At 39.0% G+C, this 57,671-nt stretch carries 54 protein-coding genes, 1 pseudogene and 1 riboswitch (2 of these 56 running past the window's edge); of the genes and pseudogenes, 40 read left to right on the forward strand and 15 right to left on the reverse strand.

All coding sequences use genetic code 11. From position 1 onward, the window contains the following. The 4 genes and pseudogenes from metH to JXQ92_RS06240 all read right to left on the reverse strand — a co-directional run. A pseudogene (gene metH / locus JXQ92_RS06225) lies at nt 1–2,969 on the reverse strand (methionine synthase); it reaches 711 nt to the left of the window's first position. Between the two features lie 44 nt (nt 2,970–3,013). After that, nucleotides 3,014–3,118, reverse strand: a riboswitch (SAM riboswitch). A 46-nt stretch (nt 3,119–3,164) separates the two neighbouring features. Then, a complete protein-coding gene (locus JXQ92_RS06230; RefSeq protein ID WP_421985733.1) occupies nt 3,165–3,890 on the reverse strand; it encodes a hypothetical protein in 726 nt (241 codons plus the stop codon). Then, nucleotides 3,891–4,637 carry a hypothetical protein gene (locus tag JXQ92_RS06235; protein ID WP_421985734.1) on the reverse strand — a complete coding sequence of 249 codons (747 nt, stop codon included), beginning with the start codon at nt 4,635–4,637 and terminating at the stop codon, nt 3,891–3,893. It lies immediately after the preceding gene. Beyond that, nucleotides 4,634–5,176, reverse strand: a complete 543-nt coding sequence (locus tag JXQ92_RS06240) for a hypothetical protein (RefSeq protein WP_421985735.1) — start codon at nt 5,174–5,176, stop codon at nt 4,634–4,636. Before JXQ92_RS06240 ends, JXQ92_RS06235 begins: the two co-directional genes overlap by 4 nt. Nucleotides 5,177–5,299: 123 nt before the next feature. Between JXQ92_RS06240 and JXQ92_RS06245 the strand changes: the two genes are divergently transcribed. Continuing rightward, nucleotides 5,300–6,199, forward strand: a complete 900-nt coding sequence (locus tag JXQ92_RS06245) for a Ppx/GppA phosphatase family protein (protein ID WP_421985736.1) — start codon at nt 5,300–5,302, stop codon at nt 6,197–6,199. A gap of 57 nt (nt 6,200–6,256) precedes the next feature. On the opposite strand, the gene gyrB is transcribed toward JXQ92_RS06245, so the two are convergent. Beyond that, nucleotides 6,257–8,215 (reverse strand): DNA topoisomerase (ATP-hydrolyzing) subunit B, encoded by a 1,959-nt coding sequence (gene gyrB, locus JXQ92_RS06250; protein ID WP_421985737.1) that lies wholly within the window; start codon nt 8,213–8,215, stop codon nt 6,257–6,259. Nucleotides 8,216–8,325: 110 nt separating this feature from the next. Continuing rightward, a complete protein-coding gene (locus JXQ92_RS06255) occupies nt 8,326–8,691 on the reverse strand; it encodes a CoA-binding protein (RefSeq protein ID WP_421985738.1) in 366 nt (121 codons plus the stop codon). Between the two features lie 102 nt (nt 8,692–8,793). On the opposite strand from JXQ92_RS06255, the gene JXQ92_RS06260 reads away from it, so the two are divergent. After that, nucleotides 8,794–10,014: a DUF255 domain-containing protein gene (locus tag JXQ92_RS06260; protein WP_421985739.1), complete on the forward strand. Its 1,221-nt coding sequence runs from the start codon at nt 8,794–8,796 to the stop codon at nt 10,012–10,014. Here the strand turns inward: JXQ92_RS06260 and JXQ92_RS06265 are convergent. Further along, nucleotides 10,011–11,591 (reverse strand): NAD(P)/FAD-dependent oxidoreductase, encoded by a 1,581-nt coding sequence (locus JXQ92_RS06265; RefSeq protein WP_421985740.1) that lies wholly within the window; start codon nt 11,589–11,591, stop codon nt 10,011–10,013. The two genes, JXQ92_RS06260 and JXQ92_RS06265, sit on opposite strands and share 4 nt — an antisense overlap. A 47-nt stretch (nt 11,592–11,638) precedes the next feature. Further along, nucleotides 11,639–12,607, reverse strand: a complete 969-nt coding sequence (locus JXQ92_RS06270) for a tryptophan 2,3-dioxygenase family protein (protein WP_421985741.1) — start codon at nt 12,605–12,607, stop codon at nt 11,639–11,641. A 63-nt stretch (nt 12,608–12,670) separates the two neighbouring features. On the opposite strand from JXQ92_RS06270, the gene JXQ92_RS06275 reads away from it, so the two are divergent. From JXQ92_RS06275 to JXQ92_RS06320, 10 genes are all read left to right on the forward strand, one after another. Further along, on the forward strand, nt 12,671–13,885 hold the full coding sequence (locus JXQ92_RS06275) for an acyl-CoA dehydrogenase family protein (RefSeq protein WP_421985742.1): 1,215 nt from the start codon (nt 12,671–12,673) through the stop codon (nt 13,883–13,885). 10 nt (nt 13,886–13,895) lie between these two features. Next, nucleotides 13,896–14,786 carry an alpha/beta hydrolase fold domain-containing protein gene (locus JXQ92_RS06280; protein ID WP_421985743.1) on the forward strand — a complete coding sequence of 297 codons (891 nt, stop codon included), beginning with the start codon at nt 13,896–13,898 and terminating at the stop codon, nt 14,784–14,786. A gap of 144 nt (nt 14,787–14,930) precedes the next feature. Next, entirely contained in the window at nt 14,931–15,764 is an 834-nt protein-coding gene (gene surE / locus JXQ92_RS06285) for a 5'/3'-nucleotidase SurE (RefSeq protein WP_421985744.1), read from the forward strand. A 139-nt stretch (nt 15,765–15,903) separates the two neighbouring features. Beyond that, complete coding sequence (locus JXQ92_RS06290) at nt 15,904–16,773, forward strand: LamG-like jellyroll fold domain-containing protein (protein WP_421985745.1); 870 nt, start codon at nt 15,904–15,906, stop codon at nt 16,771–16,773. A gap of 69 nt (nt 16,774–16,842) precedes the next feature. Beyond that, entirely contained in the window at nt 16,843–17,667 is an 825-nt protein-coding gene (locus JXQ92_RS06295; RefSeq protein WP_421985746.1) for a peptidylprolyl isomerase, read from the forward strand. A 61-nt stretch (nt 17,668–17,728) separates the two neighbouring features. Continuing rightward, nucleotides 17,729–18,100 (forward strand): DUF2200 domain-containing protein, encoded by a 372-nt coding sequence (locus JXQ92_RS06300; protein WP_421985747.1) that lies wholly within the window; start codon nt 17,729–17,731, stop codon nt 18,098–18,100. Between the two features lie 50 nt (nt 18,101–18,150). Further along, nucleotides 18,151–19,002, forward strand: coding sequence for a helix-turn-helix transcriptional regulator (locus tag JXQ92_RS06305; protein ID WP_421985748.1), 852 nt, complete (start codon nt 18,151–18,153; stop codon nt 19,000–19,002). Between the two features lie 68 nt (nt 19,003–19,070). After that, complete coding sequence (locus JXQ92_RS06310) at nt 19,071–19,793, forward strand: metallophosphoesterase family protein (RefSeq protein WP_421985749.1); 723 nt, start codon at nt 19,071–19,073, stop codon at nt 19,791–19,793. Beyond that, a complete protein-coding gene (locus tag JXQ92_RS06315; protein WP_421985750.1) occupies nt 19,783–20,022 on the forward strand; it encodes a DUF7220 family protein in 240 nt (79 codons plus the stop codon). The genes JXQ92_RS06310 and JXQ92_RS06315 overlap by 11 nt, the downstream gene beginning before the upstream one ends. Before the next feature lie 182 nt (nt 20,023–20,204). Further along, nucleotides 20,205–21,437, forward strand: a complete 1,233-nt coding sequence (locus tag JXQ92_RS06320) for a S41 family peptidase (protein WP_421985751.1) — start codon at nt 20,205–20,207, stop codon at nt 21,435–21,437. 59 nt (nt 21,438–21,496) lie between these two features. Here JXQ92_RS06320 and JXQ92_RS06325 read toward each other — a convergent pair whose 3' ends face one another. Beyond that, the gene (locus tag JXQ92_RS06325) at nt 21,497–22,147 is read right to left on the reverse strand and encodes a hypothetical protein (RefSeq protein WP_421985752.1); all 651 of its coding nucleotides are present in this window, start codon (nt 22,145–22,147) and stop codon (nt 21,497–21,499) included. A gap of 192 nt (nt 22,148–22,339) precedes the next feature. On the opposite strand from JXQ92_RS06325, the gene JXQ92_RS06330 reads away from it, so the two are divergent. The 15 genes from JXQ92_RS06330 to JXQ92_RS06400 all read left to right on the forward strand — a co-directional run bounded on the left by JXQ92_RS06330 (nt 22,340) and on the right by JXQ92_RS06400 (nt 35,234). Continuing rightward, nucleotides 22,340–23,758: an MATE family efflux transporter gene (locus tag JXQ92_RS06330; RefSeq protein WP_421985753.1), complete on the forward strand. Its 1,419-nt coding sequence runs from the start codon at nt 22,340–22,342 to the stop codon at nt 23,756–23,758. 120 nt (nt 23,759–23,878) lie between these two features. Beyond that, nucleotides 23,879–25,567 carry a formate--tetrahydrofolate ligase gene (locus tag JXQ92_RS06335; protein WP_421985754.1) on the forward strand — a complete coding sequence of 563 codons (1,689 nt, stop codon included), beginning with the start codon at nt 23,879–23,881 and terminating at the stop codon, nt 25,565–25,567. A 47-nt stretch (nt 25,568–25,614) separates the two neighbouring features. Beyond that, on the forward strand, nt 25,615–25,971 hold the full coding sequence (locus tag JXQ92_RS06340) for a DUF7009 family protein (RefSeq protein ID WP_421985755.1): 357 nt from the start codon (nt 25,615–25,617) through the stop codon (nt 25,969–25,971). Further along, nucleotides 25,968–26,792 carry a formate dehydrogenase accessory sulfurtransferase FdhD gene (fdhD, locus tag JXQ92_RS06345; protein ID WP_421985756.1) on the forward strand — a complete coding sequence of 275 codons (825 nt, stop codon included), beginning with the start codon at nt 25,968–25,970 and terminating at the stop codon, nt 26,790–26,792. Before JXQ92_RS06340 ends, fdhD begins: the two co-directional genes overlap by 4 nt. Continuing rightward, entirely contained in the window at nt 26,776–29,082 is a 2,307-nt protein-coding gene (locus JXQ92_RS06350) for an FdhF/YdeP family oxidoreductase (protein WP_421985757.1), read from the forward strand. Before fdhD ends, JXQ92_RS06350 begins: the two co-directional genes overlap by 17 nt. Further along, nucleotides 29,075–29,632, forward strand: coding sequence for a molybdenum cofactor guanylyltransferase (gene mobA / locus JXQ92_RS06355; protein ID WP_421985758.1), 558 nt, complete (start codon nt 29,075–29,077; stop codon nt 29,630–29,632). Before JXQ92_RS06350 ends, mobA begins: the two co-directional genes overlap by 8 nt. 46 nt (nt 29,633–29,678) lie before the next feature. Next, nucleotides 29,679–30,017 (forward strand): DUF6970 domain-containing protein, encoded by a 339-nt coding sequence (locus JXQ92_RS06360; RefSeq protein ID WP_421985759.1) that lies wholly within the window; start codon nt 29,679–29,681, stop codon nt 30,015–30,017. 75 nt (nt 30,018–30,092) lie between these two features. Then, entirely contained in the window at nt 30,093–30,827 is a 735-nt protein-coding gene (locus JXQ92_RS06365; RefSeq protein ID WP_421985760.1) for a 3-keto-disaccharide hydrolase, read from the forward strand. A gap of 49 nt (nt 30,828–30,876) precedes the next feature. Further along, entirely contained in the window at nt 30,877–31,656 is a 780-nt protein-coding gene (locus JXQ92_RS06370) for a tRNA pseudouridine synthase A (protein WP_421985761.1), read from the forward strand. Nucleotides 31,657–31,789: 133 nt separating this feature from the next. Further along, a complete protein-coding gene (locus JXQ92_RS06375) occupies nt 31,790–31,927 on the forward strand; it encodes a hypothetical protein (RefSeq protein ID WP_421985762.1) in 138 nt (45 codons plus the stop codon). A 90-nt stretch (nt 31,928–32,017) separates the two neighbouring features. After that, nucleotides 32,018–32,218 (forward strand): hypothetical protein, encoded by a 201-nt coding sequence (locus tag JXQ92_RS06380; protein WP_421985763.1) that lies wholly within the window; start codon nt 32,018–32,020, stop codon nt 32,216–32,218. A 100-nt stretch (nt 32,219–32,318) separates the two neighbouring features. Beyond that, nucleotides 32,319–32,858: a dihydrofolate reductase family protein gene (locus JXQ92_RS06385; RefSeq protein ID WP_421985764.1), complete on the forward strand. Its 540-nt coding sequence runs from the start codon at nt 32,319–32,321 to the stop codon at nt 32,856–32,858. A 76-nt stretch (nt 32,859–32,934) separates the two neighbouring features. Continuing rightward, nucleotides 32,935–33,387 (forward strand): GNAT family N-acetyltransferase, encoded by a 453-nt coding sequence (locus JXQ92_RS06390; RefSeq protein ID WP_421985765.1) that lies wholly within the window; start codon nt 32,935–32,937, stop codon nt 33,385–33,387. A gap of 8 nt (nt 33,388–33,395) precedes the next feature. Then, a complete protein-coding gene (locus JXQ92_RS06395) occupies nt 33,396–34,286 on the forward strand; it encodes an AraC family transcriptional regulator (protein WP_421985766.1) in 891 nt (296 codons plus the stop codon). A 165-nt stretch (nt 34,287–34,451) separates the two neighbouring features. Next, nucleotides 34,452–35,234: a nuclear transport factor 2 family protein gene (locus tag JXQ92_RS06400; protein ID WP_421985767.1), complete on the forward strand. Its 783-nt coding sequence runs from the start codon at nt 34,452–34,454 to the stop codon at nt 35,232–35,234. Between the two features lie 83 nt (nt 35,235–35,317). On the opposite strand, the gene JXQ92_RS06405 is transcribed toward JXQ92_RS06400, so the two are convergent. Further along, complete coding sequence (locus JXQ92_RS06405; RefSeq protein ID WP_421985768.1) at nt 35,318–36,808, reverse strand: YfcC family protein; 1,491 nt, start codon at nt 36,806–36,808, stop codon at nt 35,318–35,320. Between the two features lie 253 nt (nt 36,809–37,061). Here JXQ92_RS06405 and JXQ92_RS06410 point away from each other — a divergent pair, with 253 nt between their 5' ends. The 3 genes from JXQ92_RS06410 to JXQ92_RS06420 all read left to right on the forward strand — a co-directional run bounded on the left by JXQ92_RS06410 (nt 37,062) and on the right by JXQ92_RS06420 (nt 38,294). Further along, nucleotides 37,062–37,253, forward strand: a complete 192-nt coding sequence (locus JXQ92_RS06410) for a cold-shock protein (protein WP_421985769.1) — start codon at nt 37,062–37,064, stop codon at nt 37,251–37,253. A 121-nt stretch (nt 37,254–37,374) separates the two neighbouring features. Continuing rightward, a complete protein-coding gene (locus JXQ92_RS06415) occupies nt 37,375–37,566 on the forward strand; it encodes a YwbE family protein (RefSeq protein WP_421985770.1) in 192 nt (63 codons plus the stop codon). Nucleotides 37,567–37,568: 2 nt separating this feature from the next. Then, nucleotides 37,569–38,294, forward strand: coding sequence for a pseudouridine synthase (locus tag JXQ92_RS06420; protein WP_421985771.1), 726 nt, complete (start codon nt 37,569–37,571; stop codon nt 38,292–38,294). Here JXQ92_RS06420 and ppk2 (JXQ92_RS06425) read toward each other — a convergent pair. Together ppk2 (JXQ92_RS06425) and ppk2 (JXQ92_RS06430) are read right to left on the reverse strand one after the other, a co-directional pair. Beyond that, on the reverse strand, nt 38,197–39,051 hold the full coding sequence (gene ppk2 / locus JXQ92_RS06425; protein WP_421985772.1) for a polyphosphate kinase 2: 855 nt from the start codon (nt 39,049–39,051) through the stop codon (nt 38,197–38,199). The genes JXQ92_RS06420 and ppk2 (JXQ92_RS06425) overlap by 98 nt on opposite strands. Continuing rightward, complete coding sequence (gene ppk2 / locus JXQ92_RS06430; RefSeq protein ID WP_421985773.1) at nt 39,051–39,950, reverse strand: polyphosphate kinase 2; 900 nt, start codon at nt 39,948–39,950, stop codon at nt 39,051–39,053. The genes ppk2 (JXQ92_RS06425) and ppk2 (JXQ92_RS06430) overlap by 1 nt, the downstream gene beginning before the upstream one ends. A 152-nt stretch (nt 39,951–40,102) precedes the next feature. Between ppk2 (JXQ92_RS06430) and JXQ92_RS06435 the strand changes: the two genes are divergently transcribed. Next, entirely contained in the window at nt 40,103–40,885 is a 783-nt protein-coding gene (locus JXQ92_RS06435; RefSeq protein WP_421985774.1) for a hypothetical protein, read from the forward strand. Here the strand turns inward: JXQ92_RS06435 and JXQ92_RS06440 are convergent, their stop codons facing one another. Continuing rightward, nucleotides 40,886–41,932, reverse strand: a complete 1,047-nt coding sequence (locus tag JXQ92_RS06440; RefSeq protein WP_421985775.1) for a DUF1573 domain-containing protein — start codon at nt 41,930–41,932, stop codon at nt 40,886–40,888. It abuts the gene before it with no gap. Between the two features lie 93 nt (nt 41,933–42,025). Here JXQ92_RS06440 and trpS point away from each other — a divergent pair, with 93 nt between their 5' ends. From trpS to JXQ92_RS06470, 6 genes are all read left to right on the forward strand, one after another. Then, complete coding sequence (gene trpS, locus JXQ92_RS06445; protein WP_421985776.1) at nt 42,026–42,997, forward strand: tryptophan--tRNA ligase; 972 nt, start codon at nt 42,026–42,028, stop codon at nt 42,995–42,997. Between the two features lie 102 nt (nt 42,998–43,099). Beyond that, nucleotides 43,100–45,067, forward strand: coding sequence for an LruC domain-containing protein (locus tag JXQ92_RS06450; protein WP_421985777.1), 1,968 nt, complete (start codon nt 43,100–43,102; stop codon nt 45,065–45,067). Between the two features lie 87 nt (nt 45,068–45,154). Continuing rightward, on the forward strand, nt 45,155–45,694 hold the full coding sequence (locus JXQ92_RS06455; RefSeq protein ID WP_421985778.1) for a hypothetical protein: 540 nt from the start codon (nt 45,155–45,157) through the stop codon (nt 45,692–45,694). A 196-nt stretch (nt 45,695–45,890) separates the two neighbouring features. After that, nucleotides 45,891–47,924: a M3 family metallopeptidase gene (locus JXQ92_RS06460; RefSeq protein WP_421985779.1), complete on the forward strand. Its 2,034-nt coding sequence runs from the start codon at nt 45,891–45,893 to the stop codon at nt 47,922–47,924. A gap of 2 nt (nt 47,925–47,926) precedes the next feature. Further along, nucleotides 47,927–49,102: an MFS transporter gene (locus JXQ92_RS06465; protein WP_421985780.1), complete on the forward strand. Its 1,176-nt coding sequence runs from the start codon at nt 47,927–47,929 to the stop codon at nt 49,100–49,102. Between the two features lie 89 nt (nt 49,103–49,191). Next, nucleotides 49,192–49,671 carry an SRPBCC family protein gene (locus tag JXQ92_RS06470; protein WP_421985781.1) on the forward strand — a complete coding sequence of 160 codons (480 nt, stop codon included), beginning with the start codon at nt 49,192–49,194 and terminating at the stop codon, nt 49,669–49,671. A gap of 11 nt (nt 49,672–49,682) precedes the next feature. On the opposite strand, the gene JXQ92_RS06475 is transcribed toward JXQ92_RS06470, so the two are convergent. Both JXQ92_RS06475 and JXQ92_RS06480 read right to left on the reverse strand, forming a co-directional pair. Then, complete coding sequence (locus JXQ92_RS06475) at nt 49,683–50,267, reverse strand: peptidylprolyl isomerase (protein ID WP_421985782.1); 585 nt, start codon at nt 50,265–50,267, stop codon at nt 49,683–49,685. A gap of 68 nt (nt 50,268–50,335) precedes the next feature. Further along, nucleotides 50,336–51,448, reverse strand: a complete 1,113-nt coding sequence (locus JXQ92_RS06480) for a DEAD/DEAH box helicase (RefSeq protein WP_421985783.1) — start codon at nt 51,446–51,448, stop codon at nt 50,336–50,338. A 281-nt stretch (nt 51,449–51,729) separates the two neighbouring features. On the opposite strand from JXQ92_RS06480, the gene JXQ92_RS06485 reads away from it, so the two are divergent. From JXQ92_RS06485 to JXQ92_RS06495, 3 genes are all read left to right on the forward strand, one after another. Further along, on the forward strand, nt 51,730–54,600 hold the full coding sequence (locus JXQ92_RS06485; protein ID WP_421985784.1) for a TonB-dependent receptor: 2,871 nt from the start codon (nt 51,730–51,732) through the stop codon (nt 54,598–54,600). A 92-nt stretch (nt 54,601–54,692) separates the two neighbouring features. After that, on the forward strand, nt 54,693–55,220 hold the full coding sequence (gene mog, locus JXQ92_RS06490) for a molybdopterin adenylyltransferase (RefSeq protein WP_421985785.1): 528 nt from the start codon (nt 54,693–54,695) through the stop codon (nt 55,218–55,220). A gap of 97 nt (nt 55,221–55,317) precedes the next feature. Beyond that, a protein-coding gene (locus JXQ92_RS06495) for a TonB-dependent receptor (RefSeq protein WP_421985786.1) crosses the window boundary here: on the forward strand, nt 55,318–57,671 show its 5' portion. Its footprint extends 529 nt past the window's final position; only the first 2,354 of its 2,883 coding nucleotides appear in the window; its start codon is at nt 55,318–55,320; its stop codon lies beyond the right edge, outside the window.

Genomic DNA, 57,671 nt, shown 5'->3' on the forward strand with positions numbered 1-57,671 from the left:
ATCATCGTCGATTATGTCTTTTATGACGTTTTGGGCATCTTCGTATAATTTCTTCGCCTCCTCACCTATTATTTTATTTTCGAATATTTGAGGGTATTTACCTTTGAGCATCCAAGTGGAGAAAAAAGGTGTCCAATCGATGTATTTACTAATTTCTTCAATGTCAAAATCTTTAAAGACCTTATTACCAAGGAAATTTGGTTTGTGCATATTTTTCGAAGACCAATCAATCTTCACTTTATTCGATTGTGCAGCTTTAAAGCTGAGATAGTTCTTGACTTGTTTTCTATTCGCATGATCATCTCGCAACTGTGAATACTCGGATTTTACACGACTGTATATGTTGTCGTACGTCTCTTGACTGATTAACTCACCTGCTACGGGCACACTTTTCGATGCATCGAGCACATGAACTACCGATCCTGAGTAAACGGGATCTATTTTAACTGCCGTATGGATTCTTGAAGTAGTCGCCCCGCCGATCATTAATGGGATTTGCATGCCTCTGCGCTCCATTTCCTTGGCCACGTGAACCATTTCATCAAGGGAAGGTGTGATTAATCCGCTGAGGCCAATAGCATCTACGTTTTCCTCAATCGCCTTGTCCAATATCTTTTCAGCAGGCACCATAACCCCCATATCAACGATATCGAAATTGTTGCAGGCTAAAACGACTCCAACAATGTTTTTCCCGATGTCATGAACGTCTCCTTTGACTGTTGCTAGTAGTACTTTTGAAGCTGATGAGGTGTCATTATTGGCTGCTTTTTCAGCTTCCAAATAAGGTAAAAGATAAGCGACGGCCTTCTTCATCACTCTTGCGCTCTTTACTACTTGTGGTAAAAACATTTTACCACTTCCAAAAAGATCACCCACTACATTCATACCATCCATAAGTGGACCTTCAATCACATGCAGTGGCTTTTCATATTGTTGACGTGCTTCTTCCGTATCTACTTCAATAAACTCAACAACACCTTTAACTAAGGCATGTTCTAAACGCTTTTGGACTGGTCCTTTACGCCAGGCATCATCTTTTACCTGCTTTTTAGCATCACCTTTTACCGTTTCAGCAAACTCCAATAGCCTTTCTGTTGCATCATTACGTCTATTTAAGAGCACATCTTCAACACGTTCTAGTAAGTCTTGCGGAATATCGTCGTAGACTTCTAGCATGGTAGGATTGACTATTCCCATATCCATACCTTCTTTTATGGCATGATATAGAAACGCGGAATGCATGGCTTCTCTTACTTTATTATTGCCCCGAAATGAAAATGACACATTAGAGACTCCTCCACTAACATGAGCACCAGGTAGGTTTTCGCGAATCCACCGTGTTGCCCTAAAAAAGTCCGTTGCGTTATTGTTATGCTCTTCAATTCCTGTAGCGACAGGAAAGATATTAGGGTCAAAAATTATATCTGTTTTCGGAAACCCGACCTTTTCGACCATGATGTCATATGAACGCTTACATATTTCTATTCTTCGTTCATAAGAATCAGCTTGGCCTTCTTCGTCGAAAGCCATAATAATGACTGCTGCGCCATAGCGCTTTACTTTTTTGGCTTGCGCTATGAATTTTTCCTCTCCTTCTTTTAGAGATATGGAATTTACCACGCCCTTACCTTGAATACATTTTAATCCGGCTTCTATAATTTCCCATTTCGAAGAGTCGACCATGATTGGGATTCTAGAAATATCAGGTTCAGCAGCAATTAAATTCAAGAATTTGACCATTGCCTCTTTCCCATCCAGCATTCCTTCATCCATGTTGACGTCGAGAATTTGAGCTCCGCCCTCTACTTGGTTACGGGCTACTTCAAGGGCAGCTTCATAGTTCTCTTCCAGAATTAGTCTTGCAAATTTTCGTGAACCGGTCACGTTTGTTCTTTCACCAACATTGACAAAGTTGGAAACTGGTGTAACTATTAATGGTTCTAAACCAGAAAGCTGAAGTGAAACCTGTTCTTTCATGATATGCTTCTTGGTTTTGTTTGACTTGCCCTTTCAGCAATTAGTTTGATATGATCTGGGGTAGTTCCGCAGCAGCCGCCTACAATATTTAAAAAACCTTCATTCAAGAATTCACCTACTAAATCAGCCATCTGTTCGGGTGTCTGATCATATTCTCCGAACTCATTAGGTAATCCTGCATTTGGGTGAGCGCTCGTGTTGAATGGAGCCTTTTTGGATAGTATTTCTAAGTATGGCCTCAACTGTTCTGCGCCAAGTGCACAGTTTAAACCAATAGACAAAAGCGGCACATGTGAAAGGGAGATTAAAAATGCTTCAGTCGTTTGGCCAGACAAGGTTCTTCCACTTGCATCGGTAATCGTACCTGAAATCATTATCGGCCATTGCTTTCCTTTTTTATCGAAGACATTTTCTATAGCAAATAATGCTGCTTTAGCGTTCAACGTATCAAAAACAGTTTCCACTAGTAAAATATCCGCTCCACCATCAAGTAAGGCAGTTACTTGTTCTTCATATGCTTGCACCAAAATATCGAATGTCACCGCTCTAAAACCTGGGTCATTAACGTCAGGCGAAAGCGAAGCAGTTCTATTCGTGGGGCCAATTGAGCCTGCGACGAATCGAGGTTTTTCTGGTTCTTTTTCAGTTAACTCAACCGCAACTTCTTTAGCGATTTTCGCTGAATAGTAGTTTATGTCATAGACAGCATCTTCGAGGTTATAGTCGGCCTGGGCAATGGTAGTGCCACTGAATGTATTCGTTTCAACAATGTCAGCACCTGCCTCAAAATATTGTCGGTGAATATCTTTAATGATATCAGGACGGGTTAACGATAATAAGTCATTATTGCCTTTTAAAGGACTATTATGATCTTTAAATCGTTCTCCACGAAAATCATCCTCCTCTAAATCATGTCGCTGAATCATGGTACCCATTGCACCATCCAAAACCAATACACGGTCCTTAAGAATTTCTTCTATGCGCTTCGCCATTTTATTTTTTTATGGCTTACCTCAAAAGTATTAGAGTGAATTTATCGTCATCTTTTCCTCGATAGCTCGAGGCTAGGAGTTAGCACCAGATATTACTCAGGTTGCTAAGACATCATGGGGCCTAGTCCCTCCGTCTTTCTCGATAAGCATGACAAATAAAAGAATAAAATGATTCTAGAAGAACCGAAAACAAAATTATTTCAGATTAATGACCAGTTTAATATTAAGATTAGTCGAGAGAAGAATTTCATCGATGTCTTCACTATAAAACACACCGAAAGACTGTTCGTAGCCAATTGGCTTCCTATCATCAGGCCTTAAAGAACGACTCATAAACCCTATAGCCCAGTTAACTTCAAATCCAACTGGGTTTACGATGTCCACCTCAAAACCTACATTCAGTCGTGCCCCAATATCTCGCTGATTAATACCATAGGTTACCCTTTGAAAGTAATCACAATCATTACCACAATCGAATCTAAAGGTTCTTGTCCGATCGAAATTTATATTATTAAAAAACGCTTCGAAACCAACGTAGGGTCGTACACTTGAACCGGGCTGATCATCACCACTAAGGATGTTAAACAAGGAACCAAGAGCACCTGCGTTAAGTTGATAACTCTTTAGCATAACAGAACTCTTAAAGCCAGATTTATTGGCAAAATAAAGTGCATCGTCGTCAAAGGAGTTCTTGTTGGCTACAATGCCTAAAGAGTAATCGAGTGCCAAGCTTTCAGTAAGCCGGTGCTCCAAGCCTATGGCATAGGCCTGAAATCTCCAAAGTAATTGGGAGGGAATGAGTTTCAGCGCCAACGCCGGCCCCTGATCTGTGGTAGAGTCTTCTTGAACAAAGTAATCCTTTTGAGAAAAGGCTGAAAAACTAATAAAAAGTGTAAGCGCTATGAGCAACGACTTTTTCATCTAGTTAGTCGTAAAGCTACCTAATACACCAGTCAATGAAGTATCGCTATATGAAACGTTATATATGCCTTCACTAGTTCTAACGATCAAATAGCCTCCGTTAACGATAATATCGAGTGGTATGGCACCGTCTATTGTTAGGAAATCCATTTCCGTCAGGTTACCTTCTGAATTGAAGCTATACATGGTTAAACCGCCTTTTTCACAAACAAATAGAAATGAACCCCTAATGGCAAGTCCAAATGGCGATTGGGTATCATAAACGCGTAAAACTCTAGGGTTGGCAATGTCTGAAATATCGATGGCCTCTAGCAAATCTTCTGACCCTGCTCGGCAATCCGTAACTTTCAAGGTTGAAAACGCAATTCCATTTGAAGCCACCACAGGGTCGCAAGCCGTTAAATGATCATAAGTTGAAAGTACTGAAAGCAAACCTTCTGAATCGAAACCTAGAAAGTAAACGGCATTAGAACTGCCGATCAAAATTTTATCCTCATAAGGAAATATAGTTTCTAGCTGTCTAAAAATTTGAAGTGTATTCTTTTCCGATAGTTCACCTGAAGACAGAATATCGAACTGTTTCACTTCCGACCCATTTAATACAATTACTTGGTTATTCGAAATTGTGAACTTGGCGAGCGACCCTCCAACTCCTGTTCCAGATAAATTCGGTGAAAAATCAGAACTATCTTCTCCACATGCAAAGACTAAGACGAGCAATAAAAAAACAACGATCTTTTTCATCATCTAAAGCATTTTGGTGAATTGATTGTTGTAAGCGTCCATCCGATGATTTTCCCTTTTGAAAAATCAACGCATTCGAAGAAGTATCCTTCTAATGGAGGAACAACCGTTTCCTCTCCATTTGTATTCAGTACATCTTCATTACGAGAGATCACTTGAACATTGTCAGGATCACTCACGTCAATCGCTAAAAGCGAATTGTATTGATTTACATAGACAATTCCATCTCTTAAAACCATATTTTCACTTCCCTGGACTGTTAAAAATCCACGAGCTATTGGGTTTGATGGATCAGCGTTATCAATGACATGAATTCCCTTTCCAACATCATTCATAAGCAATAAATCTCCCAATAGGTATATCTGACCTGGGTCTTCTACTTCACGTGCCCCAACAAGTCCAATAGAATTATCCGGATCGCTCAAGTATACCGGCTTATAACCAACCACCTCTCCTTTTGGAAAGTCCGGCAGGGTACTTTCGATACAACCAACGCTTAAAAAACAAAGCAGAACGATAAACAGATATACAGGTTTTGTCATGTGTTATTAGTGTGTTTTATTTAAATATATGCAAATGCAACAACATTGCAATGACCTAATTCTTGTAAATAGTTCGCTGACTTATTCTCAACGTTTATCTAACTTGTCATAAAAGAGAAAAGATTGAAGCTTGCCGCAATAGATATTGGTTCGAATGCTATTAGATTTCAGGTTACTAATGTGATCCGTTATAAGGATCAACTCTCCTTTAAAAAACTCGAATACATACGTTTCCCCTTACGATTGGGTAATGACGTTTTTAAGTATAATGAAATTCGATCGGACAAAGCAGATCGCTTTTTCAGGCTAATGAATGCCTTTAAACAACTAATCGATCTTTATGAAGTAGATGACTATTATGCTTGTGCTACATCAGCCATGCGCGAGTCTGAAAATGGAAGGGCACTTGTTGCGAGGGTGAAACAGTTGCTTGACTTAACTATCCACATTATTGATGGCAATGAAGAGGCCAAATTTATCAATAACATTATCCTTAAAAACTTAAGTAATGGCAATTACTTACACATCGATGTAGGTGGTGGTAGTACTGAGCTAAACGTAATTCAAAATAAGAAAACCATTTGCTCTAAATCATTCAAATTGGGTTCTGTCAGGACATTAGAGGCAAAAGACTCTAAAAATGCAATTACGGAAATGAACCAATGGATTCAAGATAATACTGAACCACTTCAGCAAGGGATAACGGCAATTGGAACCGGCGGAAATATTCAGAAGCTCTACGAATTGTCAGAACGTAATGGGAAAACTAGGGCGGCGAATTATAATGATCTCGTCGATACTCAGACTTTTCTAAATGGCTTATCTGCGGAGGAAAAAATGAATCAACTGAAGCTTAATAGCGATCGTGCCGACGTAATTGTTCCTGCGAGTATTATCTATCTAGAGGCTATGAAAGCGGCCCAGGCCGAAGAAATATTAGTTCCAGACGTAGGCCTGAAAGATGGAATTATGCAAATGTTATATGAAAAGCATTTGCCAGATGCACTTTTAGATTTTAAATAAAAAAGGGAAGCCATTGCTTCCCTTTTTTATTCTATTTCTTGCGTTAAGGTCTAATTTTTAGACATCAACTTTTGCATACTTAGCGTTTTTCTCAATGAACTCTCTTCTTGGAGGAACCTCATCGCCCATAAGCACTGAGAACAAGTGATCAGCTTCTGCCGCAGAATCGATGGTTACTTGTTTTAAACTTCTATTAGCCGGAGCCATAGTCGTTTCCCAAAGTTGTTCTGGATTCATTTCTCCAAGACCTTTGTATCGTTGAATATTTACCGATTCTTCTTTGCCCTCTCCTGCCATTTCTCTTGTAAGAATAGCCCTTTGAGCCTCATCCCAACAATAACGTTGATCTTTACCTTTCTTGAGTAAGTATAGCGGTGGTAGCGCAATATATAAGTAACCAGCGTCAATAAGCGGTCTCATATATCGGAAGAAGAAAGTCAAAATTAGGGTTCTAATGTGACTACCATCAATATCAGCATCCGTCATTATGATTACTTTATGATAACGCAGCTTTTCCATGTTCAAGGCCTTATCATCCTCTTCTGTACCAAAAGTCACTCCCAAAGCCGTGATCATATTCTTGATCTCGTCATTGTCGTAAATCTTGTGCTCTTGAGCTTTCTCAACATTCAAAATTTTACCTCTTAAGGGTAAAATTGCCTGAAAGTTTCTATCACGGCCTTGTTTTGCCGATCCACCAGCGGAATCTCCCTCTACTAGATAAATCTCACAAACCGCAGGATCTTTTTCTGAGCAATCGGCAAGCTTACCTGGTAAACCTGTACCTGAAAGTACATTTTTACGCTGAACCATCTCTCTTGCTTTTCTAGCGGCATGACGTGCTTGTGCTGCTAAAATTACTTTTGAAACGATCTGCTTGGCGCTCTTCGGATGCTCTTCTAAGTAGATACCTAAAATTTCTCCTACAGAGCTTTCTACAGCACCTGATACTTCAGAGTTCCCTAGTTTCGTTTTGGTTTGCCCTTCGAATTGTGGTTCTGCAACTTTTACAGATATAACAGCTGTTAAGCCTTCTCTAAAATCATCTCCACTAATATCTATCTTTACTTTGTCTAGCAAGCCAGACTTATCAGCATAAGATTTTAAAGTCCTTGTAAGCGCTCTTCTAAAACCGGAAACGTGGGTTCCACCTTCTATTGTATTAATGTTGTTTACATAACTCACTACATTTTCCGCGTAGGAAGTGTTATAAGTCATGGCTACTTCTACAGGAACACCATTTTTTTCGCCTTCGACAAAAATGGGAAGCTCAATAAGGCTTTCACGTGTTTCATCTAGGTATTGAACAAATTCAGTCAAACCGCCTTCCGAATGGAAAGCATCGCTTCTAGGATTACCATCCTCGTCTAACTCTCTTTTATCTTCTAGGTTAATCTGAATCCCAGAATTCAAGAATGAAAGCTCTCTTAAACGAGAAGCTACTGTTTCGTATCGGTATTCACTAACTGTAAAAATGCTCGTATCTGGTAAAAAATGAACTCTAGTACCACTATTCGTAGCGGTACCAGTTTCTTTTACCTTATACTTTGGAATACCCATAGAGTATTCTTGCTTAAATTCTTTGCCTTCTCGGTGAACGGTTACCTCCAACATAGAAGAAAGTGCATTTACACAGGATACACCAACACCGTGTAGTCCACCCGATACTTTGTAGGTATCCTTATCGAACTTACCACCGGCATGAAGTACTGTCATAACAACTTCTAAGGCAGAACGCTGCTCTTTGGGGTGCATTCCGGTAGGAATACCTCTACCATTATCTTGAACAGTAATGGAATTGTCTGTTTCTATAGTAACTGAAATAGTATCACAATGCCCTGCAAGTGCTTCATCGATAGAGTTATCGACTACTTCCCAAATCATGTGGTGAAGACCTTTAATGCCAACATCTCCGATGTACATGGCTGGTCTTTTTCTTACTGCTTCTAACCCTTCTAAAACCGTAATATTACCGGCAGAATAATCTTGGTTCTTATTCGCTTTTTCTTCGCTCATAAATCTTTTAAAAACAAAATTCTATAGGACCTGATCCGATCTTAGATATCATCGAAAAATAGTAGGTCTCATTGGCCCTAAAATGATCTTCAAATATAAGTAAAAAAAGCTTAGTAAACGCCTGTTGAAAGCATAACTAAAGTACAAGCTTCCAGACATTCTATACCAGACTTTTTGGCCATCGATTTAAACTCTTGATTTTCAGTGCCCGGATTAAAAATAATGCGTTTCGGTTTCAAAGAAATCATATAGTCATACCACATTTTTTGTCTAATTGGGTTAATGTAAAGGGTAATTGTATCTACATCTGTAATATTTGGTTTGTCATTTACATTCAGAATTTCATGACCTAAAACCTGCCCCTCTTGAATTCCCATGGGGACAAATTCAAAGTCATTATCAGACAACATGGTAGCGGCCTGATATGCATAGCGATGTGGCTTTGGTACGCTGCCTATAATTACTGTTTTACCCATTAACTTATTTTAACCGTTGTTAGAACTAATTATACCTATTTTTGCCGGTGAATATAATCAACATGCTTCAGGTACGTTGGTGTAGAAACGATTAAAAAAGTCATGAAAGTTCATTTGATTACATTCTTACTCCTTTTCAGCGGCATTTTGCTAGGAAATGAGCAGTTAGAACAGATAGCTTTTACTACAATAAAAAACAATCAGGAATGGAACGCGGCTTTTGAAAAGGCCAAACGTGAAGGTAAACTAGTCTTTGCTGACGTTTTTACTGACTGGTGCTCCTATTGCAAACAACTGGACGAAGAGGTTTATACCAATCCCAAGGTAATCTCCTTCTTCAATGAGAATTTCGTCAATATTAAATTAGATGCGGAATCTGATTTTGGCATTCCTCGTGCCGATCAGTTCGGAATCTCCGACTATCCTACACTTCTCTTTCTTACGGAAGATCAAGAAATATTTCAAGCTTTAACGGGCTTTCTTCCAGCGACTGCACTTAATGCTTATGGGCAAGAATTTCAAAGAATGTGGTCGATATTACCAGCGCTAGAAGAGAAGTATGATTCTAAAATCATCACTAAAGATGAAAGACTAGAACTCATTAGTATTCTGGAAGTTAAAGATCAAAATAAAGCCAGGGAAATTGCGCAGGAATATATTACATGGCTTAGGCCTGAAGACTACCTTGATATTGAAACAGTTTGGCTAATTTCTAGGTATGAAAACCAAGTTACTGGCAGCACCTTTCGGTACATGAAAGCCAACAAAGAGCTCATGATAGAGACACATGGAATTAACGAATTCAACGACTACATGAGTGCGGTTTATAATGACAACCTTCAGTTAGCCATTAAATACGGAGACGCTGATATTCTGAATAAACTGGTGATCGATGTACTACCCGAGTTTTTAGATGCGGCACAATTGCCAAAGGCGAGATATACAACAAAGGCACTGTACTACGCCCAACGAGAGGAATTCGACGCTTTTAAGCTTGAAGTCAATTCCTACATGAACAACCATCTAGCAAGAACCGAAAAAGCAGATTTTGCACTTAACACGACTTACGACATTATTGAGAACTACCCCAGTGAAGACATGTATCAGTTTACATCTTCTTTGCTTGGTCAGGCAATAGCCGAAGAAGATAAAAACTTCGAATTGAATTCTATCATGGGTTATACCAAAGGACTTTTAGGTGACTACAAAAGCGCCTCAGAGTACTTAGAAAAAGCGAAAACACTCGCAACAGGCGCTGAGGAACTTGCGCTTTTAGATAGCCTTTTCGAAGCAGTTAAAATGATGAAAGAGGGGCTTTACTAAGCCTTTACTTTACCATAGGCTGCAATTAATTGATCGGCACATTTTTCTCCATCCATAGCGGCAGATAATATTCCACCCGCATAACCGGCACCTTCCCCGCTGGGAAATAAACGCTTAATTTGGACGTGCTCACAAGTCTCTTTATCCCTAGGAATTCTCACAGGTGAGGATGTTCTACTTTCCACACCTACAATCTGTGCCTCGTTGGTTAAGTAACCTTTCATTTTCTTGCCAAAAGCTCTGAGCGCTTGTTTCAATCGATGATGAACATCGGGCGGTAAAACCTCACTCATATCAGCCGATACTAAGCCGGGTTGATACGAAGTATCATTCAGCGTGCGCGACACGTGACCATTAATGTAATCAGACATTTTCTGTGCTGGTGCAGCTTGCGTGCCTCCAGCGATTGCACAAGCACGCTGTTCGACTTCCTGTTGGAAGGCGAGCCCGGCCAGTGCTCCATGTTGCTGATAATCAGCCAAATCTTCTAACTCAACCGCCGTTACAATACCTGAATTGGCAAATTTGGAGTCACGCCGTGAAGGGCTCATGCCATTTGTAACTACCTCTCCTGGAGCGGTGGCACTTGGCACCATAAAACCACCCGGACACATACAAAAACTAAAAACACCACGTTGTTTACTTTCGAAATTCGTTTGATGCACCAGTGCATATGATGACGCCGGCAGCCATGGGCCTCTATCGGTTGGGCAATGGTATTGAATTTTATCAATGAGTTCTTGTGGATGCTCAATCCGTACACCGAGTGCAAAAGGTTTTGCCTCTATCAGTACTTTATTTTTGTCAAGCAGTTTAAAAATATCTCTCGCAGAATGGCCTGTAGCCAGAATTACGCCTAAGCCCTCAACCTGAGAACCATCTTCCAGCACCACGCCTTTCATCTCTCCTTCCTTTACAGTAAAGTCAGACACTTTTGTATCGAAGTGGATTTCTCCGCCTGCATTTAGAACTGATTCCCTAATCTCCTGAACAACTTTAGGTAACTTATTCGTACCAATATGAGGATGCGCATCAACTAAGATATCTTCCGTAGCACCATGCGCCACCAATATTTCCAGTGATTTCTGGATATCTCCTCGCTTTTTAGAACGTGTGTAGAGTTTACCATCAGAATAAGTACCTGCCCCGCCTTCTCCAAAACAATAATTCGAATCAGGGTTTACAATATGATCTTTGTTAATAGCAGCAATATCACGTCTGCGCTTCTTTACATCACTCCCACGTTCTATTACAATGGGCTTGTAGCCTAACTCTATTAGGCGTAGAGCTGCAAACATCCCAGCTGGTCCAAAACCGACAATAACCACTGGTTCTGCGTTAGTCACATCCGGATAATCTCGCTTATAGGAAATAAGCGGTGGCAAATCTTCTTTTACTGATATTAATGCCTGAATGTTAATTTTAACCCTTTTAGAACGTGCATCAATTGATCGTTTCAAAGGACGAACTTCTGCAGAAGGATCTTGAATGTGAGCCCTCTTTAGAATTACTTCCTCAAATACCTCAGGATTGTATGCTTCTTCTGGGGTTAGCGTGGTCTGTATGGTTTTCTGCATAATTTGGCTTTGCCAGTTATTTGTTATTGGTTATCAGTGATTAGCAATTAATGCTGACCAGCCAATTGTTTCATTACCCAGTGTTTTCCCCATTCTGTTTTTTCTTGGTCTGTCCAAAGCTCAGGGAAGAAAATAATACCTTGAAAACGTGGCGGAAGATACTTCTGCCAATTTGTACCTCCAGTAGCAGCTATATCTTCGGGGTCTTTTTGTAAGTAGCGAACAGCCGATCTGTAATGTGCCAAAGGCCAATCTACGTTGGCCAATAAATCGAATCGACGAAGTTCTTCTTTCAGGGCGTCACTTCCTTCATTATTTGAATAATGTTCTTTGTACGCATGGTAGAAGTTAGTTGTCTTTACATCGCTCGCTAAATGGAGAAATTCCGTTGAATATTTATCTTCAAAATGCTCTAGTGTCAACGTTTTTTTACCAGATTTAAGCTCGGTAGCACCTGTTTTCCAATAGATGGCCTCGTACAATTCTTCGGTAGACGATTCTTCGGAATACTGATCTCTGATGTTTTTATTAACCAGATTATACATATCAGTCGCACTTATTTCAATCATCCGATATTGGCCTGACTGAAAGCCAGAAGATGGTAATAGCGACATCCTGAATTTTAGGAATTGCTCCTTCTCCATCCCGTCCGTCATCATGTTAAACGAAAGACACAAATGCTCAAAATAACTATTGATACGTTTCAAGCGAGCCACAAAGAAGTCAGCATCAGGATGTTTTAATGCATGAATCTGCTTCATTTCCCATAAAGTAAGCTTAAAGTAGAGTTCCGTAATCTGATGATAGATGATGAAAATCATTTCATCAGGGAAGTCGGTTTTAGGTTGCTGAAGGCCCAAAAGAGAGTCTAGGTTGATATAATCCCAATACTTTAAAAAATCTGCATGAAGTAAACCGTCCAGATACGAAGACATATCTTGACCCATTGCCTCATATTTCTCTTCCAGCTTCTTAATTCTGTCAATTATATTTTGGTCGATTTCCGAGTTGTTCATACGTTTGCATACATTAAAAAGTGGGCTAAAATTGACCACATTTAATTCAGAAACCAAATTCCTATGAGCACTGATTCTTCTTCAAAAATTCAAAAATCCGCTAAACAAGACGTTTTTGAGCATCCTGATTTCTATGTGATGGACGACTTGCTCACAGAAGAGCACAAAATGGTGAGAACTGCCGTGCGCGACTTCGTTAAAAGAGAAATTTCTCCTTACATAGAAAGCTGGGCTGAAAACGCTCATTTCCCTTATGAAATCGTTAAAAAGTTTGGTGAAATTGGAGCATTTGGACCTCAACTTCCAACCGAATATGGTTGTGGCGGAATGGACTACATTTCCTACGGTATCATTATGCAAGAAATTGAGCGCGGCGATTCTGGCATGCGTTCTACTGCCTCTGTGCAAGGTTCTTTAGTGATGTACCCTATTTATAAGTTTGGTAACGAAGAACAACGCAATAAATACCTACCGAAACTCGCTTCTGGGGAGTGGCTAGGTTGTTTTGGATTAACAGAGCCAGACCATGGCTCTAATCCATCTGGTATGACAACCAATTTTAAAGATATGGGCGACCACTATCTATTGAACGGTGCGAAAATGTGGATCTCAAATTCGCCTAAAGCTGATGTAGCGGTGGTTTGGGCGAAAAGTGAAGAAGGTCGTATTCACGGACTGATCGTTGAACGTGGTATGGAAGGGTTCTCTACGCCAGAAACCCATGGAAAATGGTCGTTGAGAGCCAGTACCACTGGTGAACTTGTTTTCGATAATGTGAAAGTGCCAAAGGAAAACTTACTTCCTAATAAAAGTGGCTTAGGCGCTCCGATGATGTGCCTTGATTCTGCACGTTACGGTATTGCATGGGGTGCGATTGGTGCCGCTATGGACTGTTATGAATCTGCAAGAAGGTATTGTGCTGAACGTATCCAATTCGACAAACCTATTGGTGCATTCCAGTTACAGCAAAAGAAATTATCTGAAATGTTGACCGAAATTACTAAAGCGCAACTACTCAACTTGCGTTTAGGTCAACTCTTCAACGAAGGAAAAGCCACTACCCCACAAATATCGATGGCGAAACGTAATGCAGTTGAAGTAGCACTAAATATTGCACGCGAAGCTAGGCAAATACACGGTGGAATGGGAATTACAGGCGAATACCCAATGATGCGCCATATGGCCAATTTGGAATCTGTAGTAACTTATGAAGGAACACATGATATACACCTGCTAATTCTAGGTGCAGAAATTACCGGCATACCAGCTTTTAAGTAAATCATAGCCATTGAAGAAATTCTGTCGCTTGTCAATAATCTTTTTTCTGAGCCTAAGTAGTGCTTTTGCTCAAAACAGAATATTCAAGGATCTTTCTTACATAAATAAAGGAAAAGTAGTAAACGACAGCCTTCAAAGGCTCAGCTTAGTCATACCTTCATCTACCAAAGACGCCCCACTGTTAATATGGATTGGTGGTGGCGCATGGTCTTATGTAAACCACAATCAAGAACTGGGTATTGCGCAACAATTTGCTTCTGAAGGAATAGCTGTGGCCAGCATTGGCCATCGTTTGAGCCCTGCCACCTGGCAAGATCCTAAACGAGATCAGGGAGTTCAGCATCCGGCCCATGTAGAAGATATCGCCGCCGCCGTTAAGTGGTTATACATGCACGCGGCAGACTATGGATTCAGTAGAGAAAAATTCTTTATTGGTGGATTTTCATCTGGTGGACATTTAGCGGCTTTGATAGACTTGAATGACAAGTACATTAAAGCACAAGATCTTCCTGAAGATATTTTCAAAGGAATTATTCCCATTTCTGGTGCCTATGATATCGCAAATTATCATGAGGTTTTTAAAAATGGATCTCAACCAGAGTTGGCAGAACTCCATGTAGAAGCAGTTTTTGGAAATACCCAAGAAGCATTTGCCGAGGCTTCTCCTATGACTTTTTTAGACAATCTATCTACCCCCTTGCTTATCATGAGCGACGGAACTGTTGACCAATACACTAAATATTTTGTAACGGCTCTTCTGAAAACAGATTTTAAGGACTTTGACGTGATTTATGCTAATGAACTTACGCATACAGACCTTTGGAAAAACCTTGCCAAACCCGACAGCAAATATCGTAAACCGATTATACGCTTTATTCAAAAGGAATTGAATAAGCTATAGTCCCCCATCCTTCTTGTTTTGTTTTGGTACAAGCCGAAAATTTGACGACCTATCTAAGATTATGGGCTAGGCTAGTATGTCTCAATTGTCAAACAAATACCATTGCTTACAATGATTCAATGTTAAAATGACTATCATTAATTCATGAAAAAATTCTTTAGCCCTTTTCTAACACTAACATTTCTCTTTGTTTTCAGTCTAAATTCAGTAGGACAAACTTATCGGATCTTAATATCAAACGATGACGGTATCGAATCACCACTGTTAGAAAGTCTATATAATGAAATTCAAGCACTCCCTAATGTAGAAGTGATTATTGCTGCGCCAAGGCTTAATCAATCCGGCGCAAGTCATTCTACCGACTCAAGAGCTACTACAGTTGAGAAATTATACAAAAACAGTTCGTTTTTTGGTTACGCTGTTGGGGGCCGCCCTTCAGATGCGGTTAGATACGGCATTAAGGTTTTAGGAAAGGAAAAACCTTTTGATTTGGTAGTATCAGGGATTAATCAAGGAGCGAATGTTGGCAACATTGCACACATGTCTGGAACAGTCGGTGCTGCCATGGAGGCCCTTTACTATGGTATTCCTTCAATAGCAGTCTCTCAAGAACGATACGGAGTAAACACAGAGTTATCAGCAAAATTCGTTTCTCAATTGATTATAAAATATCAGAAAGAAGGCGCACCAAAAGGCGTAGTAATCTCAGTCAATATCCCTTCCGGAGAACCAAAAGGAGTTGCTATTAGACCTATGGGGGACTATTATCTGAAAAGGGAATTTCAGAAAACAGAAGAACTGGATAACAAAATGAAATATGAAGAAAAATATAGTATCAGGAAATCAACCGATACAGAATCAGATACTTACGCCTATCAAAATGGTTATATAACAATAACGCCACTAAAATTTGATTGGACCGAATATAAGTTATTGGATAGGCTTGAATCTTGGGACTTGAAAGTCATTAAAAACTGATTAATGGACAGGAAACCTTATACCTGAAAATATTTCATAATGACTAGCTAAAAATCTCACCTTAAGATTTACATATTTCGGAAATTGAACTATTCTTTTGAATAAATAGGATTTGTAATTCGACTAAAATACAATTGACATGAAAAATCTATTTATCAAAACAATTTTCGGAATAGTAGTTCTTCAGATTTTTTCCTGTCAAGAAGATTCATCAACAGGTTTGAAAGATGCACTTACGTTCTACACTTCTTTCGATACTGGAACAACAGCAGACTTTGCCTTAGGAGATTCAAACATGTATACGGCTAGTGCTTCTTATATTAATTCAGTGCGAAAACTTGAAGAACAACAAATGGGAATGCATGCTAACGACTATCGAATCGCTAGTGGAAAAGGTAAGTTTGGCGATGCCTTTGAGTTTGGCGCGAAGAGTAGTAAAGTCGTCTACTATAAAAGTAAAGACAACATTTCCTACAATCCGCAAAACTGGTCAGGAACCATTTCATTTTGGCTGAGCGTTGACCCTGCTACTGATCTAGACGGATACACCGATCCAGTTCAAATCACAGATAAAAATTATAATGACGCCTCGATTTGGGTTGATTTCACCAATGACAACCCACCAAATTTTCGATTGGGTGTTATTGGTGATAAGAACGCTTGGACTCAGGACACGCTTGCTTCTCCTTATCAGGTTGAATTTGAAAAACGATTGGTAAACGTGGATTCCCCTCCATTTTCTAGAAAAACATGGACCCATGTACTCATAACCTATGAAGATTTGAGCAATGCAAGCAGCATAGCAAGCCTTTACCTCAATGGCATAAAAAAAGGTTCAATAAGTGGAATAGACGATCCTTTTACTTGGAATTTAGGAGCATCTAGTATATTTCTCGGACTAGGCTTTGTCGGGTTAATGGATGAGCTGTCCATTTACAACAAACCACTTACAATAAGTCAAATTGAAGAGCTCTATCAATTAAAGGATGGCGTTCGATCAATTCTCTAAATCACTCATAAGCCGGGTTTATCTACTAAAAGTAGTTATTGTATTTTTGTTAGGTAAACGATTCGGCTAATGAAAAAACTATTTCCGCTTATTATAACCTTGCTTCTCTTTTCTTGCGGTTCAAAGACAGAGCAAGAAATTGTTAATGTAAACCAGCAAGTGAAAGTGTTTACAACCATGGGCGAATTTGTTATTGAGCTTAGTAATAAAACACCAAAGCATCGTGATAATTTTATCCAGCTCGTTGAGAAAGGTGCTTATGATAGTATTGCCTTTCATAGAGCAATACCCAAATTCATCGTTCAAGCTGGTGACATGTTTTCCAGAATGAGTCCTGAGGAAGAGCTAGAACTAATCAAAAATGAACATACTCTTCCTGCCGAAATTGACACTTCTCTTTTTCATAAAAAGGGTTCTTTAAGCATGGCACGTATTGCGAATATTGATTTGAGATCTTCTGGAACACATTTTACTGTACAGATTGGTAGCGTTTTATCTGATTCTTTACTCAACGGTTACGAAAAGTCAATCAACCGCAAAAGGAAACTCAATTATTGGTTGAAGATGGAGCAAAATCAAAAAGTTCTAAATCGTTATGTTGAGGCAACACAGATTGGAAACTGGAATAACGAGATTGTTTCTCATCTAACAGATTCAATTTTATCTATCGAAGGAGACCCTGAAGGTTTCAATTATTACACTATTCCCCAGCACCAAAGAGAATTCTATAAAACCGAAGGAGGAAATGCATTTCTTGATCAGCTTTATACAGTATTTGGAGAAGTTATACAGGGTATGGATGTAGTAGAGAAAATTTCTCAAGTTGCTGTAGATGAAAAAGACTGGCCACTTGAAGATGTTCGAATTCTTACTATGGAATTGATTGAGAAATAGTTCTACTAACTTCAATTTGATCCAATTTGCCATTTTCTATAGAAAACGCTAAAATAGTTTTATGAAAGTGACACCAAAACATAATGAGCGCGTAGCAAAAATGATCTTTGGCTCTTTTTACCCACATTATGTCACCAAAGTGGTGAAAAAAGGAAGAACTGAAGAAGAGTTGCACCAAGTACTAGAATGGCTGACTGGCTTCGATAGTCAAAAACTCCAACAATTGATTGATGACCGAGTAACGGTGGAAGACTTTTTCAAAGAAGCTAAGCTTCACCCAAATGCGCACATGATCAAAGGAGTGGTTTGCGGCTACAGAATTGAAGAAATCGACAACGCCACTACTCGTCAAGCTCGATATATGGACAAACTAGTGGATGAACTGGCCAAGGGCAGAAAAATGGAGAAAATCTTAAGGGTTGAAAAGAAATAAGAAGTTATCGAATCTAGAAACCTTGATGAATAACCCTTCCTTTACGCTTCATGGTTAAACTAGAAGAGATCACATCAAAACCTACTTTTTCAAACCAACTCGAAAACAAGGTTTTATACTCAGATCACACTTCTGATATATCAATATCTTATTCATCTACTTATACAATTAAATATGTCATTGAAGGCGAAAAAACATATCGACATGACAATCAGCAGGTAGAACTATCAAAGGATCAATTTCTTATAATAAACAACGGCTGCAAAATCACAACAGAAGCTAAAAAAGGCACCAAGGGCTTATCCTTTTTCCTATCAAAAGACCTGATAAAAGAAGTCTACCAATTCTATAATATTGCCGACATAAGCGCCGACTTCTTAGAGGTTGCTCAAAAAAATTCAACAAGTAGCACTGGGCTACTCTTGAAAAGTGCGGCTTATCTTTATGCCAATGACACTTCAGCCTTTAAGCAGCAAATGGATAATTTATTCCTACAGCTATCAGAAGAAATTGTAAAAGAGCAAGTTCAAGTTGCAAAAGGATTTGTTGTACTTAATATTGTTAAAACTAATACGCAAAAGGAGCTATTTACGCAAATAAACCTTGCTAAAGAGTACTTGAACGACAATTTAGAAAAGAGTATCAGTCTGGAAAAACTCAGCAAGACCATTGGTTTAAGTAAGTACTACTTGCACAGGTTATTTAAAGAAGTCAATGGAAGTTCTCCACTGGTATACCTAACACAAATTCGATTGAACAAAGCCAGAAACTACTTACAAAATTCAAAATGTTCAATCGCCGAAATAGGCATGCTATGCGGCTTTGAAGAACCTGCATATTTTTCGAATACATTCAAGAAGTATGTAGGAGTTTCCCCAATAGAATTCAGGCTAAAAAGTTAGAATAAGCAAGATATTATAAGTCACCTAAAAAGCATCGACTTAGTATTGCATGTATACACGAATTAAACATGCCGCTTCAAATTGCTCATATTACCGACTTACACTTAGACGAAGAATACCCTTTCGATAATAAGAACGAATCCAGAAATCGATTCGATTACATATTAACAGACATCCGCAAGCAAGGCATTGAGAAAATCATATGTACTGGAGATATAGCTCAGGGTGACGGTATAGAATATTTCTTTAATCAACTCAAAGACGTTCCCCTATCCATTACACTCGGTAATCATGATCGCTTTACAGAAATTTCAGAATACCTTCCGCTTGGTACTAGCTGTTCTATACAAAAGTTGTATCGGTCTGATGACGTTGAATCTGTTAAACTTATATTTCTAGACTCTTCTGAAGGCTTTATTGATAACAATCAACTCCTATGGTTAGAATCTGAAATCAAATCTTTAAAACCTATAATCATTTTCATCCATCACCCTGTATTAGGCCTTCCACTAAAAGTAGATGAAATAGGGAGACTGAAGAATAGAAAAGAGCTTGTTAGCATTTTAAAAACGTGTAAAAACAAGGTTGATATTTACTGCGGTCACTACCATATGGAAAGCACCTTGGAATATGAAAATCTAACCCAGCACATAACTCCCGCAGTTGCCTTTCAAATCCAAAAACACGCAAAAACAATAGAAATCGATACATCTATTTCTGGGTATAGAATAATAGAAATAGAAAAAGACCGCAATTCATCGCAGGTAAGATTATTGAAACATGCAGACTAAAAAACAGTCGCTAAAGGAAAGCCTAGCGAACGTGGCTATTGGTTTTTTTATTACTGTAGTTTCACTTTACCTCATTTTACCAGTGCTCGGTATGGAAAACCACCACCAAAACAACTTTGCACTAACAGCTTATTTGACGATTTTAAGCATTATCAGAAACTATTTTCTAAGAAGATTCTTTAACAGCAAACAAACTCAAAACAAACATGATCATCCTGATAGATCCTGAGCCATTTAATTCATATGCCCTGAACTTGTAAAAGTCTTTTTATTCAGCTTCAGCATCTAAATTGACAATAAATGCCTTAGAATAGGCTCAGAGACACACTACTAAAACTACCCTTGCGTGTAGTCCCCCAAAAAAGATTTTACTGTTCATTTGTAGCATATTGTTTTCAAAACCACTTCAAAATGAACAAAGTCATACTTATACTAATTGCATGTTTTTGCACTTTATCGGTAAGCGCACAAACCAATAATATTGACCATGCAAAAATTCAAGAAGACCTTAACGTTGTCTTAAGCAATCTTGAAAATTATTACGTCTACAAAGAAGAAAAGCAAGTTGACTTTAACTGCCTGAGGGATCACTATACACAAAAAGCTAAAGAGGTAACCAACCGAACTGAAACGGTTCTACTCTTTGAGTTTTTACTTGATGAGTTCTATGATAATCATCTTACACTAAGAACAAACACCAATTCATCTTATAGACTTTTTGCCCCCGTTTACGCTGCTTTGCAAAATAACAAGCCCACCATTGTGAACGTATGGCAAACGCAAATCCTGAACTTAAAACAGGAAGTTATTGGCGCCGAAATCACCGAATTCAATGGAGTAAGCTTTGATAAGGCTATTGAGGATTTTCCTACGCATTGTCATGATAAATCTAACCCTGAAGTACGCGAATGGATTATTAATAAGGTACTTTCCGGTAGATATGACCAGCCTAGAGTACTGACTTTAAGACTAAAAAGTGGAGAAGAAATAGCGTTGGATTTAGACCAAATTGAACTTAAAAACAACAATGGAAACCTATCTTCCAGATCTGTCAAAAATATAGGAGTTATTAGAATAAACGATGCTTTAGGTAATGACAGTCTAGTCAAAGAATTCGATCAGGCATTAGACGAACTCGATCAAACCGATGGTCTCATCTTAGATCTACGAAATACTGTTTTCGGTGGAGACACTTATGAGGCTCGTGGAATTATGGGCAGATTCATCAGTGAACCTCGTCCTTATCAAAGGCACTCTTTAATCGAAACATCAAATAATAACCCTGATATTAAGCGCAGCTGGGTCGAATATGTAACCCCTCGATTGACGCAATACAAGAAGCCCGTAGTAGTTCTAGTTGGCCGCTGGACAGGCAGTATGGGCGAAGGGCTCGCTATTGGTTTTGAAGGAATGGAACGTGGTGTAGTAATGGGTTCTGAAATGCGGCGTCTTGCCGGAGAAGTTTTTGACTTAGGGTTAAAACATCAAGGATTTGGCTATAAACTAACCACTACCAAACTAGACCATGTCAATGGAACGCCACGTGAGAAGTATATACCTACCCACTACGTAAAACAAACCACCATTAAACAAGACGAAACATTAGAAAAAGCCATTGCCTTAATAAATAAGGACAACAAGTAAGGATGTTGATTAAGAAGGCGTTGAGAAAACACTAAACCGTTTTACTCGGCGCCTTTGCTTTAATTATCAGAGATAACCCGTTTATTGGGCCAAACAAGCGCGTTAACTGGATTGGGCTTTTCCGCAGTAAGCGATTTCAGGTTGTGAAAAGTACCGTTCAATCGTTTTCTAATTCTGTTAACAATAATACCGTTTATGTTGATTAACATTTTTTGGTCTTGATAGACCCCCAGGTAAGTCACTTTTACATCATGGTTGCGGTACTTCTGGAGTTTCCATTGCGCTGAATAAAAGTCCACTAAATCATAACCTTCTTTTTGCTTATAATCTTTGAGCTGTGTTGACTTAGTGTAAAGGGTTTCACCCTCAAAATGAACATCCACTTTTACACGACCAGTTTTTTTAATAAACAGCCAAGGTATTCTTACAAAGAAATCGAAGGTAAAAGAAGAATCCATTTCATCTACGATCAGCATTTTAGATTTACTTTCCCCCTCTACCCAATCGTATCCATCCACATCTAGAATAAGGTTCATCACTTCGTAAATGCTGGAATTCTCAATAATAAACGATCCTCTAAGCGACTCGTAGCCATTACCTAGAGTATCAAGCTTCGTTATCGTTACTCCTTCATCCACCCAAGTTTTCTGAGCTTTTATCGCATTTAAGCAAATAACATAAAACACAATAAGAAGAGCGAATCGCTTCATAGGAAAATATTCAGGTGCGACAAAGCTATCAAGATGCTTGGTCATTCAAGACTTATCTAAAAGTAATTCGCTGCCCTTTATGTTAATGTTTGTGAAGTTTGATCCCATGCTTTCTATCAATTCTTTCAATTTACGCTTAGGGTATTTTCATGGCACTAGTATATAAACTCGACGCCCTCAATCATATCCCATATGAATCGAATTTTTAGACTGTCTTTCCTGCGATACTTGTTACTTTCGCTGCTACCAATGAAGCAAGAAAAAATATCGTTTACCGAGGGCAATATTCTAAAGGCATTAATAGCCTTGGCCATCCCGATCATTGGAGCGAATTTGCTACAAACTGGTTATCAGCTCGTCGATGCGTATTGGGTAGGTCGTTTAGGTGCTAATGCTGTAGCCGCAGTTTCCGTAAGCTATCCCGTAAACTTTCTATTGATCTCGCTTACCTCTGGTTTTGCCTTTGCTGGTACAATTCTGGTGGCGCAATACTATGGTGCAAAAGACCTTAAAATGGTCAATCATGTGGCGACTCAGTCCTTGGTCATGGTTTTTTTAATGTCGCTAGTACTCTCCGCAGTAGCCTATACCCTTTCTCCACAAATACTACAATGGCTAGGCGTAGAACAAGAAATTTTCGCAGAGGCCGACCTATTTCAACGTACCATATTTATAGGTCTGGTTTTCAATTTTGGTTTTATCCTTTTTCAGTCGCTTTTACGTGGCGTTGGTGAAGTTAAAATACCGCTATATATCAACGCATTAAGTCTAGGACTAAATTTTTTACTCGATCCGCTCTTTATCTATGGCTGGGGGCCTATTCCCGCCTATGGCGTGGCAGGTGCGGCATATTCCACATTGGCTACTCTAGGCCTTTCTGCCGCAATCGGATATTATGTTCTGTTTTCGGGCAAGACAGATTTTAAACTGACACTCACAAGCTTCTCATTTGATTTCCCTTTACTCAAAAAAGCCTTCAGACTTGGAATGCCCTCGTCCCTAGAAATATCTGCCAGAGCTTTTGGCCTAACTATTCTAACAGGAGTAGCTGCCAAATTTGGAACAGAAGTACTTGCAGCTTATGGCATTGGCGCTCGGCTCATCAGTTTTGTAGTCATTGTTGCCTTAGGTTTAATGAAAGCTAACGCGACTTTGGTAGGCCAAAATATTGGCGCCCAGAAGATAGATAGAGCAGAAACTACTTCCAATTACGCCGCAGGAATTGCTTTTCTATCCATGAGTGCTCTCGGTGTCTTATTCTACGTTTTCGCCGAACCGATCGTAAGGACTTTTCTTGACGCCAACGATGATGTAGTAAACATGGGCGTTTCTTTTGTTAAAATCACAGCGCCGTCATTTGGTTTCATGGGTATGCAATTGGCATTAGTAGGGACGCTCCGAGGGTCAGGCAACACGGTAGAATCTATGATATTTACCATTATTGGTATTTGGGTTATTCAATTCCCATTCGCCATTATCGCTTCAAATATGGAAAGCATGGGCTACTTAGGCATATGGTGGTCATTTCCAGTATCTTACGTACTTCCAGCAATTATCACTTTCATCTGGTATAAAACAGGTATTTGGAAACGTAAGCAGATAATTCAATAAATAAATAGCCTTCACACAGAAGCCTTACAAAAAAGTTGTGCGCAAAATCAATCCATTGGTCATTTCAAAGGATTGTAAAACCATCATTTATTCTAACTTCGAAACTGTAAACTTTTAGGAATGGAAAACAAAACGCACAACCTGGCTGATATTGATATTGCACAAGCTGCAGAGATAAGACATATCAATGAAGTAGCCGCTAAACTCTCGCTTTCAGAAGATGATTTAGAACACTATGGCAAGTATAAAGCGAAACTGCCACTTAGCCTGTTAAATCCTGACAAGATCGAGCAAAGCAACCTGATTTTGGTTACTGCCATGACACCTACTCCTGCTGGAGAAGGAAAAACCACTACTTCGATCGGCCTAAGCGAAGGGCTTAACAAAATCGGAAAGAAAACTACCGTCGTGTTAAGAGAGCCATCTTTAGGACCTGTATTTGGCATCAAAGGCGGTGCTGCCGGTGGCGGTTATGCGCAGGTTATTCCTATGGAAGACATCAACCTTCATTTTACCGGTGATTTCTCGGCAATAGAAAAGGCAAACAACCTATTGTCAGCGCTTATTGATAATAATATCCAAAGCAAAACGCATAACCTTAATATTGACCCAAGAACCATTGCTTGGAAGCGGGTAATGGATATGAATGATAGATCGCTTAGGCAAATCACCATAGGTTTAGGCGGCACTACTAATGGCATTCCGCGTGAGGATGGATTCAATATTACACCTGCGTCTGAAGTAATGGCCATCTTGTGCATGGCTGAGAACTTCTCGGACTTAAAAGAGCGGTTGGGAAATATTTTTGTAGGCTATACTTTCGATAAAAAGCCTATCTACGCACGCGATCTCAAGGCAGAAAATGCCATGGCCATCCTTTTAAAAGATGCGATTAAACCGAATTTGGTTCAGACACTAGAAGGCAACCCAGCAGTAATTCATGGCGGCCCTTTTGCGAATATCGCCCAAGGCACTAATACAGTGATAGCCACTAAAATAGGCATGTCGTTAAGTGAATATGTTGTAACAGAAGCTGGTTTTGGTGCTGATTTAGGTGCTGAAAAATTCTTCGATATCAAATGTGCATCAGCTGGGCTCAAGCCTAAAGCGGTGGTACTTGTGGCAACTATTAGAGCCTTAAGACATCACGGCGGTGCAAAAAAAGAAGAATACAATACGCCAAGCGTTGAACGTGTAAAAGAAGGTTTTGCCAACTTGGGCAAACATATTGAAAATTTGCAAAAATTTGGATTCAACCCTGTTGTAGCTATTAATGCCTTTCCTTCCGATACAGATGAAGAAATTGAATTGATCAAAAAGAGATGTGCAGATCAAGGCGTTCATGCTGTCGTGGCAAGAGGTTGGGCACAAGGCGGCAAAGGCATGACAGAACTTGCAGAAGCCGTAGTAAGCACAATAGAATCTTATCAAAATAATTTCCAGCCCCTTTATGACTGGGACGCTCCGATTAGAGAAAAAATAGAAATTATCGCCAAAGAGATCTATGGAGCAGATCAAGTAGAATTCTCCAAAAAGGCGAAACTGCAAATGATGAGGATTGAAAAACTTGGGTTTAGCGACTTACCTATCTGTATGGCAAAGACTCAAAAATCTTTAAGCGATAACGAATTTCGATATGGTAGACCTGAGAACTTTGTGGTAAACGTTCGTGAATTTGAATATGCCACTGGAGCCGGCTTTATTATACCCATTTTAGGGCAAATGATGCGTATGCCTGGCCTACCGGCAGTACCAGCATCAGAAGGCATGTCTATAAATGATGAAGGCGTTATTTCAGGACTTTCCTAGCGTCTGAAGAATAGCACAAACTGAATTGAGACTGAAAAACAGTTCACATGAAAATAAGAGTAAACGGTAATAGCATCCGCTTAAGACTAGCGCCTGAAGAAGTAACCGAATTGGTGAACACGGGAAGTGTTAGCGACGTCTGTGCATTTCCAAATGGCAACTTTACCTATGGAATTCGGGCAACCACAGCTTCCGAAATGAATGCTAGTTTTTTAAATGGATTCATCGCGGTTCAAGTCCCTGAAGGGCAATTGGTAGAATGGGATCAGAACGAAAAAGTAGGCTTTGAATTCACAACTCCATCTGGACTTTTTCTCTTAGTTGAGAAAGATTTTAAGTGCCTTCAACCAAGAAAACATGAAAATGAGTCTCATTTATACGAAAACCCAATCGTATCAAAATGAAACAAGACATTTCAAGAGCTACAAACCAAATTAATATAAAAAGGGTCTATTCGGATGATTCAGAAGATATTTCAGATATCGTAGCCATTGAAGCACCCTTAGAAATAAGGCTTAAAACGGATCAAGAAATTGTAGGCAAAGCCATTTCTGTTACTATGCGCACACCCGGAAATGATGAACTGCTGGCCAAAGGATTTCTCTTTACAGAAGGAATAATTTCTGATTATGCTGAAATTATAGAAACTGAAATAACTGATGAAAATATAGTTGAAGTAACAGTTCATGATGGAGCGAATTTATCATTGGGCAAAGCAGACAGAAACTTTTACACAACATCAAGCTGTGGTGTTTGCGGTAAGTCATCTATAGATGCTATTACAGTGAAGAGTCAATTCGAGCTGAATATGGCCTCACTAAAAGTTAACAAAACTGCTTTATTCAACTTACAGGAAAAGGTTTTGGCCAAGCAATCTGCTTTTACTCAAACTGGAGGTATACATGCAGCTGCCCTCTTTTCTTCGAGCGGAGAATTAATTACCTTAAGAGAAGATGTCGGCCGGCACAATGCTACTGACAAACTGATCGGAGAATGCTGGGAACAGGGCTTATTGCCACTTGCAAGCAATATCTTATTCCTAAGTGGTAGAGCGAGCTTCGAACTTATTCAAAAAGCAACAATGGCCGGAATAGCGGTTATTGTAAGTGTGGGCGCCCCTTCTAGCTTAGCCATTGAATTGGCGAGCGAAAGAGGACATACGCTGATAGGGTTTTTGAAAGAGAATAGATTCAATATTTATTGTGGACATGAGCGAATCGAATAAGGAAGAGATACAAGTACAACCACCAGAGGAATTCAGTGGAGGAAAATTCTTTAAACCGAAGGAAACTTCCGTTGGAAAAGAAGCCATTACTTCTTCCCTAAAGCATATGAATGCTTACATGAGGAAAGGCGACGCGCTAAAACTCAGTTTAAAGATAAACCAGAAAGGCGGCTTCGATTGTCCAGGTTGCGCTTGGCCCGACCCCGACGATGAAAGGTCTAAACTTGGCGAGTACTGCGAAAATGGAATAAAGGCCATCGCCGAAGAAGCTTCGAGCAAATTGTTAACCGCTGAATTCTTTGCTCAAAACAGCGTTCAAGAAATTTCCAAGCGATCCGATTTCGAGATTGGAAAACTGGGAAGACTCACCGAACCAATGGTTTTAAGGAAAGGCAAAACCAATTATGAATCAATTACTTGGGATGAATCATTTAAACTAATAGGTTCAGAATTAAACAAACTGTCAAACCCCGATGAAGCCCTGTTTTATACGTCAGGTAGAACCTCGAACGAAGCCGCATACCTTTACCAGCTTTTTGTAAGAGCCTATGGCACAAATAATCTTCCCGATTGCTCGAATATGTGCCATGAATCTAGCGGTGTTGGCCTTTCTGAAACCCTTGGCATTGGCAAAGGGTCAGTCACGTTAGAAGACATTCATAAAGCAGAGCTCTTGATTGTAATGGGACAAAACCCAGGTACCAATCATCCAAGAATGTTGGCAGCGATTCAAAAATGTAAAGAGCAAGGTGGTAAAGTTATTACCGTAAATCCATTGCCCGAAGCCGGTCTTATGCGCTATGTGGACCCACAAAGTCCAAGAAGAATGCTAACAGGTGGAATTGCCATCACCGATCTCTTCTTGCCCTGTAAAATCAATGGAGATGTAGCTTTTCTGAAAGCCTTGATGTATGAGCTGCACAAAATGGATATGGAGCGCTCAGGTTCTATAATCGATTATGAATTTATAGAAGAACACACCTCAGGGTATGAAGACTTTATAAAGCAAATAAGAAGCATTGACTACATGGCTTGCATTAAGCAATGTGGAATTGAGCCTAAGCATGTTCGTGAAGCAGCCCAAATGGTAGCTAAAAACGAAAAAATCATCATCTGTTGGGCTATGGGACTAACACAACATGAGAATGGTGTTGATAATATTAAAGAGATTGTCAACCTTTTGCTCATGCGTGGTGCCATTGGAAAACCAGGAGCGGGTACATGTCCTGTCCGTGGCCATAGTAATGTTCAGGGCGACCGAACAATGGGCATTTGGGAAGCGCCTAAAGAGGGTTTCCTAGATAAATTAGATGCTGTACATGGGATAAAAGCACCAAGAAAACATGGACATGCTGTGGTACCAGCCATTAAAGCCATGCACCAAAAAGAAGCAAAAGTGTTTTTTGCAATGGGTGGAAACTTCCTTTCAGCAACACCCGATACTGATTATACGGCAAAGGCACTTCAAAATTGCGATTTGACAGTCCATGTCTCCACTAAATTGAATCGATCCCATTTAGTGCATGGTAAAACGGCGCTAATACTTCCCTGCTTAGGCAGAACGGATATTGACAATCAAGCTTCAGGAGAACAATTTGTAACGTGTGAAAACTCAATGGGAGTTGTTCAATCGTCGCAAGGCATTCTAAACCCACCCTCAGAACATTTGCTAAGTGAAACTAAAATCGTGGCAGAACTGGCAAAAGCAACGCTTAAGAACTCGCCCATCGATTGGGATATTCTGGCTGATAACTACGACAACATTAGAGATGTAATCGAACAAGTTATCCCAGGCTTTGAAGATTACAACAAAAGAGTTCGTGAACCTGGTGGATTTTATTTGCCAAATGGAGCAAGAGAACGACAATTCAATACTGCCAATGGCAAAGCCAATTTCACAATAACCGAATTGCCAAACCACTCCAAAGCTGAAGATGAATATATGATGATGACCATTAGAAGTCATGATCAATTTAATACGACTATCTATGGCTTAAACGATCGTTATAGAGGTATCCAGAATGAAAGACGCGTGGTTATGATGAACGAGTCAGACATGAAAGCGGCAGGTTTAAAAATTAAAGATGTGGTCAACCTTACCAGCGAATTTAATGGAGAAACAAGAAGAGTAAACAAATTTCTGGTCATTCCCTACCCTATTCCAAGTGGCAATGTAGCCACTTACTTCCCAGAAACTAATCCACTCGTACCGATCGATTCTTTTGCTAAAAAGAGCTTAACACCTGCTTCAAAAATGGTGCGGATAAGAATTCATAAAACGGATGGTTGATTCTTTACCTAAGGGCCTGATTCTTCTTGGCGGACAAAGTTCTAGAATGGGAAGTGATAAGGCTTTTTTAGAATGGAATGGCGAAAAGGTTTTAGACAAACTACTTGAAAGATTAAAAGCCATTACTTCTGATGTATGCCTTTCGGTGAATGATTCGCAATATCATTTACTGAAAGAAACCCACCAATGCATTAAAGACAAGTATAAGCTTAAAGGCCCAATGGGCGGAATTTTATCAAGCCTTGAAGCACTTAAAAGTGACCTTTTGGTTCTTGCCATAGACATGCCGCTTATTGACAAGGAAACGTTAATGCCTTTAATCGAAGCAGGAGTCTCCTCTGGAAAAACAACGGCTTTCACCAATCCAAACCATCAATGGCATCCATTGCCATCTTATTGGCCTAAAAACGCAGTAGACTCATTGAAAACACGTTTAGAAACAAATCAACTGGCCTTAAATCAATATTTAAAAACTTTCGGCAAGGCTATCCCTATTGGCGATCAACTGCCTTACTTTCTTAATGTAAATCGCCCTACTGATATAAAGTAGTCACAACCCTAAGCGATCTTTGCGTGTCAAATAGTAAAGGTCAGTTATGAAAAAGTATTTTTTAAGTCTATTTATCGGCGCTACGCTTTTCCTTACCTCATGTGGAGAAGATACATCAGTTGCGGAATTACCTTCTTGCATTCAAGCAGAAATTAAAGCCGCACAAAACATTAAAAGCAGTGAAGCCAGTGTAACAGAATACCTATACAATGGAGAGAAAGTCTTCGGTTTTGACCCAGGCCTTGTATACCCGGACATGATGACGACCATTGTCAATGAAGATTGTGAAGTTGTTTGTCAGTTCGGAGGCATCGCAGGGCTTATGACTTGCCCAGATTTTAACGAAAATGCTGAAGTTATTGGTATTATTTGGCAAAACAATTAGCACAGTCTTACAGAATTCAAATCAATCGATACCAAATACGCTGAATTCATTAACTTAGAATCAAAATCTTAACAAATGAATTCTAAACTATCTACACTCTTCTCTCTTATCACGTTTTTGGTGCTTTCTGGCTGTATGGCTGAGAAAAAAGCTGATGAAAAACAAGACGCTAAAAATGAAACTCCATCTGAATGGGTAAGCCTTTTTAATGGGGAAAATCTTGATGGCTGGGAAATGTATGGCGAAGAGCCATTCACCGAGCACTGGTCGGTAGTAGATGGCGCTATTGTTTGCAATAATGGTATTGGTGAAAAGAACATTGGTTTTTTTCGGTCTATCATGACCGATCGTGATTATGGAAATTTCGAATTAGAACTAGAGTACAAGATCGCCAAAGGCGGTAACAGTGGCGTTTTTTACCATGTAATAGAAAAAGAAGGCTGGGGTCATGATTATGTTAGTGGAGCAGAATATCAGATTCTCGATGATGAATATTCGCGTTCAGAATCTGAACCTTTCAAAATGCTTGCCGCTAACTATTCCATGCAGCCTGCCATAGGAAAGAAACCAAATGGTTTCATGCAGTGGAATAAAGTTAAAATAGTTTACAACGAAGGCCATGTAGAGCACTGGCTTAATGGCGTAAAAGTGTTAGAATTTGAAGAAGGAAGCGAAGAATGGTTAGCGCAAAAAGCTGCCGGAAAATGGGCTGGATCGGACTCTTATGCTGCTTCTACAATAGGTAGAATTAGCCTTCAGAATCATGGTGACGAAGTGCACTACAGAAACATTAGAATCAAAGCGCTATAAAACTGGCCAATTCAACCAGAGTCTTGAAAAGGCTTAGTTTTCAATTTATATGAAGAGCAATCATTACTATCTACTTCATATTCAATATTTAGGCTTCCGTTTCCATGGCTGGGCCAAACAGCCACAAGTGAAAACTGTGCACCATATGGTGGATAGAACTCTCACTTACGTTTTCGATCACGATGATTTTAAAACATTAGGTGGTAGTAGAACTGATGCTATGGTTTCTGCCGATCATTTCGTTTTAGAATTGTTCTTAAAGACTCCTATAACCGATGAAAAATCGTTTTTAGATAGTTTCAATCTGAATTTACCAGCTGATATAAAGGCATTGGCTATCGAAACCACTGATGCTGAGTTCAATATTATTCAAAACCCCAAAGCGAAAACTTACTTATACCTATTCGCCTATGGAGAGAAAGCGCACCCCTTCTCTGCCCCATTTATGACCACTTTCCTCGGCCAGCTCGATATAGAGCTAATGAAAAAGGGTGCCAAACTATTCGAAGGTGAACATGAGTTTAGAGCTTATTGTAAAAAACCATCGGACAAAACGAATACAATTCGCACAATCGATACCTGCGAAATTGTGCCTAATACTTTCTACACCGCAAACTTCTTTCCTAACGCTTCCTTTAGCTTACAAGTAAAAGGAAAAGGCTTTATGAGAAACCAAATCAGAATTATGATGGGCCAACTCGTACGTTTAGGACAAGGGATAATCAGTTTGGATGACTTGGAGGCTTCATTAAAGACTGATTTTACAGAACACCTAAGCTACATTGTTCCAGCCTCTGGCCTAACCCTTCAAAAGGTAGAATTCGAATAATTTAACTGGATAGTGAAATCATTCGATATTATATCGGATGACTTTTCTTTTCATTCTTGAAAAAAAGTTACCGAAAAAGATCTTTCTGGCACTTCATTTGCCCTTTTACGGCTGGTTACAAACTCAATCAGTCATGAAAAAAACACTCTCATTATTACTCATCTCCCTTTGTCTAACAAGTTGTATCGGTTATGGTAATGGCATTATGTCCTATGCCATTAATGGAAGTTCTTCTGTGGAAAAAACATTCACCGAAGAAGAACTCAATTAAATTGAGATTTACTTCGGCATCAATACTAAGCCAGATAAACCCTACAAGCAACTCTCCTATTTAGAAGCCACTGGCGATGAAGACTCTAGCATGGACGATTTGGTACAGTTGCTCAAGAAAGAAGCAGCCAAATACGGCGCGGATGCTATCATAGAAATTACCAGCATGTCTGAGGCCAGAGAAGTCGGTACTATTGTGATCACCGAAGGCAATTATGTATATGATGCCATGGTGCTCAGTGGGATAGCGATTAAATACACATTTGAAGCCAAAAAACTTGGAGGAAACTGATCAAAGTTATCAATCAATAGGCATGTAACTCAAGCTAAGGCACCAAATCAATTCAGTCCATTAATCTTGTTATCTTCACTAGGCAAAGAATCAACCTAAAATGAAGAAACAGAATTGTGTTTACATAGGCGTAAGTCTAGATGGTTATATAGCAGATTCAAATGGCAATATTGAATATCTAAACACTTACAAGCTTCCCGAGGGAGAAGATATGGGTTATTACAGTTTCATGGATCGCATGGACGCTTTAGTGATGGGCCGTATTACGTTCGAAACTGTTTTGGGCTTTGGTGTACCATGGCCCTATAAAAAACCAGTCTATGTTCTTAGTAATTCCTTAAAAGATATCCCACCAGAATATGAAGGGAAAGTCTTTCTGAAAGGCGGAAATCTCGATGACATTCTTGCCGAAATTCACCAGTCAGGTCATCACAGCCTGTATATAGACGGAGGAAGCACCATTCAAGGCTTTCTACAAGAAGATCTGATTGAAGAAATGATCATAACAACTATACCTGTACTCATTGGTGGTGGTCATCCTCTATTCGGAACCCTAGATAATAACCTCAAATTTAAATGTATAGAAACGAAATTATTCGATGGAAAGATCGTCCAAAGTCGTTTTCTTAGAAATAGGTAAATTTAATGGGCAGCTTACTTTACCAAAACATTAATCTTATCATCTTTATCAACAATATTCCATCTGATTAAATAGCATGATATTTAGAAAGGCGACAGAAAAAGACATTCCAGAATTAGTCAAAATGCTTGCTGATGATGCATTGGGACAAACTCGAGAAGATTTTCAGGATCCATTGCCAATAATTTATATCGATGCTTTTAAAGAGATAGATGCTGATAAAAACCAAGAACTTATAGTTGTTGAAAATGACGATCACGAAATCATCGGCACGCTGCAGCTTTCATTCATTCAATACCTCACTTATCAAGGTGGTATTCGGGCCCAAATTGAAGCCGTTAGAATAAGAAAAGATCAACGTGGACTTGGTATGGGCAAGAAAATGTTCAAGTGGGCTATTCAGAGGGCTAGAGACAGAAAAGCTCATTTAATTCAATTAACAAGTGATAAGAAAAGACCCTCGGCTATAAAATTCTACGAAGAGCTTGGCTTTACTTCTACCCATGAAGGCATGAAACTGCATTTTTAAACTGTAGCATGGCAAGCAGCGAACAGAAGCAAGACATCCCTCAGATTCAGTTTGATTCGGGAACAAACAACACCTTGGGCTTAGAGATTGTACCAATTGAAAAAATTGCGAAACACAAAAATCATTACAACCACAATCCCGAATCACCTCATCAGCTTAGTTTCTACAACTTAATCTTCTTTACGGAAGGAAAAGGCAGGCATTTTATTGACTTTGAATGGCACCCAGTTCAACAGAATAGTCTTCTTTACTTGGCGAAGGATCAAATTAATGCTTTCGATTTTTCGGAGAACCTTCAAGGGTTCTGTATCATTTTTACTGAGGAATACTTCATCAATTGCTTTGCCAATTTACCCGAAGATTTTGTATTCAGACTTTTCACGCCTCAACTCTTTTGCCCAGTCGTTCAGATACCAGCTACATCCGATTTTAATGACTATTTCATTGCCTTGAAAAAAGAGGTTGAGGTAAAGGGCTCCTTTATCCAACCGACAATAACCGCTGCATTATTCACCGTTTTGGTATCTAAAGCTGAGGAAGTTGTGCATAACCATACAAGTCATTTAAAGAATTCATCTCAAATAAAGTTTCTCCATCAGTTTAACAGCCTAATAGAAACCAATTTTAGTAAAAGCAGAAGCGCTCAATTCTACGCCAAAGAAATGGCGGTAACCTATAAGCACCTCAATGAAGTTTGTACGACTGTTCTAGGCCGAACTGCAAAAACTATTATCGATGACTTTGTTATACTTCAAGCAAAAAGGAATCTTATAAATTCTACTATTAAAAGTACCGAACTCGCCTACAAGATAGGTTTTAAAGACCCAACAAATTTCACCAAGTACTTTAAAAAAAGCACCGGTTTTACCCCAAAAGAGTTTTCAAAATCGTTTATTTAGTACAATCGGTTCGATTTTTACCATTTTTAGTTTTGTTTTCATCTCTCATTCAAAGACTAGAACAAGGAACTTTAACTGTTGAATAAAGGGTGATTAGTAAAAGGATAAATACAAAGTAAAAGCCTCTTCGGTTAACCTTTCAAACAAGTTAAATCCAAAAAAATAATGAATCAAAAACTAGAAAACGCTAGGTCACTATATCTAGAAGGAATTAGAGATGGCAATGCACGTGAAGCCGTGACTAAATATACGGGTGCTAGGTATCGACAGCATAGTACGGGTGTAAGAGATGGTGTGGAAGGTTTTGTGGAATTCTTTGAGCCATTTATTAAAAGAAACCCTAACCGTGATATTCAATTAATAAGAAGCATTGTCGATGGCCAATACGTTTTCTTACATGCTTATCAAAATATCAATAAGGGAGAAGCAGAATGGATTACTACTGACTTTTTTGATACTGATGAAGATGACAAGATCATAGAACATTGGGATGTAATTTCACCTTTTCATGCCACCAATCCATCTGGTCGCTCGTCTATTGATGGACAAACTGAAAAAACTGATCTTGATAAAACGGAAGAAAACAAAGCCATTGTGAGGAACCTTATCCAAGACGCCCTCATGCCGGGTGGCAACCCCAATAACCTTACTAGGTATATATCGGAGGAACAATATATTCAACACAATAAAGACATTCCTGATGGATTAGAGCATTTTCAAAAACTGGCTAGTGTACCCAACCCTCCATTAACGTATCAAGAGATTGTTTTGCTTGTGGGAGAAGGAAACTTTGTTGCCACGCTTTGCAAGGCGAATTGGAATGATGGTAAAATCAACAAGGACTATGCACAAGTCGATGTTTTTAGACTAGAAAACGGTAAAGTAGTTGAGCATTGGGATAATGTGGAAGAAGTACCAGAAAACGATGTGAACTCCGGTAAGTTTTAATAATATGCATTAATAAAAAAGCCACTTGCACATTCTTGCAAGTGGCTTTTTTTGTTGGTCTTAATAATTCTGATGAGAATTAATCAGATCAAATAGCCGGCAATTAAGATCAGTGCACCAAGGACAGCCAAAGGAATTAAAAGCTTGCTCACAAATTTTAACCAAACATTGTAAGGCACATTAACCATTGCCAATGAAGGTAAAATAAGCCCAGAAGGCGTTATAAACTGCATTAGTCCAAATCCAAACAGGTAAGCATTTACTATTTCTTCCGTTGGTACCCCTACTACATTACCCAGTGCTCCCATAATAGGCATACTGACCAATGCTAATCCTGAAGAAGAGCTTATAAAAAACGCTAAGACAAAAAAGACAATCATTAGCACTGGCAGAAAGACTAAGGCCGAAGTACCTGAAACAAGACTAGAAGCCTCGTTTAGGAGGGTTCCCGAAATTAAACCATCGTTCAAAACGATGGTAATACCCCGAGCAACACCAATAATTAAGGCTACACCTAACAAATCTTTGGCACCATTGACAAACGCAGCAACAAAAGCACTTTCAGTTGCTCTCTGAATAAAACCGAGTATAATCGCCGCTAAAAGAAATAAAGCGGTCATTTCTTCAAACCACCAGTCTAAAGAAGAAACGCCATAAATCATCACTAAAAAGGTGAGGCCAAACAAAGCTAAGAGCAACCAAGTCATAGGCGTCATTTTAGCGTCATTGGCTAACTTTTCTTTTTGATCAAAAGGACTATTTATACCCAAACCGTTCAGCATTGACATTTCTGGATTAGCTTTTACTCTTTCTGCATACCGAACGATGTACCAAATCAATACTATAGCGCCTAATATTAGCATGGCTATCCTACTTTCTATTCCCTCTGTCCAACTGACTCCAGCGGCATCCGAAGCGATAATGGTTCCGAAAGGATTGATTAAAGCACCCATTAAGCCAATGCAAGAGCCTCCAAAAACGGCAGCTACAGGAACAATCAAGTCATATCCCGCGGCTAGAAATATTGGAACCAGTATCGGATAAAAAGCAATGGTCTCTTCCTGCATTCCAAAAGTTGTGCCTCCTAAGGCAATCAATAAGATCAATGAAATTATGAGCCATTTCTCTCTTCCTTCCATGCGCTTAGCCAAAAGTCCTACGCCTTTATCTAAGGCACCGGAATGTTGAAAAACACCAATAAAGCCTCCTATTATTAAAACAAATAGAATTATATCTATCGATTCGTAGATACCCTTAATTGGGGCGAAGAGAATTTCCTTGAATCCTTGCGGAACGGATTCTTGCTCATTATAAGTATTTGGGATAGAAACAGGCCTCCGAATCTTGCCTCCTTCAAACTTGGATACCTCCATTTTAAGACCCAGACTGTCTAAAGTCTGTTGATTGCTGGGTAATTCAGATGAATTTTCACCAGAAACTAAAAAAATTTTCTTGTCCGAATCATAGGTTAAAGTATCATAACTCCCAGCAGGCAATAACCAAGTAGCTATGGCACTTATGATGATGATAATGTATAATACAGTAAACGGAGAAGGAAACTTAAATTTCTTCATATAAGGGCTTTAAATGCTTTAATAAGCCTTTTTAGCAGGTGAGCAAAAACTAAAACGGCAAAGTTTTATAATGACTTTATTCAACAAGGTGAGAAAAAATTGAGCCATCAATAACAAATAAAACATAAATTATTGAACCATAATGCCATGGCTCCGTTGTAACTGTGGTTAGCAACAAGGTTAACCTTTTTACAAAATTGCGAGTATTGACGAATTTAATCTCTAGCTTGCACGATTATTAATAATTACAAAAATGAAAGAAGGAACAGTAAAATTTTTCAACGATTCAAAAGGATTTGGATTTATTACCGACGATGCAGATGGCAAAGAGTACTTTGTACACGTATCTGGTCTTATTGACGAAGTTCGTGAAAACGACAAAGTAACTTTTGATCTGAAAGAAGGAAGAAAAGGCTTAAATGCTGTTGATGTGAAGATTGCATAAGCAGCAAACTACAATATATCAACAAGCCCTAAATTGTATTTAGGGCTTTTTTTATGCCTTCTTGTGAAAGGTCAATCACAATTCTAGTTGATATCAAAAGCAATGTCATTAATTTTACTTCATGAATGGAAATAACAGGTCCGACATTCAAGTTGGAATTGAAGTGAATATAGTCTTAAAAAAAGATCAACGCAGCGGAAAGCTTACACATGGCTTTGTAAAAGACATCTTAACTAGTGCACCTAAACACACCCATGGCATTAAGGTCAGGCTTCAAGATGGACAGGTAGGAAGAGTTCAAGAGATCCTGTAGCCTTGCTCGAAATCATTTACCAAGACGAATACCTTGTTGCCATTAATAAACCTAATGGTCTTCTGGTTCATCGGTCCCCTATCGCTTCAAATACTGATGTATACGCCGTACAATTATTGCGAGATCAGATTAATCAATATGTTCACCCCGTTCATCGCTTGGACAGAAAAACCTCTGGCGTACTCCTCTTCGCTTTAAATAAAGATGTGCTTCGCGAAATTCAGGAGCAATTTGCCAACAAGAGCACAGAAAAGACTTATTGGGCCATTTTAAGAGGATTTACAGCATCAGAAGGCACCATTGATTATGCGCTGACCAACGATAAAGGAAAAGAACAAGAAGCTCTGACCCACTATAAAACACTAGAACATACAGAAATTGACTTAGCCTTTGGCAAGCATCATACTTCAAGGTATTCACTCGTAGAAGCCAAACCTGTTACAGGCAGAATGCATCAATTGCGGAAGCATTTTGCCCATATATTACACCCTATTATTGGCGATCGGCCACATGGATGTAACAAACAGAATAAGTTATTTCTAGAAAAATGGAAGTTGACCAATATGCTCCTTCACGCCTTAAAACTTGAGTTAACTCACCCAATAACAAAAAAACCGCTTTGTTTTGAAGCTAAACTTCCTGCTGAGTATATTCGGATGATGGAGGCCCTTGAGTTTGAGTACCCACACCCTGAACCAACGGATCGTTCTGATAAGGCACCTCTTTAAGAATGTGTTTTATAACGGCTAAACGAGCAACGGTTTTTCTATTTGCCTTTAATATCACCCAAGGGTTTTTATCCGTATGGGTATGCGAAAACATACGTTCCTTATACTCAGTGTAGGTATCCCAAAGTTCTTGTGCTTTATCATCTACTGGAGACATTTTCCAACGTTTCAAAGGATTCTCCTTAATGTCATCAAATCGCTTGGCTTGCTCTTCTTTCGTAATAGAAAAGTAGACTTTTAGTAAAATGATACCGTCGTTGGTAATCATGTCTTCAAAACTGTTTACTTCTGCCATAAAGCGTTCGTACTCCTCATCAGTGCAGAAGCCATTTACCGGTTCTACAACAGCCCTGTTATACCAACTCCTATCAAAAAAGACCATTTCACCAGGATTGGGAAGCTGATTGATGTAACGCTGAAAATACCATTGCCCTCTTTCTTGCTGAGTTGGTTTTGGCAACGCGACTACGCGATAATTTCGCGGATTTAAACGATGCGTAGCTCTACGAATAGCACCACCTTTTCCGGCAGCATCGCGCCCTTCAAACAAGAGGCACACTCGTTTATTATGTTTGATCACCCACTGTTGAAGATCAATTAACTGCGCCTGATAACCTTCAAGAGTCTTTTCATACTTAACAAAACGCAGTACCTTTTCTGGGTTAATATGATCACCCTGTTCGAGCATCATTTTAATAGCTGAACTGCTGTTTAACGACTTGAGCTCTTTTTCGGAAAAATTGTATGGTTCAGTCATTAGGCTAAATGATAAATTGAACGGTGAAATCTCATAACAACGTTAGGATCAGGCAATACGGTGGTATTGGCATTTTCTTTTCCCTCATATTCAAATTTGGAAAGTAAATACCTGATGCTTTCTAAACGAGCAATTTTCTTCTCGTTCGTTTTAAGAATAGTCCAAGGACTAAAACTTGTATGCGTCTGCGCAAACATTTGCTCTTTATAGTAGGTGTATTTCTCCCAAAGTTCTTGCCCCTTTTCATCGACCGGACTCAATTTCCAAGACTTGAGTGGATCATTTTTTCTGCCTTCAAAACGCTTCTGTTGTTGCTCCTTTGTAATCGAGAACCACAGCTTAATCACATGAATACCATCTTCAAACAACATATGCTCAAATTCTGGTACTTGACGCATAAACTGTTGATACTGCTCCTTGCTGCAAAATCCCATTACTGGTTCCACTACAGCCCTATTATACCAACTTCTATCGTAGAATACGATCTCACCGGCATTGGGTAACTCCTTAATATACCTTCTGAAATACCATTGTTTCATCTCTAAATCAGTCGGTTTATTCAGGGCTACTACGCGCATGGCTCTTGGGTTCAAATGCTCTGAAAAACGTTTAATCGCTCCGCCTTTACCAGCAGCATCTCTTCCTTCCAAAATAACAGCTACACGCTGACCGGTATCCACGATCCAACGCTGGAGCTTTACCATCTCCACTTGAAGTTGTTCTAACTGACGCTCATAATCAAGATTGAAAAGTGCTTTTTGAAACTTCTTGCCCTTACTACCCAAGGCCTCTTCCAAATCAGCACGGTTCTTAATCCTATTAAAATCCTCATTGGTGAGATTTTTCTTCCCTGATGGTTTCTCCATAGCTGGCTCTTCCTCACCGATTGTTTCAATCATATCTAAAAAGTAAAGTGACTAGTCAAAAATAAATAAAAAGCGATGACAAGTACATGAGATAAATCATGATATTAACATTAAATCTTCTTTCACGATCGTTAATACAAGTCCTTTTGAAAATTCGTTATAGATTCGTTAATACAAAGTTTGTTATGAAGTTAGCCGTCTCCATATTTCTCTTTTTCTGTATCAGTTTTTCAATAACTGCCCAAGATACTATTATCACCATGAGGGGTGACACTTTAAGTGGATCTTTTTCATTGGCAAAGAAAGGTGTCAATGAGTTTGTAGATTTTACTGATCCGAATGGCAAAAAACAAAGACTTCGACTTTTCGATGTAAAACAAATTAAGACGACAGAAGGAGAAATTCTGGAACCGATAAAAATAGATAAACGCTATACTTTCGGTAAAGTAATTAAAAAAGGCTATTTGAGTTTACATAGTTATAGGTCGGAAAACTCTGCAGTTACCTTTAATCAACAAATTCTGACCAACTATGACGGAAATAGTATGGCTGTTCCTGGTGCATTTGGTTTCAGGAAAGCTGTTAGTAGGTTTTTAAAAGCCTGCCCATCCGTAAGTCAAAAAGTTGAAGATAAAACGCTAGGTCGAGATGAGCTAGACCAAGTCATCGAAGAGTATAACAGTTGCATAAAAGCGCTCTCTGAAAAAAACATTTCTAGTTCAGCGCAAAATCTACCCGCAGAAACCGAAGTATCTCCTTCTGTCAACACGAAGAAACAAGACTTCAATACATTACTGAAATATGCTGATGGTATTAAAAACAAAGGAGACGTTTCTGATATGTTCAATGATGTTATGCAGAAAATTTCGACGAACCAGAAAGTGCCAAATTACTTAAGAAAGCTAATTACCGAAGCCGTATCGCAAGACGAAAAGCTTAGCGCTCTTCTTAAAGAAATACTAAAATAGTCATTTTACGTGTGCCCGAAAGGTAAGTACTTGCACCGGTCTGTTTCCTGCATTACTGAAAATGGCAATCGTCTTTTTTTCAAGGCCTAGCCTCCCTTTAGCATCAAACTTTACACGAAGTTTTTGAGAAGTTCCCGGTGAAATTGACTCAATTTTATTAAAGACTAAGCAATCACAATTCGATTCCATTTTATCTATTTTAAGCACACCGCTTCCATTATTGGCCAACGAAATGACTACCTCCTTTGACTGACCGACTTTAATTACCTTAAAGTCGTGGTTAATAAGATTGGTAGATATTCTAGCCTTTGAATCCGAATTTCCGTCAGTTGGCAATAAGGAATATTGAATTGGCAATGCCATGATTAAACGATCACCCTGATATGCCTTGACAACTGTTTTATGAAAGCCAACACTTGACGCCGCATTGGAAACAAAACTTATCTTCATTCGGCCAAACTGATTATGCTTGATCTCATCGTTTGTGAAACTCACTTTTATAGAATCATTAACGACCAGCTTATCCAATGCGCTAAGATCTGCCCCACCAAGATTATAAACATCAAATACAGCTGATAAAGTATCTCCTCTTCTGCCAGATTTCAAGTTAAAAACCTCCTCTTTAGATCGGAAAGGCCAATTCACATTCCGATAAGCCTTAAAAACATCTTGCTCACTTTGCAATACCTTAAAAGAAAACTGATAACCCTGGAGCACAAAGTCACTTGTATTGAGGAGCCTGAGCTCATATTCATAATCGCCAGCAACACTAGGCAAACTGATGTTGACGCCAACCTCAACACTTTCACCTGGCGCTACAGTCTCATCTGTCGATTCAAAGCTCAACGCATCACTATCCGACCACAATTTCAGTTTAACGGACTCTTCACCATTGTTAGTCCAAGTCAATGTTCTTTTAAAGCGCTTAAACTCTCCTTCAATCACACCTAAATCCATAAACTCAAGTTCTTGACCCCAATGCACATTTGGCAAAAGAGTAAGTATGGCAATGGCCAAAAAGATTCTTTTCAATAGTTTAAAAATCATAATGGAAGATTGGGCTTATAACATCACGAAATTAAACGTTGATTTTTTGAATTGAGCATGTCTTTATTATTTAATTTGCCCAAAATATTACTCATGGCAAGAATACTTACTGGTATACAAAGTTCTGGCAAACCTCATTTAGGAAATATCCTTGGTGCAATGAAACCTGCTATTGATCTTTCCAATGATCAAAAGAACGAGTCGTTTTTCTTTATCGCTGACTTACATTCACTAACCACGATCAAAGACCCTAAGACGAGAATAGAAAACACCAATGCAGTTGCCGCAGCATGGTTGGCTTTTGGCTTTGATACTAGCAAAAACACCTTCTACCGCCAATCAAGAGTACCAGAAGTATGCGAATTAAACTGGTATCTCAACTGTTTTGCACCTTACCCTATGTTGGCGAATGCACATAGTTTTAAAGACAAATCTGATCGTCTATCTGATGTAAATGCCGGCTTGTTTGTATACCCAGTGCTTATGGCTTGCGATATCTTACTCTACGATGCAAACATTGTTCCTGTAGGTAAAGATCAGCGTCAACACCTTGAAATGACACGCGACATCGCCAGTTCATTTAATCACCAGTACGGTGACATCTTTGTTCTTCCAGATGCACAAATCAGTGAAGAAGTTATGACCGTTCCCGGGATTGACGGTCAAAAAATGAGTAAGTCTTATGGTAATACCATCGACATCTTCCAAACTGATAAGGCATTACGCAAGAATATTATGAAAATAGTGTCAGATAGTACACCACTTGAAGAGCCTAAGGATCCTGACAATGACATTACTTTTTCCTTGTATGAGCTATTAGCCGATGCCGATCAAATTGCGGAAATGAAAGCCAATTATTTAGGTGGAAACTATGGCTATGGACATGCTAAACAAGCACTTTATGAACTTATAGTATCAAAATACAGTAAGGAAAGAGAGGCTTACAATCACTATATGGAGAACCCTAAACTCTTAGAAGAACAGCTTTTAATTGGCGAAGAAAAAGCCAGCAATGTGGCCAAAGAGGTGCTTTCAAGGGTAAAAGGCGTTTTAGGCTTTTCCTAATATCTAAAGACGCGTACGGTTTATCGTAACAAAGTCGCAGTTCAACGAAACAGAGGCTTTAGGCGAATACAGACAAGCTAGGTTTGAAGAAACTTATTTGTCATGAGAACCAAAATTTTACCCTTTTTAATACTTCTAATCATAGTTAGCTCATGCCTTGAGCAACCTGAAATCATCGACCTTCCGGAAGAAGAAGTGGAATTAACGTTTCCAGATGGTTTTAACTTCAAAACCAGTAAAGAAGTCAATGTCACTATTCAAGACAACAAGCAAGGCGTGATTTATGAACTTAGCTATGCCATTGATAATCATCGACAACTATTAGGAAAATATAATCGATTGGGCAGAAGTACTACAATCAATATTTCTATTCCATCATCCGTTGAAGAAATAGAGATTCTTCAAGTTTCCGGCTCAAGCACAATCCCTTATTATTTTCAAGTTCCCGGTAACACACTAGCAATCGAAGCAGACTTGAACTCAAACGGTGCTCGAAGTGAAGCTTTTTCAGTCAATAATGACTGTATTGATAGACTTTATGCAGTAGAAAGTTCTAATAGAGGGTTTTGGAGTATTGACCTTACAACAGGAAACTATAACGAAACCGTTTTACCCTTGTTAGAAGGCGGAGGTTCAATCGCATGTGCCCTCGACCAATCTGAAGGCCTAGTCTTTTACAACGTAGGGAGAACACTTTATCAATACGATGTAGTCTCGGGTGCTTTTAGCGTAGCCCAAGAAGGCAACCCTTTTAATGGAAGCTACCCAAGGCTTACCTATTATGAAGGATATTTTTGGATGAGCAATGGCACTAAACTATATAAAGTCGACGCTGTTACGAATGAAACCGTGGCAAGCTATACCGTTTCAGGTTTTGTCAACAATAATTCAGGTGGAGATCTGGCTTTCGATTCAAATGGAGAATTATACCTAGCATGTTTTTCGGGGCTTTATAAGTTTGACAGTTTTGGGGTTAACACAGCTACTTTAACAAGAATAAGTGCCGAGAATTTCCCCTTTCAACTGACTTCCATGGCCATTGACCGTGAAGATAGAATTTACGTAGCGACCAATGATGGCAATTCTAACCTGATAGAGATTAGTAAAGAAGACGGTTCTTACCAAATTTTAAAAACATACAATCATAAAATCAATGACCTGACAGCATGGAGATGTTCTGCAGAAGAATTATCTCAGCAAGATTCTGACAACGATGGTATTATTGACGAACTAGATGATTATCCTAATGATCCAGATGCTGCATTCGACGTATATACACCCTCGGCTTTAGGAATGGGAACACTAGCCTATGAAGATTTATGGCCTGTTCAAGGTGACTATGACTTCAATGATCTCGTAATCGGATACCGATTTGTCAATGTTATGAATAGCAGCAACCGATCGGTTCGTATGGAAATAGAATTAACAATCAAGGCCGTTGGTGCTAGCGAACATAGTGGTTTTGCCATAGAACTACCTTTTAACAAAACTGATATTGAATCAGTCAGTGGACAGAGCGTAAATGGAAGTCAGATTGCACTAGAAGCAAATGGCTTAGAAGCGTCACAATCAAAAGCAGTCTTGGTTATTTTCAATGATGCTTTAGACCACGTTTCTGCTAACCCTGGAGAAGCTTTTGTAAACACTGTGGATAACGAAAATGCTGCAGCTACTAAATCTTTTAATATTGTAGTACAATTTGTAAGTCCTATTGATGCATCTCGAATGAATGAGGCACCGTTCAATCCATTTGCTTTCTCAAGTTATAATCGAGGCAAAGAAATCCATTTGAGCGGCATGTCTCCTACCGACTTGGCAGACCCTACATTGTTTGGAACAGACGACGACGACACAAACCCAATTTTAAATAAATACTATCAGAACGTAGACAATATGCCGTGGGCGATAAATGTTATCCATAACTTCAGACACCCTATTGAAAAAGCTCGTATCGATAAAGCTTACAACCGTTTTAGAGACTGGGGCAGAAGTAATGGAACTAGCTATAGAGATTGGTATGGTGACAACTCTGGATATAGAAATCTCTCTAAGATTTACTTACGCGATTAACATAAATTTACTTTTCTAGTAATTTTCTGAACCAATAGCTGCACCAAACGCTTAAGTTTCTCGTTAGCTTGTTATAAATTAGTGGTGATGAAGATTTTCAAAGGTTTATTCGTTGTTCTGATCTCAATTAGCCTTGTGGCTTGTGGCGATGATGCTCCAGCAGATGCAGAATTTACTGGAAATGAAGTTAGACTGGAAATGATTCCAGGCACTGTTCAAGGAAATACCACAACCGGAACTTTAGTAATCAAAGAAAAAAGCAACGGACAAGCCCAGTTAGAAATCACTTTAGACAACACTTTATCAAATGCTGATCACCCCGTTCATCTTCATTTTGGTAGTTTAGAAGATGACGGAGAAGTAGCCCTACTTTTGGGTAGGCTCATAGAAAATAATGGAATTGGAACAAGTACAACAGTGCTCAACGAGCTCGATGATAATTCAGATATCACCTATTCTAGTTTCTTAAACTTTAATGGAAGCATTAAAATCCACTTCGAAGATTCTGGTCCCTTAGAAAACGAGATCCTTGGTGCTGTAAATATCGGAATCAACAGTTCTCAAAACCAAGCTTATCTCGATGGAATAAAGTCAATCACTATGTGTAATTCTGAGTTTAAAAACTGAGTGTTCTAGGCGCATAAATTAATCAACAAACAAGTTTATTCCTTTCAATACCGGCTTACAAAGGCAAGCTGACACGCCGTTTTTAATGTAGAATTGTCCGCTGGCATATTTTCTTTTCGTATTTCACTTTTATTCGTGGAAAAGATGACCTGCTTTGCTGATTTTCTTAATAATATTACCCTCAAATCATTCTAAGATGAACAACCCATTAATCAGCACATTTCAAACTCCTTTCAATACGCCTCCATTCGAAGAGATAAAGAATGAGCACTTCAAACCTGCTATCGAACACCTTATTATTGAAGCAAAAAAGGAAATTGACGAGGTAGTAAGTAATAATGCGAAAGCTGATTTCGAAAATACAATTGTTGCCTTAGAGAAGAGTGGTAAACAGTTAGATAGAGCGTCATCTGTTTTCTTTAACTTGAATTCTGCAGAAACAAGCGATGAAATACAACTGCTAGCAAGAGACATCTCCCCCTTACTGACAGAATTCTCCAATGACATTCTTCTGAATGAAGCGCTTTTCTCACGCGTAAAGGAAGTATTCGATACTGTAGATAAACAGGCACTCTCTGAGGAACAGCAAACACTTTTAAGCAAGACTTATAAAGGCTTTGTAAGGAATGGTGCTCTTTTGAATGACACGGATAAAGAAAAGCTTAGAAGCATTGACGTAGAACTATCTCAGCTTTCGCTTGAGTTTGGTGAACATGTTCTTGCCGAAACCAACAAGTACGAAATGGTGCTGAAAGATGCTTCGGATTTGGAAGGATTACCGCCTTTTGCTGTAGAACAAGCTAAAGAAACAGCTAAAGAGAAAGGACATGAAGATTCTTGGGTAATTACGTTGGACTACCCCAGTTATGTGCCGTTCATGACCTACGCTAAAAATCGTGAATTAAGAAAAGAACTCAGTATTGCATTTTCGACAAAAGCATTTAAAGGTGATGAGCTAGATAATCAAGAGATTGTAAAACGAATTGTCAACCTAAGAAACGAACGTGCTGCATTATTAGGCTATGACACTCATGCGCACTTTATATTAGAAGAGCGTATGGCAGAATCTCCTCAAAAGGTAATGGACTTTCTGGGAGAAATAAGACAATATGGTAAACCAGGAGCGGCAAATGATGTAAAACAAGTCGCTGACTTTGCCAAAGCAAAAGATGGCTTGGAAGATTTACAAAAATGGGATTTCGGTTACTACTCAGAAAAGCTTAAAAAAGAAAAATATAGTATTGATGACGAACTTCTTAAACCCTATTTTCAATTAGAAAAGGTTGTGGAAGGCGTTTTTAAAACCGCAGAACTGCTGTACGGTATCACTTTTGTTCAGAATGACGACATTCAAAAGTATCATAAAGACGTAACAGTTTATGAGGTTAAAGACGAGAATGGCGATCATGTATCTGTGTTCTATGCCGACTTTTTTCCAAGAGCAGGAAAAAGGGCTGGTGCTTGGATGACCTCTTACGCGGGCCAATCTAAAAACGGCAGTGAAAACCACAGACCACACGTTTCAATAGTTTGTAATTTTACTAAACCGACTGGCGCCACTCCTTCACTACTTACTTTTAATGAAGTAACTACACTTTTCCACGAATTTGGTCACGCACTGCACGGTATGTTGGCCAACGGCACCTATGAAAGCCTTTCTGGAACCAGTGTATTTTGGGATTTTGTAGAACTTCCTTCTCAAATCTTGGAAAACTGGTGTTATGAAAAAGAATGTTTAGACCTTTTTGCCAAACATTATGAAACTGGTGAATCGATTCCTTCAGAACTCATTGACAGGATTAAAGAGTCTGCCAATTTCATGGAAGGATATCAAACCATGCGTCAACTCACTTTCGGGTTATTGGATATGGCTTGGCATGGACAAGATAATTCCAATGTCAGCGATGTTGAAACTTTTGAAAAGGCCATTTTTGTTCAAACTGATGTCTTACCATCTGTGCCTGGCACAAACATGAGCTGTTCTTTCTCTCATATATTTCAAGGCGGTTATTCAGCTGGTTATTACAGCTATAAATGGGCAGAAGTACTTGATGCTGATGCATTTGCACATTTCAAAGCACACGGAATTTTCAATAAAGAAATTGCCAAAAAGTTTAAAGACCACGTGCTTTCCGCAGGTGGATCTACTCACCCAATGACACTTTATAAACGTTTTAGAGGTCAAGAACCAGACGTAAAAGCCCTTTTAAAACGAGCGGGACTTCTATAGCCTTGAACCAAGTTCCCAAGCGCATATTACCCACTATAGTATTCTCTCAGTTTGCGGGTACTTCACTTTGGTTTGCCGGAAACGCAATTCTACCAGCAATTCAACAAAGTTGGGACTTGCGGGATAATGCCGTAGCCAGTATTACCTCCTCAGTAATGCTTGGCTTCATTTTAGGGACGTTTTTATTTGCTTTATTCTCCATTGCCGATCGCTTTAAACCTAGCCGTGTCTTTTTGACTTGCGCAGTTTTAGGAGCCTTGAGCAACATTGCCATTCTAGTCCTTCCGCAGTCTTACTTTTTGTTATTGTTATGCAGGTTTTTGACTGGGTTTTGCTTAGCAGGCATTTATCCAGTCGGGATGAAAATCGCCTCAGATTGGTATGCTGGAAATCTAGGTAAAGCATTAGGTTATTTAGTTGGTGCCTTAGTTTTAGGGACAGCTTTCCCGCATTTACTTAATTATTTAGGTGCTGGTTTCTCTTGGTCAGCTGTACTCATAGGCACTTCTAGTCTCGCCATTATCGGAGGATTGCTAATAGTCATTTTAGTCGGTGAAGGACCTAACAGAAAAGTTGGTGGAAAATTTGAGCCAAGAAAGATTTTAGATGTATTCAAGATTAAACAATTTAAATACTCTGCCTTCGGCTATTTTGGCCATATGTGGGAATTATATGCTTTTTGGGCATTTACCCCATTCATTCTCACCTACTACAATAATCTAACTAATAATAATTTGAATGTCAGTCTTTGGTCATTCTTAATTATAGCTATAGGCGCAATAGGCTGTATAGGAGGTGGCTTTGCTTCTTTAAAAATTGGCAGTGGAAAAGTAGCTTTTAGGTACTTACTAGTATCAGGAATCTTATGTGCGATATCCCCTTTCTTAGGATACCTCCCCCCTTTTATATTTTTAGGGTTCATGATCGTTTGGGGTATAGCGGTAATTGGTGATTCAGCGCAGTTTTCAACACTAAATGCTCAAAATGCACCTGCCGAATTCAAAGGCACTGCATTAACTATCGTAGTTAGTATCGGCTTTTTACTAACAATTCCAAGTATTCAACTCCTTGGGTATCTCTCCACCATAATGGACACAAAATGGATTCTGACCTTTTTGTTTTTAGGACCATTATTCGGGCTTATCTATACAAAAAAGTTACTCTCTCTGTCGCATTAGCCTCAGCACTATTCATAACCTCAGAAGCAAACCGCTTTTATTCAAACCTTTTTGAAAACTTACTGTTGTGAAGCTATAAAATTAGCTTTATGATATCGCTCAAAAGTCATTCTGGCATTTATACCTTAGAAACGAAACAAGAACTGGCCATCAGTTTAGAAGAGGCTTGGACATTCTTTTCTGCTCCTGGCAACTTGGAGAAAATTACGCCTGACCATATGGGGTTTAGTATTACCTCAGGTGAGCCAGCACTTATGTACCCAGGCCAAATTATATCCTATATAGTTTCTCCTTTTCCGGGTGTAAAATCAAGTTGGGTAACGGAAATCACCCATGTGCGCGACTTAGAGTTCTTTGTGGATGAACAAAGATTTGGGCCCTACAGCATGTGGCACCATGAACACATTTTTGAAACTACTGAGAAAGGTGTACTTATGACGGATAAAATCTCCTACAAACTCCCTTTTGGCATCCTAGGCAGAATGGTTCACCCTTTTCTTGTAAAACCTAAACTCAATCAGATTTTCAGCTATAGAAGAAAGGTTTTAGACGAAATGTTTCCTGGATAAGGGATCTCTTTTTATTTCTTCTTGAGAATTTCAAAACCTAAAGCTTCGATTTGTTTACGCTTCATTTTAATCACATTTACTTCCATTGTAATTGGTGTTAGCGGCTTATTTGACTTGTCTTTTTCTACCTTAACCATTTTGTTAACCACATCCATTCCTTTGATTACCTGACCGTAAATCATGTAGTCACCGTCCAAACGCGATAGTCCATCCTTATTTTGAACAATATAGAATTGACAGGCCGCGGAAAGCTTACCCGGATTAGCATCTCTACCAGCCCCAAAAGCCCCATAGACATGCTTATGTCCAGCTTCAAACTCAGGTTCTAATAAATGGACAGAATAGGCAAAACCTTCAGGAACATCAGGACAACCACCTTGCGCAACGAAGTTTTCAATCACTCTATTGAAAGTATAATCACTCCAATATCCTTCTTCCGCTAATTCAATAAAAGCTTTCTTATGTTTTGGGGTATCGTCATAAAGCCACACCAATACCTCTCCCATCGAAGTCTTGATTTGCCCAACCTGATAAGTGTTTTTTTGAGCAAATGCGCTCGACCCCAATAAGAACAATAGTAAAAATGCCTTCTTCATATCTATACGTTTGAACTAAACTTATTAAAAACGAAGAGGGAATCATAATCAGGGGGTACCTGAATAAATTAATTCAAGGGTTGAATCTTTATTTTCAAAGCTTTCTGAAGCTCATGAATATGTTCTTTCTCACGCTCATTGATAAATAGTACAGAGTTTCCCTTCAAACCTGCCCTACCCGTACGACCACTTCTATGGGTATAGTATTCGTTTTGTTGCGGAAGCTCATAGTGTAAGACAAAACTCAGCCCTTTCACATCTATTCCTCGTGCGGCGATGTCAGTAGCTACTAACAATTCTATCTTTTCACTCTTGAACATGCGCATTACCTTATCTCTATCGCGCTGCCCCATGTCGCCTTCTATGGCATCCACGCTATAATTTTTAGCCTTAAGCTGCTTGGCTAAAACACGTGCCGCTCTTTTGGTTTGACAAAAGATCATTCCCCGCTCATCTTTATGATAAGCTAAAAAATGAAGAATCTCAGGAAGCTTATCTTTTGATTGACAAACCAAATATTCATGAGATATATTCGCATTTACACCCGCATTTCTTTCTACTTGAATTTGTTGGGCATCCTTACTCAAAAATTTTGTGATTATATCTTGAATCCCGCCGGACATGGTAGCAGAAAAGAGCCAGATTTTCTTTTCAAATGGTACAAAATCCAAAATATGGTGCATATCCTGTTTGAAACCCATACTGAGCATTTCATCAGCTTCGTCAAGCACCACATGCTTTACTTGCGATAAATCAACAGCCTCTCTTTTGATAAGATCCATTAACCTACCTGGTGTAGCCACTACAATATGAGTTGGGCGTTTTAATCTTTGAATCTGATTGCCAATATCAGCGCCACCATATACTGCTTCTATAAATACCTTATCGTAATACTTAGTGAATTTAAAAAGCTGCTTTGCAATCTGCTGACAAAGCTCTCTCGTTGGAGCTAAAATCAAACCTTGAACTTCAGGTTTTGCAGCGTCCATTTTTTGTAAAAGAGGAAGTCCAAAAGCTGCTGTTTTACCTGTACCAGTTTGTGCCTGACCTATAAAATCCTCGCCATCAGCAAGTAAAATCGGAATTGCCGATCGTTGGATATCAGTAGGTTCTAGGATATTAAGTTCAGATAGGCCTTTTATTAACTTCTTTGAAATGCCAAGTTTTGAAAATTCGCTCACTATTATACGTTTAGTCAGCAAAGGTAAACCGAATACTTAGCATTGACGCAAGTATGCTCAATAACTTAGGCTTTTCATGCGCATCAATCAATGAGCGCAAACCACCGTTTGCAACTCTATTTACTCGAGTTTTATAACCTAAGAATTCTCAACCAGCTGACAACCAATTAACCTGCATCTCTTTAATTTATTCAATTCATTAGTAGCTTTTTATATGATCAGCGTTAAAGGATCATAGTTCTTCAACTAAAATTGCAACTAAAATTGCAACTAAAATTAAATTGACACGCACAATTATTTTTACTAAACGTCTAAGGTTCGTCCTGTCGATACTGCTGGTAGTATTTATATCAATTGGCAATTGTAAAGCACAGCAAGTTGATGGGAAAGTCATTGATATTAATAGTAAGAATCCCATCCCATTTGCCAACTTAAAACTAACGGGCTCAGAATATCAAGGTAGGTCATTGGGGATTTCGGCTAGGCAAAATGGGACTTTTACCTTTAAACCTAAATCATACCCATTTACTGTTGATGTTACAGCTGTTGGGTATACAACCAAAAGCGTAACAATAACCTCAGATCCAAAGACTTGGCTTATAACGTTGAAACCAGAAACATTCATACTTGATGACTTCATCGTTTCATCCGAGAAAATTACAAACGAAGAACTCAAGCGATCTATTCAAATAGAAAAGCTCAACGTCGTTGAATTAAAAAACACCGCATCTTTCAACTTCTATGATGCCGTAATCAATTTAAAAGGAGTCGATGTCGCCACACAAAGTATCATTGTGAATTCTGTTAATGCACGAGGATTTAACTCAACCACAAATTTACGATTCAAACAATTTACCGATGGCATTGATACCCAAGCCCCAGGACTCGGCTTTTCACTAGGTAATATTGTTGGCCCTACCTCTTTAGACATTGAGAATTTAGAATTAATACCTGGACCAACTACTTCTAAATACGGGCCAGGTGCTTTTAACGGGGTGCTTTTAATGACTACAAAGAACCCTTTTGATTATCAAGGCCTAAGCGTAGAAGCCAAAGGGGCATCTATAGCATTAGAACAATTTGACGACAAATTTTTCACCATAGGAGATGCATTTATCAGCGATATTTCCGTGAGGTATGCAAATGAAATTGTGAAGGAAAAGTTAGCGTTTAAAGTAAATTTCTCTCGTCTCAGAGGGCAGGATTTCAGAGCTCAAAATTATCGCAACCTTGGACCAGGCTACGAATGGGAAACTGAGCATTATGAATTTAACCAAGGTGTAAATGGTGTAAATGTTTATGGCGATGATCGAGGGGCAAGCATCATCAAACCGAAGTCAGTTTTGCAAGTAATTGATGGGCTACCTATTATTTCAGAGCGGGATACTGTTTTTCAGGTTACAAGAAAAGGTTATCAAGAAGGCGATTTAGCTAATTATACAGCTGAAAATGATAAGTTTAGTGGAGCACTCCACTATCGCTTGAATCCAAAAACTGAGTTTGTTTTTGAATCATTCTATGGTAAGGCTTCAACAATCATTTCGAGTGATGATAGACTGGCATTGAGGGGATTTGAAATTCATCAGAATAAACTCGAGTTGAAGCATGATAATTTCTTTGTACGAGGATATTCTACAAGTCAAAATTCAGGTAACACTTTTAACATTGGTAAAACTGCAGAAAGCATCTTAGAACTCGCTAAACCTAGCGAAGAGTGGTTTAGGCAGTATCAACTCCTCGTGGCATCGGGCAGAGAGTTTCTTGACGCGCGTGAAATAGCCGACTCTTCATTTCCATTCAATCAATTTTTGAATCGATTCGAACCAGGAACTGAACAGTTCGATTCTTTAAGAAATGTGATTGTACAGTCACAGAATCCGGCGTTTGGTGCAGCAATATTCGACCGTTCAAAATTATATCATGTGGAGACTGGCATGGATCTAAAATTGGGTAAAGGGTTTTTAGACAACCTGCAAATAGGCAGCAACATCAGACTTTATGACCCAGAAACTAACGGTACAATTTTCACAGATTCAATAGGCAACGATCTTACAAATTTTGAGTATGGATTTTATGTCGAATCTAAAAATCAAATAAATAAACAATTAGAAGTTACCCTTTCTGGCAGAGTTGATAAAAATGAAAATTTCAATCTAGTTAGTAGTCAAAGAGTCTCGCTAATCCGTCAGATAAGTAATTCACAATTCATAAGAGGTGCGATTCAAACAGGTCGTAGAATACCTAACATCAGAGAACAATACATTAATCAAGACTTAGGAGATATTCAATTAGTTGGAGGGTTGACAGATGTTGTTGATGCATACGAGCTACAAGGAAACGCCTTCTTTATTAATTCATTAGATAAATTCATTGAAACAGTTCAAGACGAGGCAAATAATGATATTCGGTTTGGCAAGGAAGGGCCAATAGATGTCTCGGCTCTAAGAAAAGAAAATATCGATATTCTGAGAAATGGCATCATTGAACAAGATAGATTTAGAGGTATTAAACCCGAGCAGATAACGAGTATTGAATTTGGTTACAAAGGTCTTATTGAGGGTAAAAGGCTTTTTGAAATTGTCTATTACCTCAATTATTACAATAATTTTATTGGTACATCAAGAGTAATTAAACCAAGGACTAGTCCCACCGAAGATTTACAGCTAGCTATGCAACAGGTACTTAGTCCGAGTTCCAGTAACCTTTTCTTTGTAACTGATAATGCCAGAAAGGACATCATTACTCAAGGTTTGGAACTCGTTTATGATGTAACTAGCGATCAAGGCACAAATTTGGCTATCAATATGACATTTGCTAGTATCATAAGCAATAATGATGACCCATTAACTCCAGGATTCAACACCCCTCCTTTTAAGTTCAATATGAAACTTGGTAATAACAGACTTGGAAGGTTTTTTGGAGCGCAATTAACTTGGAGGTTTAGATCAGCTTTTGAATGGGAAAGTTCGTTCGCAGATGGTACTGTGCCAGATTATCACACCTTAGACTTTCAACTCACCTATCGCATTCCAAGTATAAAATCATCCGTTCGAATTGGAGGAAACAATGTTTTGAACCATGAACAGTTTAATAGTTTCGGAAGCCCTGAAATCTCATCTTATTACTACTTGCTCTTTTCGTATGGTCTTTAAATACTTAAAATGTCAACCATCTGATCATAAGATTGACGTAACCATTGCATTAATCTTTCAACCTGCCTTTCTTGCAAGCCAATAGAAAGCACATGCAAATAAAGATTGGAATTATTACGGTTTCAGATCGAGCTAGCAAGGGAATCTATGAAGATATTTCTGGTAAAGCGATTATAGAAACACTGAATAGCTACTTAACCTCAAAATGGGAACCCGTTTATCAAGTCATTCCTGATGAACAATATTTAATAGAAAGTACCATTAAGCAAATGGCAGATAAAGAAGATTGCTGTTTGATTGTTACCACTGGAGGTACGGGACCCGCTGTACGTGATGTAACCCCTGAAGCCACAGAGGCAGTTTGTGATAAGATGATGCCCGGTTTTGGGGAATTAATGAGGCAAGTAAGTCTTCAATATGTACCTACGGCAATACTTTCGAGACAAACTGCTGGTATTAGAGGAAAAGCCCTGATAGTAAACTTACCTGGAAAGCCTAAATCTATTAGGGAATGTCTTGATGCTGTTTTTCCAGCCATTCCCTATTGTATAGACCTGATTGAAGGACCATTTTTGGAGACAGACCCAAAAGTATTGTCAGTCTTTAGACCAAAGGCATAATTATTTTTTGGGCGGTAGTATCTTTTTCTTTCTAGAACGTTTTGTTTGCATTGCTATTGAATTAGCAGGCTAATACTAACTCTAACAAATTACAACGTTGACACAAAGTACCTCGAAAACAAGATTGCTTAAATCTGTTTTCATATCCCTATTCCTTTTAGTAATAAGTCACACCAATGCATTCTCTCAACTCGTTGTGGGTAAAGTTGTCCGCGAGGGCACTACGCGACCAGTTTCTTTCGCCAACATAAAATTAGTTGGTGGAGAGTATGCGAGAAGGTCTGTAGGTGTATCGGCCAACGAAGATGGCTCCTATACACTGGCTGTAAAATACTTTCCTTCTGAAGTAGAAGTAAGTGCCGTAGGATACCTTACTAAAAGGTTCGTTTTAACGAATGATAAAGAAACATGGACAATATCGCTTCAAGCAGAATCATTTGAATTAGAAGAGTTTGTGATCTCCGCTGAAAAAGTTACCGTAGAAGAACTTAAACGACCTATTCAAATTGAAAAACTGGATATTGCCGATTTAAAAAGTTCTCCCTCTTTTAATTTCTACGATGCTGTAGTAAACTTAAAAGGTGTAGATGTAGCGACTCAAAGTATAATCGTGAGTTCTGTCAATGCCAGAGGATTTAACTCAACCACAAACCTTCGTTTTAAGCAGTTTACGGATGGTATCGATACACAAGCCCCCGGTCTAGGATTCTCATTAGGTAACATTGTTGGCCCTACTACGCTTGACATTGAAGGCTTAGAATTAATCCCCGGTCCTACGACCTCAAAATATGGCCCAGGTGCATTCAATGGTGTTTTGTTAATGACCACCAAAAACCCTTTCGATTATCAAGGTCTAAGCTTTGAGGCAAAGGGCGCTACCATAGCGACAGAACAATTCGATACTCAGTTTTTTGCAATTGGTAATACCTTCTTGCATGATTTATCAGTTCGATACGCCGATGAAATCGTAAAAGATAAAGTTGCCTTTAAGGTGAACGCTTCCCGCCTATCTGGTTCTGATTTTGCAGCCAGAAACTATGACAATATTGGTCCTGGAGCCATTTTCGAAGACACGCATTCAACGAGAGCTCAGGGAATAAATGGTGTAAACGTATACGGAGACGACAGGTCTGCTTTAGTTGTTGTTCCAAGAGAAATTCGCATCCCAGCACCTGGTTCAGAACCCTCCTTCCCTATTGCATCAGAGCGTGATACGCTTTTTGAAGCAACTAGACAAGGTTATAGAGAAGAAGATCTAGTCAATTACAATGCTGAAAACGTAAAACTTAGTGGTGCAATTCACTTCAGGTTGAACCCTAAGACAGAGCTTATTGCTGAGTCTTTTTACGGAAGAGCCTCAACAATGATTACAGGAGATGACAGAATCGCTTTGAGAGATTTTGAAATCATGCAGCACAAACTGGAGTTAAAAAACGAAAACTACTTCGTAAGAGGTTATACCACAAGCCAAGACGCTGGAGAAACCTTTAACGTGGGTAAAACAGGAGAAAGTATTCTAGAGCTGGCCAAGCCAGGCGAAGACTGGTTTAGTCAGTATACAAGATTGGTTGCAGCAGGACGTGGGTTTGCCAATTCGCGAAGACTTGCTGATTCAAGTTTCCCTCAAGGCGAATTCATTAACAGGTTTGAACCTGGAACAGCAGCATTTGACTCAGTTCGTCAGGTAATTATCGAATCGCAGAACCCAGAATTTGGGGCAGCAATTTTTGATCGCTCTAAACTCTATCATGTTGAAACAGGCATAACAGTTAATAAATGGGATGACTTCTTTGAGTCATTCGAAGTGGGTGCCAATGCCAGAATGTATGACCCTGAGTCAAACGGAACGATTTTCACAGATTCTATCGGCAATGATTTGACCAACTTTGAGTTCGGCTTTTATGCAGAAGCAACAAGGAAAATCAATGATAAACTAGAGGCAACGATTTCAGGTAGAATTGATAAAAACGAGAATTTCAATGTCGTCAGTAGTCAAAGGCTATCCTTGGTAAAAGAAATCGGTGAAAGCCAATTTATTAGAGGCTCTATTCAAACAGGATTAAGACTGCCTAACATAAGAGAGCAGTATTTTAACCAAAACCTTGGAGATATTCGTTTAGTAGGTGGTTTAACTGAAGTTGTTGATCAATACGACCTACAGGGCAATGCATTCTTCATTAACTCGCTTGAAAAATTTAACGAAAAAGTACTCAATGAGGCTAATGATAATGTAAGGTTTGGTAGCGGCCCGTTAAACATCACGTCGCTAAGGACAGAAAACTTCGATTTATTGAGAGAAGGCATCGTAGGTCAAGATCAATTCCGTGGAATAAAGCCTGAAAGAATTACGAGTCTTGAATTTGGCTATAGAGGTCTAATCGAAAACAAGAGGTTATTCGAAGTGGTTTACTATATAAATCATTACAATAATTTTATAGGTACTACGCGAGT

The sequence above is a fragment of the Roseivirga sp. genome (assembly GCF_049099775.1).
GTDB lineage: Bacteria > Bacteroidota > Bacteroidia > Cytophagales > Cyclobacteriaceae > Roseivirga.

Bases quoted from the DNA above. Each gene is read 5' to 3' on its own strand.
- JXQ92_RS06230 (WP_421985733.1), bottom strand. From the start codon at position 3,890: ATGAAAAAGTCGTTGCTCATAGCGCTTACACTTTTTATTAGTTTTTCA.
- JXQ92_RS06235 (WP_421985734.1), bottom strand. From the start codon at position 4,637: ATGATGAAAAAGATCGTTGTTTTTTTATTGCTCGTCTTAGTCTTTGCA.
- JXQ92_RS06240 (WP_421985735.1), bottom strand. From the start codon at position 5,176: ATGACAAAACCTGTATATCTGTTTATCGTTCTGCTTTGTTTTTTAAGC.
- gyrB (WP_421985737.1), bottom strand. From the start codon at position 8,215: ATGAGCGAAGAAAAAGCGAATAAGAACCAAGATTATTCTGCCGGTAAT.
- JXQ92_RS06255 (WP_421985738.1), bottom strand. From the start codon at position 8,691: ATGGGTAAAACAGTAATTATAGGCAGCGTACCAAAGCCACATCGCTAT.
- JXQ92_RS06260 (WP_421985739.1), top strand. From the start codon at position 8,794: ATGAAAGTTCATTTGATTACATTCTTACTCCTTTTCAGCGGCATTTTG.
- JXQ92_RS06265 (WP_421985740.1), bottom strand. From the start codon at position 11,591: ATGCAGAAAACCATACAGACCACGCTAACCCCAGAAGAAGCATACAAT.
- JXQ92_RS06270 (WP_421985741.1), bottom strand. From the start codon at position 12,607: ATGAACAACTCGGAAATCGACCAAAATATAATTGACAGAATTAAGAAG.
- JXQ92_RS06275 (WP_421985742.1), top strand. From the start codon at position 12,671: ATGAGCACTGATTCTTCTTCAAAAATTCAAAAATCCGCTAAACAAGAC.
- surE (WP_421985744.1), top strand. From the start codon at position 14,931: ATGAAAAAATTCTTTAGCCCTTTTCTAACACTAACATTTCTCTTTGTT.
- JXQ92_RS06290 (WP_421985745.1), top strand. From the start codon at position 15,904: ATGAAAAATCTATTTATCAAAACAATTTTCGGAATAGTAGTTCTTCAG.
- JXQ92_RS06295 (WP_421985746.1), top strand. From the start codon at position 16,843: ATGAAAAAACTATTTCCGCTTATTATAACCTTGCTTCTCTTTTCTTGC.
- JXQ92_RS06300 (WP_421985747.1), top strand. From the start codon at position 17,729: ATGAAAGTGACACCAAAACATAATGAGCGCGTAGCAAAAATGATCTTT.
- JXQ92_RS06305 (WP_421985748.1), top strand. From the start codon at position 18,151: ATGGTTAAACTAGAAGAGATCACATCAAAACCTACTTTTTCAAACCAA.
- JXQ92_RS06310 (WP_421985749.1), top strand. From the start codon at position 19,071: ATGCCGCTTCAAATTGCTCATATTACCGACTTACACTTAGACGAAGAA.
- JXQ92_RS06315 (WP_421985750.1), top strand. From the start codon at position 19,783: ATGCAGACTAAAAAACAGTCGCTAAAGGAAAGCCTAGCGAACGTGGCT.
- JXQ92_RS06320 (WP_421985751.1), top strand. From the start codon at position 20,205: ATGAACAAAGTCATACTTATACTAATTGCATGTTTTTGCACTTTATCG.
- JXQ92_RS06325 (WP_421985752.1), bottom strand. From the start codon at position 22,147: ATGAAGCGATTCGCTCTTCTTATTGTGTTTTATGTTATTTGCTTAAAT.
- JXQ92_RS06330 (WP_421985753.1), top strand. From the start codon at position 22,340: ATGAATCGAATTTTTAGACTGTCTTTCCTGCGATACTTGTTACTTTCG.
- JXQ92_RS06335 (WP_421985754.1), top strand. From the start codon at position 23,879: ATGGAAAACAAAACGCACAACCTGGCTGATATTGATATTGCACAAGCT.
- JXQ92_RS06340 (WP_421985755.1), top strand. From the start codon at position 25,615: ATGAAAATAAGAGTAAACGGTAATAGCATCCGCTTAAGACTAGCGCCT.
- fdhD (WP_421985756.1), top strand. From the start codon at position 25,968: ATGAAACAAGACATTTCAAGAGCTACAAACCAAATTAATATAAAAAGG.
- JXQ92_RS06350 (WP_421985757.1), top strand. From the start codon at position 26,776: ATGAGCGAATCGAATAAGGAAGAGATACAAGTACAACCACCAGAGGAA.
- mobA (WP_421985758.1), top strand. From the start codon at position 29,075: ATGGTTGATTCTTTACCTAAGGGCCTGATTCTTCTTGGCGGACAAAGT.
- JXQ92_RS06360 (WP_421985759.1), top strand. From the start codon at position 29,679: ATGAAAAAGTATTTTTTAAGTCTATTTATCGGCGCTACGCTTTTCCTT.
- JXQ92_RS06365 (WP_421985760.1), top strand. From the start codon at position 30,093: ATGAATTCTAAACTATCTACACTCTTCTCTCTTATCACGTTTTTGGTG.
- JXQ92_RS06370 (WP_421985761.1), top strand. From the start codon at position 30,877: ATGAAGAGCAATCATTACTATCTACTTCATATTCAATATTTAGGCTTC.
- JXQ92_RS06375 (WP_421985762.1), top strand. From the start codon at position 31,790: ATGAAAAAAACACTCTCATTATTACTCATCTCCCTTTGTCTAACAAGT.
- JXQ92_RS06380 (WP_421985763.1), top strand. From the start codon at position 32,018: ATGGACGATTTGGTACAGTTGCTCAAGAAAGAAGCAGCCAAATACGGC.
- JXQ92_RS06385 (WP_421985764.1), top strand. From the start codon at position 32,319: ATGAAGAAACAGAATTGTGTTTACATAGGCGTAAGTCTAGATGGTTAT.
- JXQ92_RS06390 (WP_421985765.1), top strand. From the start codon at position 32,935: ATGATATTTAGAAAGGCGACAGAAAAAGACATTCCAGAATTAGTCAAA.
- JXQ92_RS06395 (WP_421985766.1), top strand. From the start codon at position 33,396: ATGGCAAGCAGCGAACAGAAGCAAGACATCCCTCAGATTCAGTTTGAT.
- JXQ92_RS06400 (WP_421985767.1), top strand. From the start codon at position 34,452: ATGAATCAAAAACTAGAAAACGCTAGGTCACTATATCTAGAAGGAATT.
- JXQ92_RS06405 (WP_421985768.1), bottom strand. From the start codon at position 36,808: ATGAAGAAATTTAAGTTTCCTTCTCCGTTTACTGTATTATACATTATC.
- JXQ92_RS06410 (WP_421985769.1), top strand. From the start codon at position 37,062: ATGAAAGAAGGAACAGTAAAATTTTTCAACGATTCAAAAGGATTTGGA.
- JXQ92_RS06415 (WP_421985770.1), top strand. From the start codon at position 37,375: ATGAATGGAAATAACAGGTCCGACATTCAAGTTGGAATTGAAGTGAAT.
- ppk2 (WP_421985772.1), bottom strand. From the start codon at position 39,051: ATGACTGAACCATACAATTTTTCCGAAAAAGAGCTCAAGTCGTTAAAC.
- ppk2 (WP_421985773.1), bottom strand. From the start codon at position 39,950: ATGATTGAAACAATCGGTGAGGAAGAGCCAGCTATGGAGAAACCATCA.
- JXQ92_RS06435 (WP_421985774.1), top strand. From the start codon at position 40,103: ATGAAGTTAGCCGTCTCCATATTTCTCTTTTTCTGTATCAGTTTTTCA.
- JXQ92_RS06440 (WP_421985775.1), bottom strand. From the start codon at position 41,932: ATGATTTTTAAACTATTGAAAAGAATCTTTTTGGCCATTGCCATACTT.
- trpS (WP_421985776.1), top strand. From the start codon at position 42,026: ATGGCAAGAATACTTACTGGTATACAAAGTTCTGGCAAACCTCATTTA.
- JXQ92_RS06450 (WP_421985777.1), top strand. From the start codon at position 43,100: ATGAGAACCAAAATTTTACCCTTTTTAATACTTCTAATCATAGTTAGC.
- JXQ92_RS06455 (WP_421985778.1), top strand. From the start codon at position 45,155: ATGAAGATTTTCAAAGGTTTATTCGTTGTTCTGATCTCAATTAGCCTT.
- JXQ92_RS06460 (WP_421985779.1), top strand. From the start codon at position 45,891: ATGAACAACCCATTAATCAGCACATTTCAAACTCCTTTCAATACGCCT.
- JXQ92_RS06470 (WP_421985781.1), top strand. From the start codon at position 49,192: ATGATATCGCTCAAAAGTCATTCTGGCATTTATACCTTAGAAACGAAA.
- JXQ92_RS06475 (WP_421985782.1), bottom strand. From the start codon at position 50,267: ATGAAGAAGGCATTTTTACTATTGTTCTTATTGGGGTCGAGCGCATTT.
- mog (WP_421985785.1), top strand. From the start codon at position 54,693: ATGCAAATAAAGATTGGAATTATTACGGTTTCAGATCGAGCTAGCAAG.